63 protein-coding genes, 7 tRNA genes and 3 pseudogenes (2 of these 73 only partly in view) are annotated in these 56,537 nt (G+C 40.1%); 50 read left to right on the forward strand and 23 right to left on the reverse strand.

What is annotated here, in order from left to right; all coding sequences use genetic code 11:
• On the reverse strand, positions 1-447 hold the 5' portion of the coding sequence (locus MKX38_RS02605) for a rhomboid family intramembrane serine protease (RefSeq protein ID WP_032722928.1). The gene continues 153 nt to the left of window position 1, outside the view; the window shows 447 of its 600 coding nt (coding positions 1-447); it begins with the start codon at positions 445-447; its stop codon lies beyond the left edge, outside the window.
• Positions 448-541: 94 nt separating this feature from the next.
• On the opposite strand from MKX38_RS02605, the gene acpS reads away from it, so the two are divergent.
• The 19 genes and pseudogenes from acpS (at position 542) to MKX38_RS02700 (ending at position 12,734) form a co-directional block, all read left to right on the forward strand.
• On the forward strand, positions 542-907 hold the full coding sequence (gene acpS / locus MKX38_RS02610; RefSeq protein ID WP_015252768.1) for a holo-ACP synthase: 366 nt from the start codon (positions 542-544) through the stop codon (positions 905-907).
• A gap of 165 nt (positions 908-1,072) precedes the next feature.
• Positions 1,073-2,089, forward strand: coding sequence for an outer membrane lipoprotein carrier protein LolA (locus MKX38_RS02615; protein ID WP_003234282.1), 1,017 nt, complete (start codon positions 1,073-1,075; stop codon positions 2,087-2,089).
• Between the two features lie 114 nt (positions 2,090-2,203).
• Entirely contained in the window at positions 2,204-3,373 is a 1,170-nt protein-coding gene (gene alr, locus MKX38_RS02620; protein ID WP_032722929.1) for an alanine racemase, read from the forward strand.
• A 115-nt stretch (positions 3,374-3,488) separates the two neighbouring features.
• The gene (gene endB, locus MKX38_RS02625; RefSeq protein ID WP_003225183.1) at positions 3,489-3,770 is read left to right on the forward strand and encodes a type II toxin-antitoxin system antitoxin EndoAI; all 282 of its coding nucleotides are present in this window, start codon (positions 3,489-3,491) and stop codon (positions 3,768-3,770) included.
• Positions 3,771-3,774: 4 nt separating this feature from the next.
• Positions 3,775-4,125, forward strand: coding sequence for a type II toxin-antitoxin system endoribonuclease NdoA (gene ndoA, locus MKX38_RS02630; RefSeq protein WP_003156187.1), 351 nt, complete (start codon positions 3,775-3,777; stop codon positions 4,123-4,125).
• A gap of 114 nt (positions 4,126-4,239) precedes the next feature.
• Positions 4,240-5,064, forward strand: coding sequence for an RsbT co-antagonist protein RsbRA (gene rsbRA, locus MKX38_RS02635; RefSeq protein ID WP_015252765.1), 825 nt, complete (start codon positions 4,240-4,242; stop codon positions 5,062-5,064).
• Between the two features lie 4 nt (positions 5,065-5,068).
• Positions 5,069-5,434 carry an RsbT antagonist protein RsbS gene (rsbS, locus tag MKX38_RS02640; protein ID WP_003225190.1) on the forward strand — a complete coding sequence of 122 codons (366 nt, stop codon included), beginning with the start codon at positions 5,069-5,071 and terminating at the stop codon, positions 5,432-5,434.
• Between the two features lie 3 nt (positions 5,435-5,437).
• Positions 5,438-5,839: a serine/threonine-protein kinase RsbT gene (gene rsbT, locus MKX38_RS02645; protein ID WP_003246640.1), complete on the forward strand. Its 402-nt coding sequence runs from the start codon at positions 5,438-5,440 to the stop codon at positions 5,837-5,839.
• 11 nt (positions 5,840-5,850) lie between these two features.
• Positions 5,851-6,858: a phosphoserine phosphatase RsbU gene (rsbU, locus tag MKX38_RS02650; RefSeq protein ID WP_015252763.1), complete on the forward strand. Its 1,008-nt coding sequence runs from the start codon at positions 5,851-5,853 to the stop codon at positions 6,856-6,858.
• Between the two features lie 61 nt (positions 6,859-6,919).
• Positions 6,920-7,249, forward strand: coding sequence for an anti-sigma factor antagonist RsbV (gene rsbV / locus MKX38_RS02655; RefSeq protein WP_003234298.1), 330 nt, complete (start codon positions 6,920-6,922; stop codon positions 7,247-7,249).
• Positions 7,246-7,728: an anti-sigma B factor RsbW gene (gene rsbW / locus MKX38_RS02660; protein ID WP_003234299.1), complete on the forward strand. Its 483-nt coding sequence runs from the start codon at positions 7,246-7,248 to the stop codon at positions 7,726-7,728. Before rsbV ends, rsbW begins: the two co-directional genes overlap by 4 nt.
• Positions 7,694-8,482 (forward strand): RNA polymerase sigma factor SigB, encoded by a 789-nt coding sequence (gene sigB / locus MKX38_RS02665; protein ID WP_003246715.1) that lies wholly within the window; start codon positions 7,694-7,696, stop codon positions 8,480-8,482. Before rsbW ends, sigB begins: the two co-directional genes overlap by 35 nt.
• Entirely contained in the window at positions 8,482-9,081 is a 600-nt protein-coding gene (gene rsbX / locus MKX38_RS02670) for a phosphoserine phosphatase RsbX (RefSeq protein ID WP_003246608.1), read from the forward strand. The genes sigB and rsbX overlap by 1 nt, the downstream gene beginning before the upstream one ends.
• Before the next feature lie 110 nt (positions 9,082-9,191).
• Positions 9,192-9,308 (forward strand): hypothetical protein, encoded by a 117-nt coding sequence (locus tag MKX38_RS02675; protein ID WP_003246539.1) that lies wholly within the window; start codon positions 9,192-9,194, stop codon positions 9,306-9,308.
• Positions 9,269-9,430 (forward strand): hypothetical protein, encoded by a 162-nt coding sequence (locus tag MKX38_RS02680; RefSeq protein ID WP_003246653.1) that lies wholly within the window; start codon positions 9,269-9,271, stop codon positions 9,428-9,430. Before MKX38_RS02675 ends, MKX38_RS02680 begins: the two co-directional genes overlap by 40 nt.
• Positions 9,381-9,617, forward strand: a complete 237-nt coding sequence (locus tag MKX38_RS02685; protein WP_147797771.1) for a hypothetical protein — start codon at positions 9,381-9,383, stop codon at positions 9,615-9,617. The genes MKX38_RS02680 and MKX38_RS02685 overlap by 50 nt, the downstream gene beginning before the upstream one ends.
• Positions 9,614-10,054: pseudogene (locus tag MKX38_RS02690) on the forward strand (EVE domain-containing protein). Before MKX38_RS02685 ends, MKX38_RS02690 begins: the two are co-directional and overlap by 4 nt.
• Positions 10,038-10,481: a MarR family transcriptional regulator gene (locus MKX38_RS02695; protein WP_003246643.1), complete on the forward strand. Its 444-nt coding sequence runs from the start codon at positions 10,038-10,040 to the stop codon at positions 10,479-10,481. The pseudogene MKX38_RS02690 and the gene MKX38_RS02695 overlap by 17 nt, the downstream one beginning before the upstream one ends.
• A gap of 93 nt (positions 10,482-10,574) precedes the next feature.
• The gene (locus tag MKX38_RS02700; RefSeq protein ID WP_339188521.1) at positions 10,575-12,734 is read left to right on the forward strand and encodes a Tex family protein; all 2,160 of its coding nucleotides are present in this window, start codon (positions 10,575-10,577) and stop codon (positions 12,732-12,734) included.
• Between the two features lie 9 nt (positions 12,735-12,743).
• Here the strand turns inward: MKX38_RS02700 and cmpA are convergent, their stop codons facing one another.
• Positions 12,744-12,857 carry a cortex morphogenetic protein CmpA gene (gene cmpA, locus MKX38_RS02705; protein ID WP_003225207.1) on the reverse strand — a complete coding sequence of 38 codons (114 nt, stop codon included), beginning with the start codon at positions 12,855-12,857 and terminating at the stop codon, positions 12,744-12,746.
• 103 nt (positions 12,858-12,960) lie between these two features.
• Here cmpA and MKX38_RS02710 point away from each other — a divergent pair, with 103 nt between their 5' ends.
• The 8 genes from MKX38_RS02710 (at position 12,961) to MKX38_RS02745 (ending at position 14,251) form a co-directional block, all read left to right on the forward strand.
• On the forward strand, positions 12,961-13,413 hold the full coding sequence (locus tag MKX38_RS02710; RefSeq protein ID WP_003246525.1) for a SprT family protein: 453 nt from the start codon (positions 12,961-12,963) through the stop codon (positions 13,411-13,413).
• Between the two features lie 122 nt (positions 13,414-13,535).
• Positions 13,536-13,610 (forward strand) — tRNA-Asn (locus MKX38_RS02715).
• A 4-nt stretch (positions 13,611-13,614) separates the two neighbouring features.
• Positions 13,615-13,705 (forward strand) — tRNA-Ser (locus MKX38_RS02720).
• A 29-nt stretch (positions 13,706-13,734) separates the two neighbouring features.
• Positions 13,735-13,806: transfer RNA gene (locus MKX38_RS02725), tRNA-Glu, on the forward strand.
• Between the two features lie 11 nt (positions 13,807-13,817).
• Positions 13,818-13,892: transfer RNA gene (locus tag MKX38_RS02730), tRNA-Gln, on the forward strand.
• A 26-nt stretch (positions 13,893-13,918) separates the two neighbouring features.
• Positions 13,919-13,994: transfer RNA gene (locus tag MKX38_RS02735), tRNA-Lys, on the forward strand.
• An 11-nt stretch (positions 13,995-14,005) separates the two neighbouring features.
• A tRNA-Leu gene (locus MKX38_RS02740) sits at positions 14,006-14,087 on the forward strand.
• 80 nt (positions 14,088-14,167) lie between these two features.
• Positions 14,168-14,251: transfer RNA gene (locus MKX38_RS02745), tRNA-Leu, on the forward strand.
• A 220-nt stretch (positions 14,252-14,471) separates the two neighbouring features.
• Here MKX38_RS02745 and MKX38_RS02750 read toward each other — a convergent pair.
• From MKX38_RS02750 to MKX38_RS02760, 3 genes and pseudogenes are all read right to left on the reverse strand, one after another.
• Positions 14,472-15,035 (reverse strand): GNAT family protein, encoded by a 564-nt coding sequence (locus MKX38_RS02750; protein ID WP_015252759.1) that lies wholly within the window; start codon positions 15,033-15,035, stop codon positions 14,472-14,474.
• A 198-nt stretch (positions 15,036-15,233) separates the two neighbouring features.
• Positions 15,234-15,752 carry a hypothetical protein gene (locus MKX38_RS02755; RefSeq protein WP_042977081.1) on the reverse strand — a complete coding sequence of 173 codons (519 nt, stop codon included), beginning with the start codon at positions 15,750-15,752 and terminating at the stop codon, positions 15,234-15,236.
• Between the two features lie 10 nt (positions 15,753-15,762).
• Positions 15,763-17,482 (reverse strand): annotated as a pseudogene (locus MKX38_RS02760) (T7SS effector LXG polymorphic toxin).
• A gap of 480 nt (positions 17,483-17,962) precedes the next feature.
• On the opposite strand from MKX38_RS02760, the gene MKX38_RS02765 reads away from it, so the two are divergent.
• Entirely contained in the window at positions 17,963-18,196 is a 234-nt protein-coding gene (locus MKX38_RS02765; RefSeq protein WP_029316771.1) for a helix-turn-helix transcriptional regulator, read from the forward strand.
• Positions 18,193-18,546 carry a hypothetical protein gene (locus MKX38_RS02770; protein WP_033883540.1) on the forward strand — a complete coding sequence of 118 codons (354 nt, stop codon included), beginning with the start codon at positions 18,193-18,195 and terminating at the stop codon, positions 18,544-18,546. Before MKX38_RS02765 ends, MKX38_RS02770 begins: the two co-directional genes overlap by 4 nt.
• A gap of 431 nt (positions 18,547-18,977) precedes the next feature.
• Here the strand turns inward: MKX38_RS02770 and MKX38_RS02775 are convergent, their stop codons facing one another.
• On the reverse strand, positions 18,978-20,006 hold the full coding sequence (locus tag MKX38_RS02775; RefSeq protein WP_339188525.1) for a fatty acid desaturase: 1,029 nt from the start codon (positions 20,004-20,006) through the stop codon (positions 18,978-18,980).
• A 708-nt stretch (positions 20,007-20,714) separates the two neighbouring features.
• Here MKX38_RS02775 and cspC point away from each other — a divergent pair.
• Positions 20,715-20,915, forward strand: a complete 201-nt coding sequence (cspC, locus tag MKX38_RS02780) for a cold shock protein CspC (protein ID WP_003234247.1) — start codon at positions 20,715-20,717, stop codon at positions 20,913-20,915.
• A 674-nt stretch (positions 20,916-21,589) separates the two neighbouring features.
• On the opposite strand, the gene MKX38_RS02785 is transcribed toward cspC, so the two are convergent.
• The 3 genes from MKX38_RS02785 to MKX38_RS02795 form a co-directional block, all read right to left on the reverse strand.
• Complete coding sequence (locus MKX38_RS02785; protein ID WP_010886417.1) at positions 21,590-22,051, reverse strand: CarD family transcriptional regulator; 462 nt, start codon at positions 22,049-22,051, stop codon at positions 21,590-21,592.
• A gap of 569 nt (positions 22,052-22,620) precedes the next feature.
• On the reverse strand, positions 22,621-23,505 hold the full coding sequence (locus MKX38_RS02790; RefSeq protein ID WP_029317376.1) for a DMT family transporter: 885 nt from the start codon (positions 23,503-23,505) through the stop codon (positions 22,621-22,623).
• A 230-nt stretch (positions 23,506-23,735) separates the two neighbouring features.
• Complete coding sequence (locus tag MKX38_RS02795; protein ID WP_029317375.1) at positions 23,736-24,611, reverse strand: AraC family transcriptional regulator; 876 nt, start codon at positions 24,609-24,611, stop codon at positions 23,736-23,738.
• A 112-nt stretch (positions 24,612-24,723) separates the two neighbouring features.
• On the opposite strand from MKX38_RS02795, the gene MKX38_RS02800 reads away from it, so the two are divergent.
• A complete protein-coding gene (locus tag MKX38_RS02800; RefSeq protein WP_015252746.1) occupies positions 24,724-25,683 on the forward strand; it encodes a DMT family transporter in 960 nt (319 codons plus the stop codon).
• A 122-nt stretch (positions 25,684-25,805) separates the two neighbouring features.
• On the opposite strand, the gene MKX38_RS02805 is transcribed toward MKX38_RS02800, so the two are convergent.
• Positions 25,806-26,684, reverse strand: a complete 879-nt coding sequence (locus MKX38_RS02805) for an AraC family transcriptional regulator (RefSeq protein WP_339188528.1) — start codon at positions 26,682-26,684, stop codon at positions 25,806-25,808.
• Between the two features lie 226 nt (positions 26,685-26,910).
• On the opposite strand from MKX38_RS02805, the gene MKX38_RS02810 reads away from it, so the two are divergent.
• From MKX38_RS02810 to MKX38_RS02825, 4 genes are all read left to right on the forward strand, one after another.
• Positions 26,911-28,299, forward strand: a complete 1,389-nt coding sequence (locus MKX38_RS02810) for a PLP-dependent aminotransferase family protein (protein WP_044052628.1) — start codon at positions 26,911-26,913, stop codon at positions 28,297-28,299.
• Positions 28,300-28,408: 109 nt separating this feature from the next.
• The gene (locus tag MKX38_RS02815; protein WP_339189380.1) at positions 28,409-29,701 is read left to right on the forward strand and encodes an MFS transporter; all 1,293 of its coding nucleotides are present in this window, start codon (positions 28,409-28,411) and stop codon (positions 29,699-29,701) included.
• 246 nt (positions 29,702-29,947) lie between these two features.
• The gene (locus MKX38_RS02820; RefSeq protein WP_015715290.1) at positions 29,948-30,322 is read left to right on the forward strand and encodes a hypothetical protein; all 375 of its coding nucleotides are present in this window, start codon (positions 29,948-29,950) and stop codon (positions 30,320-30,322) included.
• A gap of 272 nt (positions 30,323-30,594) precedes the next feature.
• Entirely contained in the window at positions 30,595-31,188 is a 594-nt protein-coding gene (locus tag MKX38_RS02825; protein WP_019712427.1) for a YdeI family protein, read from the forward strand.
• Between the two features lie 353 nt (positions 31,189-31,541).
• Here MKX38_RS02825 and MKX38_RS02830 read toward each other — a convergent pair whose 3' ends face one another.
• Together MKX38_RS02830 and MKX38_RS02835 are read right to left on the reverse strand one after the other, a co-directional pair.
• A complete protein-coding gene (locus MKX38_RS02830; RefSeq protein WP_070548606.1) occupies positions 31,542-32,201 on the reverse strand; it encodes a hypothetical protein in 660 nt (219 codons plus the stop codon).
• A 791-nt stretch (positions 32,202-32,992) separates the two neighbouring features.
• Positions 32,993-33,268: an HPr family phosphocarrier protein gene (locus tag MKX38_RS02835; RefSeq protein WP_014478952.1), complete on the reverse strand. Its 276-nt coding sequence runs from the start codon at positions 33,266-33,268 to the stop codon at positions 32,993-32,995.
• A gap of 334 nt (positions 33,269-33,602) precedes the next feature.
• Between MKX38_RS02835 and MKX38_RS02840 the strand changes: the two genes are divergently transcribed.
• On the forward strand, positions 33,603-34,148 hold the full coding sequence (locus MKX38_RS02840; RefSeq protein WP_014478954.1) for a TetR/AcrR family transcriptional regulator: 546 nt from the start codon (positions 33,603-33,605) through the stop codon (positions 34,146-34,148).
• A 142-nt stretch (positions 34,149-34,290) separates the two neighbouring features.
• Here MKX38_RS02840 and MKX38_RS02845 read toward each other — a convergent pair whose 3' ends face one another.
• Entirely contained in the window at positions 34,291-35,154 is an 864-nt protein-coding gene (locus MKX38_RS02845) for a DMT family transporter (RefSeq protein WP_317680724.1), read from the reverse strand.
• 154 nt (positions 35,155-35,308) lie between these two features.
• On the opposite strand from MKX38_RS02845, the gene MKX38_RS02850 reads away from it, so the two are divergent.
• On the forward strand, positions 35,309-36,700 hold the full coding sequence (locus MKX38_RS02850; RefSeq protein WP_213380063.1) for a PLP-dependent aminotransferase family protein: 1,392 nt from the start codon (positions 35,309-35,311) through the stop codon (positions 36,698-36,700).
• A gap of 193 nt (positions 36,701-36,893) precedes the next feature.
• The gene (locus MKX38_RS02855) at positions 36,894-37,319 is read left to right on the forward strand and encodes a MaoC family dehydratase (RefSeq protein ID WP_024572354.1); all 426 of its coding nucleotides are present in this window, start codon (positions 36,894-36,896) and stop codon (positions 37,317-37,319) included.
• 52 nt (positions 37,320-37,371) lie between these two features.
• Here the strand turns inward: MKX38_RS02855 and MKX38_RS02860 are convergent, their stop codons facing one another.
• Entirely contained in the window at positions 37,372-37,944 is a 573-nt protein-coding gene (locus MKX38_RS02860) for an alpha/beta hydrolase (RefSeq protein ID WP_024572355.1), read from the reverse strand.
• 82 nt (positions 37,945-38,026) lie between these two features.
• Positions 38,027-38,356, reverse strand: coding sequence for a winged helix-turn-helix transcriptional regulator (locus MKX38_RS02865; protein WP_024572356.1), 330 nt, complete (start codon positions 38,354-38,356; stop codon positions 38,027-38,029).
• Positions 38,357-38,608: 252 nt separating this feature from the next.
• Here MKX38_RS02865 and MKX38_RS02870 point away from each other — a divergent pair, with 252 nt between their 5' ends.
• Positions 38,609-39,481 (forward strand): YitT family protein, encoded by an 873-nt coding sequence (locus tag MKX38_RS02870; RefSeq protein WP_021481667.1) that lies wholly within the window; start codon positions 38,609-38,611, stop codon positions 39,479-39,481.
• A gap of 148 nt (positions 39,482-39,629) precedes the next feature.
• On the opposite strand, the gene MKX38_RS02875 is transcribed toward MKX38_RS02870, so the two are convergent.
• Positions 39,630-40,016: a winged helix-turn-helix transcriptional regulator gene (locus MKX38_RS02875; RefSeq protein ID WP_003242640.1), complete on the reverse strand. Its 387-nt coding sequence runs from the start codon at positions 40,014-40,016 to the stop codon at positions 39,630-39,632.
• 110 nt (positions 40,017-40,126) lie between these two features.
• On the opposite strand from MKX38_RS02875, the gene MKX38_RS02880 reads away from it, so the two are divergent.
• Entirely contained in the window at positions 40,127-40,720 is a 594-nt protein-coding gene (locus MKX38_RS02880; protein ID WP_015252732.1) for an NAD(P)H-dependent oxidoreductase, read from the forward strand.
• Positions 40,721-40,863: 143 nt separating this feature from the next.
• Here the strand turns inward: MKX38_RS02880 and MKX38_RS02885 are convergent, their stop codons facing one another.
• Positions 40,864-42,051, reverse strand: a complete 1,188-nt coding sequence (locus MKX38_RS02885) for an MFS transporter (RefSeq protein ID WP_339188533.1) — start codon at positions 42,049-42,051, stop codon at positions 40,864-40,866.
• Between the two features lie 206 nt (positions 42,052-42,257).
• On the opposite strand from MKX38_RS02885, the gene MKX38_RS02890 reads away from it, so the two are divergent.
• The 5 genes and pseudogenes from MKX38_RS02890 (at position 42,258) to MKX38_RS02910 (ending at position 46,421) form a co-directional block, all read left to right on the forward strand.
• A complete protein-coding gene (locus MKX38_RS02890) occupies positions 42,258-42,854 on the forward strand; it encodes a TetR/AcrR family transcriptional regulator (protein ID WP_020425115.1) in 597 nt (198 codons plus the stop codon).
• 627 nt (positions 42,855-43,481) lie between these two features.
• Positions 43,482-43,817, forward strand: a complete 336-nt coding sequence (gene aseR, locus MKX38_RS02895) for a metal-responsive transcriptional regulator AseR (RefSeq protein ID WP_015482851.1) — start codon at positions 43,482-43,484, stop codon at positions 43,815-43,817.
• A gap of 12 nt (positions 43,818-43,829) precedes the next feature.
• Entirely contained in the window at positions 43,830-45,137 is a 1,308-nt protein-coding gene (locus MKX38_RS02900; protein ID WP_273796158.1) for an arsenic transporter, read from the forward strand.
• Positions 45,124-45,441 (forward strand): annotated as a pseudogene (locus MKX38_RS02905) (hypothetical protein). The gene MKX38_RS02900 and the pseudogene MKX38_RS02905 overlap by 14 nt, the downstream one beginning before the upstream one ends.
• 194 nt (positions 45,442-45,635) lie before the next feature.
• Positions 45,636-46,421, forward strand: a complete 786-nt coding sequence (locus tag MKX38_RS02910; RefSeq protein WP_015252727.1) for a GNAT family N-acetyltransferase — start codon at positions 45,636-45,638, stop codon at positions 46,419-46,421.
• Between the two features lie 56 nt (positions 46,422-46,477).
• Here the strand turns inward: MKX38_RS02910 and MKX38_RS02915 are convergent, their stop codons facing one another.
• Positions 46,478-47,398 carry an EamA family transporter gene (locus MKX38_RS02915; RefSeq protein ID WP_339188536.1) on the reverse strand — a complete coding sequence of 307 codons (921 nt, stop codon included), beginning with the start codon at positions 47,396-47,398 and terminating at the stop codon, positions 46,478-46,480.
• A gap of 132 nt (positions 47,399-47,530) precedes the next feature.
• Here MKX38_RS02915 and MKX38_RS02920 point away from each other — a divergent pair, with 132 nt between their 5' ends.
• Positions 47,531-48,979, forward strand: a complete 1,449-nt coding sequence (locus tag MKX38_RS02920; RefSeq protein WP_029317355.1) for a PLP-dependent aminotransferase family protein — start codon at positions 47,531-47,533, stop codon at positions 48,977-48,979.
• A 117-nt stretch (positions 48,980-49,096) separates the two neighbouring features.
• Here the strand turns inward: MKX38_RS02920 and MKX38_RS02925 are convergent, their stop codons facing one another.
• A complete protein-coding gene (locus MKX38_RS02925; RefSeq protein WP_029317354.1) occupies positions 49,097-49,720 on the reverse strand; it encodes a flavin reductase family protein in 624 nt (207 codons plus the stop codon).
• A gap of 89 nt (positions 49,721-49,809) precedes the next feature.
• Here MKX38_RS02925 and MKX38_RS02930 point away from each other — a divergent pair, with 89 nt between their 5' ends.
• Positions 49,810-50,490, forward strand: coding sequence for a winged helix-turn-helix domain-containing protein (locus MKX38_RS02930; RefSeq protein ID WP_003244115.1), 681 nt, complete (start codon positions 49,810-49,812; stop codon positions 50,488-50,490).
• 64 nt (positions 50,491-50,554) lie between these two features.
• On the opposite strand, the gene MKX38_RS02935 is transcribed toward MKX38_RS02930, so the two are convergent.
• The 3 genes from MKX38_RS02935 to MKX38_RS02945 form a co-directional block, all read right to left on the reverse strand.
• Positions 50,555-50,998 (reverse strand): carboxymuconolactone decarboxylase family protein, encoded by a 444-nt coding sequence (locus tag MKX38_RS02935; RefSeq protein ID WP_014478970.1) that lies wholly within the window; start codon positions 50,996-50,998, stop codon positions 50,555-50,557.
• 85 nt (positions 50,999-51,083) lie between these two features.
• Positions 51,084-51,263, reverse strand: coding sequence for a hypothetical protein (locus MKX38_RS02940; protein WP_010886421.1), 180 nt, complete (start codon positions 51,261-51,263; stop codon positions 51,084-51,086).
• Positions 51,260-51,409 carry a hypothetical protein gene (locus MKX38_RS02945; RefSeq protein ID WP_003234189.1) on the reverse strand — a complete coding sequence of 50 codons (150 nt, stop codon included), beginning with the start codon at positions 51,407-51,409 and terminating at the stop codon, positions 51,260-51,262. Before MKX38_RS02945 ends, MKX38_RS02940 begins: the two co-directional genes overlap by 4 nt.
• 267 nt (positions 51,410-51,676) lie before the next feature.
• Between MKX38_RS02945 and ydfH the strand changes: the two genes are divergently transcribed.
• The 3 genes from ydfH to MKX38_RS02960 all read left to right on the forward strand — a co-directional run bounded on the left by ydfH (position 51,677) and on the right by MKX38_RS02960 (position 55,824).
• Positions 51,677-52,900 carry a two-component system sensor histidine kinase YdfH gene (ydfH, locus tag MKX38_RS02950; RefSeq protein ID WP_015252722.1) on the forward strand — a complete coding sequence of 408 codons (1,224 nt, stop codon included), beginning with the start codon at positions 51,677-51,679 and terminating at the stop codon, positions 52,898-52,900.
• On the forward strand, positions 52,893-53,534 hold the full coding sequence (gene ydfI, locus MKX38_RS02955; RefSeq protein ID WP_003244318.1) for a two-component system response regulator YdfI: 642 nt from the start codon (positions 52,893-52,895) through the stop codon (positions 53,532-53,534). Before ydfH ends, ydfI begins: the two co-directional genes overlap by 8 nt.
• 115 nt (positions 53,535-53,649) lie before the next feature.
• Positions 53,650-55,824 (forward strand): MMPL family transporter, encoded by a 2,175-nt coding sequence (locus tag MKX38_RS02960; RefSeq protein ID WP_339188541.1) that lies wholly within the window; start codon positions 53,650-53,652, stop codon positions 55,822-55,824.
• 412 nt (positions 55,825-56,236) lie between these two features.
• Here MKX38_RS02960 and MKX38_RS02965 read toward each other — a convergent pair whose 3' ends face one another.
• Positions 56,237-56,537: the final stretch of a carboxylesterase gene (locus MKX38_RS02965; RefSeq protein WP_003234180.1), read on the reverse strand. 602 nt of this gene lie beyond the right edge of the window; 301 of the gene's 903 nt are visible here — the last part of the coding sequence; its start codon lies off the right edge, out of view; the stop codon is at positions 56,237-56,239.

Genomic DNA, 56,537 nt, shown 5'->3' on the forward strand with positions numbered 1-56,537 from the left:
CTGCCCTATTAGCTCATTGCGAAAAAGAACCATAAATAGGTACACGCCGAATAGCCCGAAAATGGCGCCTGAAGCACCGACATGCACGTAATCAAGCGGCTCTGTAACATAAGTGCCAATATTGCCGATGATGCCGGAGCCGGCGTATACAAGAAGGAAACGCGCTTTTCCCAGCATGCGTTCCAAAGCCGGGGCAAATAAAAAGATGGACATGGAATTAAACAGCAGATGTGTGAAACCGGCGTGCAGCAAAATCGGTGTGATCAGCCGCCACCATTCCCCGTTTGCGACACCTAGGTTATAGCCTGTGACGGTATCCCTCCATAACACGACTGAATGGGCAGGAAGTGAAAAAAACAGCCAGAGAACAGCTTGCAAAGCCAATATAAAGGTGACAACGGGGTAAAGCCTGATAAACGTTTGAAAATTTTCAGTCCGTATAAACATTCCGAGCCCCTTTTCTTCATTTTGGTATATCTATAGTAACACGTTTATGAGACAAACCATTTAAATAGTACGTACGCAAAGGAGGTTATCATACATGATTTACGGCATTGGGCTGGACATTACCGAGCTTAAACGGATCGCCTCTATGGCTGGACGCCAGAAAAGGTTTGCCGAGCGGATTTTGACGCGAAGCGAGCTTGACCAATACTATGAGCTTTCAGAGAAAAGAAAAATCGAATTTCTCGCGGGCAGATTCGCGGCAAAAGAAGCTTTCTCGAAAGCATTTGGCACCGGCATTGGGAGGCAGCTCAGCTTTCAGGACATTGAAATTAGGAAAGACCAAAATGGCAAGCCCTATATCATTTGCACGAAACTGAGCCAGGCTGCCGTTCACGTATCGATCACTCATACAAAAGAATACGCTGCCGCGCAGGTTGTGATTGAAAGGTTGTCAAGCTAGTCTGCATATTAGGGAAACCCCACTCATATATTTGATAGTGCATTAAGGGAGACAAGTTGTTTGAGGCTTTTATGGTACGCATCTGTTCTGCCTAAACGTGTACCGAGCGTACCGTTAAAGTCAAACAAGCGATTTCTTCCTTTTACATCAATTGAGAAAAAGGGGTTGAAAAAGGTGAGAAAAAGCTTTGTTTTGCTTTTAACGGGACTGCTTGCTGTTCTTATTCTTTCTGCCTGCGGGCAAAAAACACAGCAAGATATTGTGGCCGGGTTAGATGAAAAGGCGAAAGAATACACCTCGTACAAAGCAAAAGCGAAAATGACCATCGAGACAGGGAGTGAGCCTCAAGTATACAATGTGGAAATCTGGCACAAAAAGCCGTCTCTGTACAGGGTTTATTTAGAAAATCCGAAAAAGGACCAAAACCAAGTCATTTTACGAAATGAAAACGGAGTATTCGTTCTCACGCCGTCTTTAAATAAGAGCTTCAGATTTCAAAGCGATTGGCCGAACAACAGCAGCCAGGTTTATCTGTTTGAATCGCTCGTAAAGGATGTTCAAAACGATTCGGATGCAGTTTTCACAGCGAAAGAAAAGAAATACGTATTCGAAACAAAAACAAATTATCAGCATAACAAAATGCTGCCCACGCAAGAAATCACATTTAACAAAAAAGATATGAGCCCGTCATCTGTCAAAGTGATGGATACTGACCGGAAAGTGATGGTCAAAGTAGAATTCAGCAGCTTTGAATTTAATAAACAATTTGATAAAGAATCATTTGACGAAAAGAAAAATATGACCCTTTCTCAAATGGATGTTGCCACAAGCGCAAAGCCTTCCGATACATTCGCGGTCAAAACGCCGCTGGAACTGCCGCTTGGCGTCAAGCTGCTTGAAGAAAAAGATATATCTACTGAAGACGGGAAGCGCATCATCATGACGTACGGAGGAGAAAAATCATTTACGTTAATTCAGGAAAAAGCCCAGATTGCGAAGGCTTCCTCCTCCGTTACGCTGAACGGCGAACCGGTAAATCTCGGCTACACCATCGGCGCCCTGTCGGATGCATCATTATCATGGACATATGACGGCGTAGATTACCTTCTCTCTTCTAAAGATCTTTCTAAAGAGGAAATGGTGACAGTAGCGAAAAGCATGCAGGGACAATCATCGAAATAACCGCCAAAGGCCAAACATGATTTGGCCTTTTTTTCGTTAGACATCGTTTCCCTTTAGCCTTTAATTTTAGTATGATATGTAAATGATATTGAATAAAAGCTAGGAAGTGTCGTAATGAGCACAAAACCTTTTTACAGAGATACGTGGGCGGAAATTGACTTGTCCGCGATAAAGGAAAATGTCAGCAATATGAAAAAACATATCGGTGAACATGTCCACCTGATGGCAGTTGTGAAAGCAAACGCCTACGGGCATGGTGATGCAGAAACAGCAAAGGCTGCTCTTGACGCAGGTGCTTCATGCTTGGCTGTGGCTATTTTGGATGAAGCGATTTCACTGCGCAAAAAGGGCTTGAAGGCGCCTATATTGGTGCTTGGCGCGGTTCCCCCAGAGTATGTGGCAATCGCTGCTGAGTATGACGTGACCTTAACAGGTTATTCTGTTGAATGGCTTCAGGAGGCAGCCCGCCACACGAAAAAAGGTTCTCTTCATTTTCATCTGAAGGTCGATACGGGGATGAACAGGCTTGGTGTAAAAACAGAGGAAGAAGTTCAGAACGTGATGGCCATTCTTGACCGCAACCCTCGTTTAAAGTGCAAAGGGGTATTTACCCATTTTGCGACAGCGGATGAAAAAGAAAGAGGCTATTTCTTAATGCAGTTTGAGCGCTTTAAAGAGCTGATTGCTCCGCTGCCGTTAAAGAATCTGATGGTCCACTGCGCGAACAGCGCCGCCGGTCTCCGGCTGAAAAAAGGCTTTTTTAATGCAGTCAGATTCGGCATCGGCATGTATGGCCTTCGCCCGTCTGCTGACATTTCGGACGAGATACCGTTTCAGCTGCGTCCGGCATTTACCCTGCATTCGACGCTGTCACATGTCAAACTGATCAGAAAAGGCGAGAGCGTCAGCTACGGAGCCGAGTACACAGCAGAAAAAGATACATGGATCGGGACGGTGCCTGTAGGCTATGCGGACGGCTGGCTCCGAAAATTGAAAGGGACCGACATCCTTGTGAAGGGAAAACGCCTGAAAATTGCCGGCCGAATTTGCATGGACCAATTTATGGTGGAGCTGGATCAGGAATATCCGCCGGGCACAAAAGTCACATTAATAGGCCGGCAGGGGGATGAATGTATTTCCATGGATGAGATTGCAGGAAGGCTTGAAACCATTAACTATGAGGTGGCCTGTACAATAAGTTCCCGTGTTCCCCGTATGTTTTTGGAAAATGGGAGTATAATGGAAGTAAGAAATCCTTTATTGCAGGTAAATACAAGCAATTAACTTACCTAAATGGAGAATTCATAAAACAGCTTTGCTTGAAGAGTGAATAATGGTATCATTATCACTGGATGGATAAAAGAGTCGTATCCGTAAGTTTGGTGGAGGTGTATGTTTTTTGTCTGAATCCAGCGCAAGAACCGAAATGAAAATCAGCTTGCCCGAAAACCTAGTAGCTGAATTGGATGGTGTAGCGATGCGGGAGAAACGAAGCAGAAACGAACTGATATCACAAGCAGTGAGAGCGTATGTCAGCGAACGAACAACTCGTCACAACCGTGATTTGATGAGACGCGGCTATATGGAAATGGCGAAAATCAACCTGAATATTTCTTCTGAGGCTCACTTTGCGGAGTGCGAGGCTGAAACGACAGTTGAGCGCTTAGTCAGCGGAGGATAATCATTTGATTGTGAAACGCGGCGATGTTTATTTTGCTGATTTATCTCCTGTTGTTGGCTCAGAGCAAGGCGGGGTGCGCCCGGTTTTAGTGATCCAAAATGACATCGGAAATCGCTTCAGCCCAACTGCTATTGTTGCAGCCATAACAGCACAAATACAGAAAGCGAAATTACCAACCCACGTCGAAATCGATGCAAAACGCTACGGTTTTGAAAGAGATTCCGTTATTTTGCTGGAGCAAATTCGGACGATTGACAAGCAAAGGTTAACGGATAAGATTACTCATCTGGATGATGAAATGATGGATAAGGTTGATGAAGCCTTACAAATCAGTTTGGCACTCATTGATTTTTAGACATATTTGCAGGTTGCTCAAATAGAGCAACTTTTTTTGTTTTCAAAAAACATAAACGATATAATAGTGAAATAACGAAAAAATATGTTGTTTTTTATTGGGAGGTAAGCGAATTTGATGTCGAACCAGACTGTATACCAGTTCATTGCCGAAAATCAAAATGAACTGCTCCAACTGTGGACTGACACACTAAAAGAATTAAGCGAGCAAGAATCCTATCAGCTGACTGACCAAGTGTATGAAAATATATCTAAAGAATATATCGACATTCTGTTGCTGTCTGTTAAGGACGAAAATGCTGCTGAAAGCCAAATCAGCGAACTGGCGCTTCGAGCGGTCCAAATCGGACTATCTATGAAGTTTTTGGCTACTGCGTTTGCTGAATTCTGGAAGCGTCTCTACACGAAAATGAATGATAAGAGATTGCCAGATCAAGAGAGCACGGAATTAATCTGGCAGATTGACCGCTTTTTCAGCCCGATTAACACAGAAATTTTTAATCAATACTCAATCTCATGGGAAAAAACAGTATCTCTGCAAAAAATCGCGTTGCAAGAGCTGTCTGCGCCGCTTATCCCGGTGTTTGAAAATATCACTGTGATGCCTCTTGTCGGAACAATTGATACCGAACGCGCGAAACGAATTATGGAAAACCTTCTTAATGGCGTCGTCAAACACCGTTCCCAAGTCGTGCTGATTGACATTACAGGTGTCCCTGTCGTCGATACGATGGTTGCCCATCATATTATTCAGGCATCAGAAGCTGTAAGGCTTGTCGGAGCAAAATGCCTGCTGGCCGGAATCCGCCCGGAAATTGCTCAAACCATCGTCAATTTGGGGATTGATTTATCCCAAGTTATAACTAAGAATACCCTGCAAAAAGGAATTCAAACAGCATTGGAAATGACGGATCGAAAAATCGTTTCATTGGGGGAATAACATTTTGAGACATCCGAAAATCCCGATCTTGAAACTGTATAATTGCTTATTAGTGTCCATTCAGTGGGAACTTGATGACCAAACAGCATTAACCTTTCAAGAAGACTTATTAAATAAAATATACGAAACAGGTGCTAACGGAGTCGTCATTGACCTGACATCTGTGGATATGATTGATTCATTTATCGCGAAAGTGCTGGGCGACGTCATTACAATGTCTAAGTTAATGGGGGCTAAAGTCGTCTTGACCGGCATTCAGCCTGCTGTGGCAGTGACGCTGATTGAACTTGGAATCGCACTTGAGGAAATCGAAACTGCGCTCGACTTAGAGCAGGGGCTTGAGACATTGAAGCGGGAATTGGGGGAATAGCGAATGAACGACCAATCCTGTGTAAGAATCATGACAGAATGGGATATTGTGGCCGCCAGACAGCTGGGACGAAACGTTGCGAAAGAACTGGGTTTCGGCACGGTAGACCAGGCTAGAATTACAACGGCTATTTCAGAATTAGCCAGGAATATTTATTTATATGCCGGCAAAGGGCAGATTGGAATTGAACAGGTCGCAGACAGAGGAAAAAAAGGCCTGAAAATTATAGCGGAAGACCAAGGGCCGGGAATTCCTGATATCCGAAAAGTCATGGAAGACGGGTTTTCAACGTCTGGAGGACTTGGTGCGGGACTTCCCGGGGTCAAAAGGCTGATGGATGAATTCAGCTTAAATTCCGTAGCGGGGGAAGGAACAGAGATACAAGCCATCAAATGGCTTCGGTAGGAGGTAAGAACGTGGATTTTAGGGAGGTTATTGAGCAGCGGTATCATCAGCTGCTTAGTCGATATATAGCCGAATTAACAGAAACATCTTTATATCAAGCCCAAAAATTCAGCCGAAAAACAATCGAGCACCAAATTCCTCCGGAAGAAATCATCAGCGTTCACAGAAAAGTGCTGAAGGAGCTGTATCCAAGTCTCCCGGAAGATGTGTTTCATTCGCTGGATTTTTTAATAGAAGTCATGATTGGCTATGGAATGGCTTATCAGGAGCATCAAACCCTTAGAGGGATACAGCAGGAAATCAAATCAGAAATTGAAATCGCGGCAAATGTCCAGCAGACGCTTCTCGGAACTAAAGTTCCTCAGGAGGAAGCGCTGGATATCGGCGCCATCAGTGTTCCCGCTAAACAGATGAGCGGTGATTACTACCACTTTGTCAAAGACAAGGAATCCATCAATATCGCAATCGCGGACGTGATCGGAAAAGGCATTCCAGCGGCTTTATGCATGTCCATGATTAAATACGCAATGGACTCTTTGCCGGAAACGGGCATACACCCTTCTCAAGTGCTGAAAAATTTGAATCGTGTTGTTGAACAAAACGTTGATGCCAGTATGTTTATTACGATGTTTTATGCGAATTACAATATGGACAAGCATCAATTTACATATGCTTCAGCGGGACATGAACCGGGATTCTATTATTCTCAAAAAGACAACACGTTTTACGATTTAGAGGCCAAAGGACTCGTTCTCGGCATCTCGCAGGACTATGACTACAAACAATTCGATCAGCATCTGGAAAAGGGCGATATGATTGTTTTATTTTCTGACGGCGTCACAGAATGCAGAACGGAAAACGGTTTCTTGGAGCGTCCTGATCTGCAGAAGCTCATTGAGGAACATATGTGTTCCTCCGCGCAGGAAATGGTCAAAAACATTTATGACAGCCTCCTCAAATTGCAGGATTTTCAGCTTCACGATGATTTTACGTTAATTGTTTTGCGGAGAAAGGTTTAACGTCTGTCAGACGAGGGTATAAAGCAACTAGTGATTTGAAGGAAAATTTGAGGTGATACGAATGAATATAAATGTTGATGTGAAGCAAAACGAGAATGATATACAAGTAAACATTGCAGGAGAAATTGATGTATACTCAGCCCCGGTGCTTAGAGAGAAGCTCGTTCCTCTGGCAGAACAAGGAGCTGACTTAAGAATTTGCCTGAAAGATGTCAGCTACATGGACAGTACCGGATTGGGCGTTTTTGTAGGGACCTTTAAAATGGTGAAAAAACAAGGCGGTTCGCTGAAACTTGAAAATCTATCTGAACGGCTGATCCGACTGTTTGACATTACAGGCTTGAAGGACATCATTGATATTTCTGCAAAGTCAGAAGGTGGAGTGCAATGAAGAATAATGCTGATTACATCGAAATGAAAGTGCCGGCCCAACCTGAATATGTGGGAATTATAAGACTGACGCTGTCAGGGGTCGCAAGCAGAATGGGCTATACGTACGATGAAATTGAAGACTTGAAAATCGCAGTCAGTGAGGCGTGCACAAATGCGGTTCAGCACGCTTACAAAGAAGATAAAAATGGGGAAGTGTCAATACGATTCGGTGTGTTTGAAGACCGTTTAGAGGTTATTGTGGCGGATGAAGGAGACAGCTTTGACTTTGATCAAAAGCAGCAGGATCTAGGGCCGTACACACCTTCGCACACAGTTGATCAATTATCAGAAGGAGGGCTCGGTCTATATTTAATGGAAACGCTCATGGATGAAGTCAGAGTGCAAAACCACTCCGGCGTCACCGTAGCGATGACAAAGTATTTAAATGGGGAGCGAGTTGATCATGACACAACCATCAAAAACTACGAAACTAACTAAAGATGAAGTCGATCGGCTCATAAGCGATTACCAAACAAAGCAAGATGAACAGGCGCAGGAAACGCTTGTGCGGGTGTATACAAATCTGGTTGACATGCTTGCGAAAAAATATTCAAAAGGCAAAAGCTTCCACGAGGATCTCCGCCAGGTCGGCATGATCGGGCTGCTAGGCGCGATTAAGCGATACGATCCTGTTGTCGGCAAATCGTTTGAAGCTTTTGCAATTCCGACAATCATCGGTGAAATTAAACGTTTCCTCAGAGATAAAACATGGAGCGTTCATGTGCCGAGACGAATTAAAGAACTGGGTCCAAGAATCAAAATGGCGGTTGATCAGCTGACCACTGAAACACAAAGATCGCCGAAAGTCGAAGAGATTGCCGAATTCCTCGATGTTTCTGAAGAAGAGGTTCTTGAAACGATGGAAATGGGCAAAAGCTATCAAGCTTTATCCGTTGACCACAGCATTGAAGCGGATTCGGACGGAAGCACCGTCACGATTCTTGATATCGTCGGATCACAGGAGGACGGATATGAGCGGGTCAACCAGCAATTGATGCTGCAAAGCGTGCTTCATGTCCTTTCAGATCGTGAAAAACAAATCATAGACCTTACGTATATTCAAAACAAAAGCCAAAAAGAAACTGGGGACATTCTCGGTATATCTCAAATGCACGTCTCGCGCTTGCAACGCAAAGCTGTGAAGAAGCTCAGAGAGGCCTTGATTGAAGATCCCTCGATGGAGTTAATGTAATGATCCAGGTTGAAGAAAACGAGCATATTCAAACTCTAGTATATCAACTGAATAAAGAAGGGAAATCGATTTGCGGTGACAGCTTTTTTATGAAAGCTGATGATAAGGAGTTAATTTGCGCGGTTGCTGACGGACTGGGAAGTGGATCACTTGCTAACGAATCCTCTGCAGCCATCAAAGACTTAGTGGAAAACTATGCGAGTGAAGACGTAGAAAGCATTATCGAACGCTGTAATCAGGCGATGAAAAACAAAAGAGGCGCTACAGCATCTATCCTGAAAATCAATTTTGAGCAAAGGCAGTTTACGTACTGCTCTGTCGGAAATGTACGGTTTATTCTGCATTCCCCGTCTGGTGAAAGCTTTTATCCTCTGCCGATTTCGGGCTATTTATCAGGCAAGCCGCAAAAATACAAAACGCACACCGCCACCTATGAAAAGGGTTCAAAGTTCATTATACATACAGATGGACTCAACGTACCTGATATCCGCTCCCATTTGAAAAAAGGCCAATCGGTAGAAGAAATATCGAATTCGCTGAAAATGTATACGACATCGAGAAAAGATGACCTGACCTATATTCTCGGACAGCTGTCCTAAAAAACCAGAAAAAGAAGCTGGACATCCGGCTTCTTTTTTTTGCGGTTGACTATTAATAAGTGCGCTTATTGTAATTAATAAGTGAACTTATCATTCTGGGAGCTTATGGGATGTGGAATTATGAATACACAGCGATAGCTGATGTGGATGTGGGAAAACCTGGAACTGTTATCAGGAAACAGAAACAATGGATCAATGGGAGACGGGTATTGCATCAGATTCTTTGAAAGGACAATTTCAAAATGGAACGGAAGGAACATTGCTTCTGCAAGGAAAAACAATTCTCTTATGGCTTGAGCATGTGGAGAAACATCGGGCGTTTTCTGTCATGGTCAACATGCCCGCATAGCAATGTAATAATGGAGTTTTTTCACGTGCTTCAAAAGCAAAAAGAAGATTTGTGTATCACATATGGAATTGTATTAGAAGGCGCTGAAGCAAAAAAGTGGGGAGAAATCATTGGGACTGAACTGTCTAAAGACATGCCGACGGCTGTCAGCAGGCTTGTCCATCTTTACGGAGGAGTGATAAAATGAACACAAATTACTGGATCGGCGTTGTGTCAGAGCAGCATGTATTAAAAGGCGCTGCCGGCGGTTTTGCACAGCTGTGCCATGGAAAAAAAGCCCCGCTCGCCAAAATGAAAGAGGGAGATTGGCTGATTTATTATTCTCCGAGAGACGCATAACCAGACGGCAAACTGCTGCGAAGCTTTACTGCGATCGGCAAAGTAAAAAGCGGAAACATCTATCCGTATCAAATGGCTCCGAATTTTATTCCATACCGATTAGATATAGACTATTATCCATGCCATAAAATCGGTTTTTACGACATTAAATCAAAGCTTGAATTTGTTCAGGAAACCAAGCATCTTGGCTTTTTATTTCGCAGAGGACACTTTGAAATAAGCAAAAAAGATTTTTTGACAATAGCACAAGCGATGGGAGTTAACATAAGTGGAATGGCACTCTAAATTTAGCGGTCCGAACACAAGCCCGGGCTTTTTATTATGGCAGGCCACGCAAAGCTGGCAGCGGAAAGTAGGAAAAGCATTGGCTGAGTTTGACCTGACCCACGTTCAATTTGTTCTGCTGACCTCGTGCAAGTATATGATTGCTCACGGAGAAACCGTCACGCAAAAAAAACTTGCAAGCTTCAGCCAGACCAATATCATGATGGTTTCGGAGGTTGTGCGGACGCTTGAGAAAAAAGGATTTATCGAAAGAAGCAAAAATCCCCAGGATAAAAGAGAGGTCCTCCTGTCTCTTACAGAAATAGGAGGAGAAAAAGTAACAGCGGCTTTGCCAATTGTTGAGAAGATTGATCAAGCCTTCTTTGCAGCTGCGATGAAAAAAGAGAATTTTCTGAGCGGCTTACAGGAACTATTGAAACATGAGTAAAGATACGGGCAGCGCCAGCTGTCTTTTTTTATGTGTTTTTTTCGGTTTTTGATACACTAGAGAAAGAACGACAAAATTGGAGGCTTTGGTTACATGGAAACGTCAGCCCTTTTAAAACAGCAAATTGCGAAAGAAATAGGTTTATCACAAAAACACGTTGAAAGTGTCATCCGCCTGCTTGAGGACGGCAATACAGTCCCGTTTATTGCCCGGTATCGAAAAGAGCAGACGGGTTCAATGGATGAGGTTCAGATTCAGACGATTTCTGAACGCTGGCAATACATACAAAACCTGAATCAGCGAAAAGAAGAAGTCATCAGGCTGATTGCAGAGCAGGATAAACTGACAGATAATCTAAAACGTAAAATCGAGCAATCGGTGAAGCTTCAGGAAGTGGAAGACCTTTACCGCCCTTATAAACAAAAACGTAAAACAAAGGCGACAGTCGCCAAAAGCAAAGGCCTTGAGCCGCTTGCCGACTATATCCTGACACTTCCCCAAGATGATCATCTGGCAGCAACTGCAGACCAATACATCAGCGAAGAAAAAGAAGTGTTCACACGAGAAGAAGCGATTGAAGGCGCCAAGCACATTATTGCGGAACAAATTTCAGACGAGCCGACTTTCAGAAAGTGGATTCGCCAGGAAACCTTCAAAAGAGGAACCATTAAGTCCGCAGCCGGAAAGTCGGCAGACACCGATGAGAAAAATGTGTATGAAATGTATTACGAGTATGAAGAGCCAATTGCAAAAGTCGTTCCGCATAGGGTACTGGCAATGAACCGCGGCGAAAAAGAAGATATTTTAAAGGTGTCAATCGAACCGCCTGCGGATCACATTAAGGCGTATTTAGAAAAACAAATCATTAAAAATCGCTCAACATCCGTAAAAGAGATTTTGCAGGAGACAATTGAAGACAGCTATAAAAGGCTGATCCAGCCGGCAATCGAGCGTGAAATCAGGAAAGAGCTCTCAGAAAAAGCTGATGAACAGGCGATTCATATTTTCTCAGAGAACTTGAGAAAACTTCTTTTGCAGCCGCCGATGAAAGGCAAAACCGTTCTCGGTGTTGACCCAGCCTTTCGAACCGGCTGTAAGCTCGCTGTGTCAGATGAGACTGGAAAAGTCTTTAAAATTGATGTGATCTATCCGCATGCGCCAGTCAACAAAACAAAAGAAGCCCATGAAAAAGTGAAAAAGATTCTTGAGCAGTATCAAGTCGAGATGGTGGCGATCGGAAACGGCACAGCATCCAGAGAAACAGAACAATTCATCGTCAATGTACTGAAAGACATGCCGCGCAAAATTTATTATGTGATCGTCAATGAAGCGGGTGCAAGCGTCTATTCGGCTTCAGAGCTGGCCCGAGAAGAATTCCCTGACCTTAAGGTTGAAGAGCGCAGTGCCGTGTCTATTGCGCGAAGACTTCAAGACCCGCTTGCGGAGCTCGTTAAAATCGATCCGAAGTCTGTTGGTGTCGGACAGTATCAGCATGACGTCAGCCAAAAACGCTTAAATGAATCTCTGCGGTTTGTCGTCGAAACGGTCGTAAACCAGGTGGGAGTAAACGTCAACACAGCCTCCGCCGCGCTGCTTCAGTATGTAGCGGGATTATCGAAGTCTGTAGCAGGCAACGTTGTCAAAAAACGTGAGGAAATCGGAAAGTTTTCAAATCGAAAAGAACTGAAGGACATCCCAAGGTTAGGTGCGAAAACCTATGAGCAATGTATCGGTTTCTTAAGAGTGCAGGAAGGGACAGAGCCTTTGGATAGAACAGGCATCCACCCGGAAAGCTATAAAGAAACAAAAGCACTTTTGAAAAAACTCGGACTTTCAACAGAACATATCGGCACGGCGGAATTGAAGGACAAAATCAATCAGCTGGCGCTCTCTGAAACGGCTAAAGAGCTGGGAATCGGCGAAATCACTCTGAAAGACATTTGTGAACAGCTGACAAGGCCGGAACGCGATCCACGCGATAAGGTGCCTAAGCCTTTGCTGAAAACAGACGTCCTTCAGCTGGAAGATTTGAAAGAGGGAATGGAACTGCAGGGCACCGTGCGCAATGTAGTGGACTTCGGAGCGTTTGTTGATATCGGAGTCAAACAAGACGGGCTTGTGCATATCTCAAAATTGAGCAATCAATTCGTCAAGCATCCTCTTGATGTCGTATCTGTCGGCGATATTGTGACAGTTTGGGTTGACGGCGTAGATGTACAAAAAGGCAGAGTATCGCTGTCTATGGTAAAATAAAAGCACTGCTTACGAGCAGTGTTTTTTCCTATAGAAATACCAGCATTGATTCAGCAGTTTAATTTGGTAATTATCTTTTTCAAGGAACGCTTTTTGCATCTGCTTTTTAAGCCAATTTGGCATAGGCTCATTCCTCCTCAGCTTTTATCATAAGAGGGACAGTGATTACCATATTGTATGCGAACGGTGAATTGTCCCGTTCAATGTTTTTTAAGTGAGGTGCACCATGGATAACAAAGAGCTTCAAAAGCTGACAGAGGATATTTCTGAAACATATTTTAAAAAGCCGTTCCGCCATCAGGCGCTTTTTAATGACCGGCTTAAAACCACTGGCGGCAGGTACCTGTTAACCTCCCATAACATTGAATTGAACAGAAAATATTTGATTGAACACGGCAGGGAGGAACTGATTGGCATCATCAAGCACGAGCTCTGCCATTATCATCTTCATCTTGAAGGAAAAGGGTACAAGCACAGAGACAGAGATTTTAGAATGCTATTGCAGCAGGTCAACGCGCCGAGGTTCTGTACACCCCTTAAGAAAAAAGCGGAAAACAAAAAAACTTATATGTATATCTGTACGACCTGCGGCCAACAGTATATAAAGAAGCGCGCCATGAACCCTGACAGATACAGATGCGGAAAATGCCGCGGAAAAATAAAAAGAATTTTTTCGTGAAAAAGGTTGACGAATATGGCAAGCCTATGTTACATTATAAAAGTCGTCACGAGAGATAAATAAAAACATTTACCTCTTGACACTGCAAATCAAGGCTGATATAATAAGTCTTGTCTCATTATTCCACAGTAGCTCAGTGGTAGAGCTATCGGCTGTTAACCGATCGGTCGCAGGTTCGAATCCTGCCTGTGGAGCCATATTGGAGAAGTACTCAAGTGGCTGAAGAGGCGCCCCTGCTAAGGGTGTAGGTCGCGTAAGCGGCGCGAGGGTTCAAATCCCTCCTTCTCCGCCATAAGATTTCGATATAAGTTCTCAACCATCGGCCCGTTGGTCAAGCGGTTAAGACACCGCCCTTTCACGGCGGTAACACGGGTTCGAATCCCGTACGGGTCATTCCATTTCGTTGGGCTATAGCCAAGCGGTAAGGCAACGGACTTTGACTCCGTCATGCGTTGGTTCGAATCCAGCTAGCCCAGCCATTTTTATTTTTGAAATCTAATAGTAAGAGCCATTAGCTCAGTTGGTAGAGCATCTGACTTTTAATCAGAGGGTCGAAGGTTCGAGTCCTTCATGGCTCACCATTTGTCTTTTTGCGGGTGTGGCGGAATTGGCAGACGCGCTAGACTTAGGATCTAGTGTCTTACGACGTGGGGGTTCGAGTCCCTTCACCCGCACTTTATTTACAAAGTGCACGCAAATCTGTTTTACTAGGTTAAGAGCCTACTAAACCAGCACAACACAATTTAATGATCACGCGGTCGTGGCGGAATGGCAGACGCGCTAGGTTGAGGGCCTAGTGGGTGAATAACCCGTGGAGGTTCAAGTCCTCTCGGCCGCATCAATGATACCAAGGGTTAGAGTACCTTGGTATTTTTTGTGTCTTTTGAACAGAACGTATTTTGTGACTAAAACTGACCACTTACTTTAAGTAGGTGGTCTGATTTGTCCGCAAAAGTATATAGTTTAATAAGATAAAAAGGGCATTGTATATTAGCATACAAAATATGTTATGCCCTTTTTTGTTTTAATAACGCCTCCGTTATTTTAAGGGTACAATGTTACTTTATTATGGAATAAAAACAAGTGTCGGTCAGCTTGCTTCCATCTGCGGATAAATCATCATTTCTTAAAGTGCCTTCGAATACAAAACCAAGTTTTTCTGGAATAGCACGACTTTTAAGGTTTGTCGATTCACACCTTATTTCAATTCTTCTAAATTTGATATTGTTTAACCCAAAGTCAGCTAATTTCTTTACTGCTTCTACCATATACCCATTCCCGCTAAATGTGGTATTTCCCCAGTATCCAATTTCACATTTAGGTATGTCCCAGTCAATCCCCTGAAGGCTAGTTATTCCAATAAAGCCCTTGGTATCTTTATTAAAAATAAGAAAACGAAAACTTTTTCTTTTTAGAAAATTTATATGGGCAAGTCTTAAATTTATCTCTGTTTCTTCAACAGTGGGAAGTTTTTGAGCAAATGGCAACCACGCTTTTAATTCATTAAAGGAATCCCTAATTGCTTGGTTTACAATTTTCCCGTCTCCTGTTTGGTGTGGTGCTCGAAGGATTAGTCTTTCTGTTTCCAATTGTAAAGGCACATCTAACAATAAAGGATTCATTTGATAACTCCTCTCGGAAGTTCAATGTTAAAAATTGAAAATAAGTAATGAAAACACTTATCTCTAAGAAATAATTCTTGAGGACGAGTTACAACTTCTTGGTATCTATTTGTTTATCTATGACGCCTCCAGTAAGAATTGAATATTCTTTATTCTCATCAAAGAATTTTTTCACTCTAGAGTAATTCACATTTAACCTCACATACATTTGATTTTGGTTTGCAATTCATCAATCTTATTAAGTTCATACTCATAATCACAGTTATCTTCTAAAATAAAATTCATAGTTTCAAAGAAACTTTTCGCATTCTTTAAGAGTGATTCAAAAAAATCAAGTTTCGGTAGTAATACTTTTTGTTTTTGGTCAATTTCAAATAACAACATATCATTCGATATTGATTTCATTTTCAATAGAAGGGGTTGATCTGGAAAATAAGTTTCGCTTTTTCCTGTTTCAATAGCTTCTTCAATTAGATTTAAAAAATAAGCCCACAATTGGTCAACCAAGTCCCACATAGTGACATCAAGCAAATCTTGTTCACCATATTTTAAAATAATCGCCCCAGATAAATAGTAAGAGTCTAACTGTGGTTTTATGTTCTTTAGTCCCTCTATATTGCTAAGTGGAACAAAGTAATCGTCAATATTATTTTTTAAGATTGAAAGATCGTTTATCTTCTTATTTGGCCTAAGGATTAATGATTGAATATAAAACATTTTACCTCTCCTATTTTTCCGGATAGAATTGTCCTACTCTTCCTTTTTGAAAGCTACAACATATTGTTGACCCTCATATGATCCTCTAATTTGATAACTAAATTTAGTTCCTTTTTTCGTTAACTCTTCACGGTTTTGTTTCATAATTGATTCTATCGCATCTGCAACATCGTTAACAGTCATCTCTTTATTGAGAAAAGATTGTTGAGACTTAATTGAACCATCCCATAAATTAGGATGATGGCGCTCTAAAATATGCTTCATTCCTCGCTTATCAATGAGGAATGATTGTCCTCCAAAAGTGTATTTTCTGCTTTGGAAAGTTTTTAATTCGTTTACAATTTCATGCGGCTTAGCTTTCTTTAATCCTTGTACAGTAGACGAGGCCTTGAATATTTCAAGTGCAGAGTTTTTATAATTCTCTCCATCAATCACGTTAAAAGGAAAAGTCCCTGAACCACCAGCCATTGCATACTGTTGTTCAAAAACATTTGGTATTTTAACGTATTCAATGCCTTTTTTTATTCCTGCTTTTGAAGCTTCAAGTGCCTTAATTGCAGCAACTTTTGAACCGGCTTTTGCAACTTTGGATACTTTATCAATACCTTTCGGACCAACTATTGCAAGAACAACAGTACTGCCTACATAGGAAACCCATTTTGCTCTGCTGTAGCTATCTCCATTAATCATATCACGTTGAAATGTGTCTTCTATGTCTTTTGCTATGATCTTACAAGTATCGATTGGATGTAAGGCTGCGTTCATGTTCCAGAAAGCGTTTCAATCGGGTGTCTTGCAAGTTGATAGAGACCCATCACTGTATCTTTACCTGCTTCATACATTCCCATTGTAATACCTTTTCCAATTTCAGCTTTTTGTTGGAGTTCTTCGAGTTGGCGGAAATAAACTTGCTGCTCAGGTTCCAAATTCTCGTATCCTATTTTCTTCGCAATTTTTAAATACTCGTCTGGATCTGTTACCTTTACAAGCTGTCTTTTCAAATCTTTTATTTCGTGTTTTTTAGCTTCTTCTTTTTTGATCTTCAAATAAGCTTCAGATTGCTTCTCGATATCGCCTTTTTTCTTATGTATATCGCTCTCACGATATGCCTTGGCATTATAGTGAAGGGGGGGAGCGTTCTTGCCCTTACCTGTTGATTCCTGTAACTTTTGAAAGTCTGCTTTAATGAATTGTTCGTTAGGTTCAGTTATTGCATATTCAGTTTTTAAGTTTTCGTCCACATCGCATATTTTATCAACAGTCTTTTTCCGTTTGTTTTCGGCAGAAGAGAGCTCATCCTTAAAAGTCTCTGTTGAAAATAAATCAAGTGGAAGAATGTCATCGATATCATTCAGAATATCTTTCATTGCTTTCTTCTGCTCAGACATAATTTATTTTGATTTTTTATATGCGTTTGTTAGTTCATGTTCTAAGAAGGATTCCTCGATATATGCGTCAGATAAGCTGGCATCTTCTAAAACACCGGAGATACTAGTAAGGAAAGCGATCTTCATTTCAATTAAATCAATCCATTGATCAGTGACACCCACATGATCGTGATAAAAAGCTTTAATATTGTTTGCTCCCTTGCCAGAGAACTCACTGTCATCAAGATCGGCAACATCCTTAAATGCTTTTCTTAGCTTAATCATTTGATTTTTCAATTCTTTATAATCTTTTGCTCGGTTTTCAGCTTCAGATAACAAAGACTTAGCTTCAAATACCTTCATTGTCCAATCCTTTCAGTAAGTTTATATCTAAATATTACCATGGAATAGATATGAAGTTTAAGGGGTAGGGAACGAATCTTAGATCATTTGAACATAATGAGAGTTGGAGAAATATGAAGTAAGGGTGTTTTTTTGCTCACCAATTATTAACGTAAAGAGAAGTTAGAAAGTGTAATGAAAATATTCTTACATAATCAGTGATTCTGTATTCTTTTGTTTGCTCTACAACTTCAGCGCCTCAGAGTCATAACCAAGAATCATTGTTCTGTATGCGCCATCAAAACCGTGTTCTTTTAAAAATATAAATTACACTAGATCGAACCTGACGGAATCATGAATTTCGTCAGGTTCTTTCTGCATTCTGGTTCATGATTAAATCAAAGTAATCTAAGTAAACATAAAAGTATTTTATATTTTTGTATAAGTTTACTTTACTTTTATATAAGGTGGATTTATAATTTGGTTCAAGAGGTGATGGTCATGAAGAAAGATTTTGGTGATTCGATCTCAAATAAGGTTTATGAATATCGTGTACTTGCCAGATTGTCTCAGCAAGAATTAGCAAAGAAAGTCGGGGTTTCCAAACAAACCATCTTTGTAATGGAGAAAGGAAATTATGTTCCGACTCTGCTGTTAGCTTTTCGAATTGCCGAATTTTTCAAAGTGGATGTAAACGAGATTTTTACTTATGAGAAAGGAAATGATCAAAAATGAAAATGAATTCGATCACAGATACGATCACCAACGCAATTTTTTCTCCTTTAAAGTCCTGGGCTGAACATTCTCCGGGAAATTGGAATATTCTTATTGGCAGTGGGTTTGTATTGCTTGTAGTCGGATTGATTCTGACATTCGTATTTCTTAAAAAAATGGGTAAGGCTGACGAAAGAACAAATCAAATATCATTAAAAAGTGCCCTCTTTATGTTATATGGAGTAATTTTGTGCGACTTGATTTTCCCGAAAGAATATATGTGGCAAGTTTTCTTCTTATTTAAATATTCTCTTGCCTTATTAGCTTCAGGAATCTATCTAGCCGTTCGATATAAAAAAGATTTTTTGTGAATTCAATAACCGAGAAAGATAGTGTCTCTGAAGTTTTAATTGTTTTAGGAGAGGGAACGAATATGAAATCATTTTATAATGAGATTTGGAGAAGTGAGGAAGTGGGTTTTTGCTCACCAATTATTAACCATAATTCATACAACCTTATAGAAATGATGTAAAGTGGAGTTAGAAAGTGTAATGAAAACAAGCTTTCATAATCAATGATATGGATTTACAATGTTGAGGGCCCAGTGGGGGGAATAACCCGTAAAGTTCAAGTTCGCTCGGCCGCACCCCAATAATACCAAGGGTTTTACCATCTTTGGTGTTATTTTTTTGCGGAAAATACGGCTGTACCGCATTGTGGAGTCCACTAAAAAAGTGCTGACCTCTGCACAACATCGTTGCGCGAGTCTGCACTTTTATTCTGCGATTATGGTGAGTTTATTTTAATCCGTTGTTAGCCGCGCCGATACTTGGCTTTTAGAAGCTTTTTTTAAGTGGCTAAAACCAACAAATTTTTTGCCTTCTTCATCCCATAGGCGGAACTTTAACGATTTAAAGCTTGTTGCCAGTGTAATGGTCGGAACGTTTTGCAATGGTTTAGTGTTGTTATGCACTTTTTCAAGCTTATAGTTTGGGACTCTCGGGCTTAAATGATGAACATGATGAAAACCGATATTGCCTGTTAGCCACTGCATGACTTTTGGAAGCTTATAAAAAGAGCTTCCTTCAACTGCTGCTTTTACATATTCCCAATGCTCATCTTCTTCAAAATAAGAATCCTCAAACGTATGCTGAATATAAAACATCCAAATTCCGAGAGAGCCTGATATCATAAAAATCGGCACCTGAACCAGCAGGAAGTTTTGCCAGCCAATAGCCCAACATAAAAGTGCTGCCAAAGCGACGATCCCCAGGTTCGTTACATACGTATTCATCCGTTCTTTGCGTTTTGCCCCTTTTCGATTAAAACGATTGGCAATCCCGAAAACGTAAATCGGCCCAATAATAAACATAACAAACGGATTTCTGTACAATCGGTACATTATTTTTGTCTTAGTTGAGGCTTTCTTATATTCCTCAACCGTCAGTACCCAAATATCGCCTGTACCGCGTTTATCCAGGTTGCTGCTTGTCGCATGATGGACAGAATGGTCGTGTGCCCAATGATCAAACGGATGCAGAGTCAGAATTCCTGTTAATGTTCCAAGGATTCGATTCGCCTTTCTGTTCTTAAAAAAGGAATAGTGGCAGCAATCATGAAAGATGATGAAGGTTCTCACTAAAAAACCTGCCGCAACAACAGAAATCACTAATGTAAGGAAATAAGAAATCGACAAGCTCTTATATGCCAAACACCATAATAGGAAAAATGGTACCAATGTGTTAATGATTTGACAAATGCTTTTGTGTAAATCGGACTTTTCATAAGGTGTAACCAGTTTTCTCAAAGTCCTTAGGTTTTGTTCTTTCATATTAAAAAGTTTCCCCTTCCCTGGTGATCTTCTAAGTGTAGAAAACGTTTTATAGCCTTAGAAGGCCCAACGTTATACACCTCATATATGATAAGTATTCTTCCTATCCATCTGTAAAATTATTGGAAATAATAAACTGATTTCCAGTTTATTATTAGCAGAGTCAGCCGGGATACAAAAGGCGTATGAAGATTATACCCAGCACATTATCGGGTCAAACTCTCTCAATGCTCCCCCTTGGGGATCGATTTATTTGACCGTGAACATTGATTGTTTGAGGAAAAAAGGAATGAAGTAATGGGTATATCCATGAGTGACTGTTTGGAAACATCTGCAGAAACAAAGTTTTACAAGTGAACAGCCTTGTTTTTAAAAGATTATCTTGCACTTGAACAAGAAACAGCTGAGCTATTCATTAATGAAGTACTATTAAGCAAAGAAAGACACTCGTGATTCATTTTTCACGGTGTTTTCAAACCATAGTTTTTAATAGGCCTCTTATTCAGCGCTGGTATACACATGTTTAACAAATAATGCCATGAATAAATCGGAAATATTAATTTGCAGTTATTTCCGATTCCTGATATAATAAAGAAGAATTATTTTTGTTCGGTGTAAAGGATAGTATGAAGATTGACTTTTCGTCTTGATGATACTTTGGGCAAGGATAGTATATACTGTGTGGTTACACACTAGGAGGCAACAAAAATGGAACAAGGTACAGTTAAATGGTTTAATGCAGAAAAAGGTTTTGGTTTTATCGAACGCGAAAATGGAGACGATGTATTCGTACACTTTTCTGCAATCCAAAGTGACGGATTCAAATCTTTAGACGAAGGTCAAAAAGTATCGTTTGACGTTGAGCAAGGTGCTCGTGGAGCTCAAGCTGCTAACGTTCAAAAAGCTTAATCTTCAATCGTTTATACAAACAGGCTCTTTATATAGGGCCTGTTTTTTTATGTCTATATCATACTCAATAAAAAACCCTACTCAACGTTCGAGTAGGGAGATGCTACAAGGTATAGAAAAAGATTTAAAACTTCAAAGGTTTGTTTACAGTATAACATACTGGATTGACAATATGCGGAATGTATATAAATTATTTAATGTTTTGTTCAAATATAACTCTTTCTTTTTTCACGTTCGTTACTTTAAGTAAGATTAGATGAATTATAAAAATGGTTTCATCTAAATGTTATCAACTCGCATATCTCTTTTATGAGAAGAAGATAAACAATTATTATTCAATGTGGCAGTGGATTTAAGAAATTCTTAAAAATAATGAGGAGATCGATTGTTTTTTTCTCCTGGAAATAATCACTTAGAGATACCTAAAACAATGAAAGCCCTACCTCTCTTCCATCCTTACGGCTCCTTGTCCGTGCCAGTGTGAATCAGGATACTAAAAAAAGTGACTATTTTATTGAGTTTTTTGGTAAAACTTCAATCTTCGCAGAAGAAATGTAAATAATAAAAATGGATTAGAATGTAGGAATAACAAAAGAGGTCGTTAATGTTCTAAACATAAGTTGGAGAAGATTTGCTTTTCATCATAATATTCCGAAATATCTTTTGGGATGTATCTAACCAAAACTTTTTATTTGTTTTTCAGTGATTCCTTTAATTACTTCCAGTTCACTAATCAAAAATTCATATGCATTATCCAGCATTTTTTTTTCGCTTGCATTAAGTGCTTTTTCTTTCTTCATACGCATTAAATCACGTACAACTTCAGCGCCTTCTTGTATTTCACCTGTTTTTATTTTGTCCGTGTTTATTTTGTACCTTTGCTTCCATGGCAGTAACCTATCTGATTCTCCATGCTGAAAAATGTGCATAATGTGTTTTAATGCAAGTATATCGGTAACTGGTCGTATATTCGAACTCAATATTTTACTCGTTGGAATCATAACTGTCATATTACTGATTGACATTCTTATGACATAATACTGTTGTTTTTCCTCTAAGAATTCTTTTTCTTCTATGGCTTCAATTATACCTGCTCCGTGCATTGGATAAACAATGTTATCGCCAATTTGAAACATATCATCCACCTCCATATATGGTATCCTTCTTAAGATTACCATATATGGAGGTGTAATATCAAAATTTTAATAATAACATGATCGAATTTTTGATGTCAATAACTTTTTTGAAAAAACAGATCAAGCAAAAACAATAGGGAACGTGTCGGATTTCCAATCAGGAAAAGGTCAATTGATCCGTGTGAGCAGTTTTTCATTGGCTCAATGACATCACAGAAATGATTTGAGTAGAAATAAGAAGGAACGATATTTGTGAAATGTCAGCTAAAAATATTAAAAATACATGATTAAGTTCTAATTTCTTTATCGATTTGATATGGATAACGGCCCACTTACTTAATGATGCATTTTCACTTATCTTGCGAACAGAAAAAGGTTTGTTGATAAACATTTAGCCACCAAATTGGCATTATTATCAGGGAAATTGACAACCTTCAAATGGGTATTGAGGTGAGAAGAAAAATAAAGAAAGGAGAGATTATAAATGAAGACCAGAACATAAAGAAGTGAAGGGGAAAGAACAAGGTTAATTGAAAAGCAAACTATATAAAATAGTTTGCTTTTTTTTGTTATGACTTCACTTCTTTTTCTTTCTCTTTAATGACTAATAAAACACCGCTCAGAATTAAAAACGAACCTATCCAAAATGTCCCGCCTATTTGTTCTCCAAGCAGAATCCATCCGAGTAAGGTTCCAACCAGAGGCTGAAAAAAGAAAAAGAGGCCTCCACTTGAGGCATTTAATAATTGTAAGCCGTGGTTCCACAATAAAAATGCACAAGCTGTTGAAACAATTCCCAAATACAAAAGGCCACCTAGAATTTTAGGGTCAAGCAGTAGTGGCGTAAAAATCGTGCTAGGTTTTACAAAAGGAGTTAGTGCCACAATGGCCACAAAAGTTGAATACGTGGTAACAAGTATAGGCGAATAGCTGTTTGGCACGCGTTTGATAAGCACTGACATCAGTGCCCATGTAAGGGCTGCAACAAGCAGAGAAATACCGCCAAGCTGATTAGAGGTATCAATATGTCCGTTTCCAACAATAAATAATACGCCTGTGGTCGCTAAAATTATTGAAGTTCCTTTTTTTATATTCAATGGTTCTTTAAGTAATAGACGAGCAAAAATAACCATGAACGCTGGTGTGGAGGACGTAATAATTGCTCCCATTTGTGCTGAAGACAACATCGTTCCATATTCTTGTGTAACAATTGAAATGGTGTTGCCAACAATTCCAATGGCAACAATTAATAAAAGGTCGCGCTTATGAATTTTCCAAGATTGTTTCCTTATCAAACCAACAATAAGAAGCGCAAGGATGGCGATGACGTACCTGATCCAAACCAATTCAAAAGGCGGAATTACTGCGACAACAACCTTAACCACAACATACATGCCACCCCAGATACTAGCGGCTAAAGCTAAATATATAGAACCTAACAGGGTATTTTTCATTTTTTTGTTCCCTCCGTATTTAAAATTAGGTCAATAAATGCCCTAACGGAGAGAAGTAGTCACTTTACTCCATTAAGGGCGGAGAAGTGCTACTGGAACATCATTTTCAAATAGTGGAGCTAAAAACATGTTATGATCACCTCGATTTTCAAGAATGACTATCATTATACAATGTTGGTTTTAAAGCCGTAAACATCTTAAGAGGACTCCGTTTATTAATAGAATAAACTTTATGAATTCATTTTTTTGTATGATAATGGCGTCATATTCATCGCTTGTTGAAATTTACTTATGAAATAACTGGTACTGTTAAATCCAACTTGATAAGACACTTCTGTCACATTGGATTCAGGGTGTTGCAGTAATAATAAGCTTTTTTGAATTCTATAATCCATTACATAACGTAATGGCGTCTTATTCAGCATTCGTTTAAAATAACGGCAGCATTCAGAACGGCTCAGTTGGCCAGCTTTTGCAATGTCCTCTAATGTGATTTTTTCAGCATAATGGAGATGGATCCAGTTTAACATTTGTTTCATTCGATGACTTTTTATCATTTCAGATTGATCGTACTCTAATTGAAAACCATTAACGACCAGGTTTTTCCACATTAACGTTAATTGCATCGTAATGTCAATCTCATAGAGCGATGTCTTTTGTTGAATCAATTGATTTATTTTTTTAACAGCATCTAGAATATTTTTTGCCCACTGTTGATTTCCAGCCAAAAATAAATAGGGCAAATTGGTTGAAAACATATAGGGCTGAACATAGCTTGAATACAGTTCCTGAGATAAAACGAAATGGGGTGACACATTCAAGCAAATATACGTACAATCCGAGCCTTCCTTTTCTTCGGCCATGTGCAGGTAGCCGCTATTGATAAATAATCCATCCCCTTCGTGAACCTCTATTTTTTCTTCATTTATTTGAAAGAGAGCTATCCCTTTTAGTATCAAAACAAATTGGATTTCATCATGCCAATGAAGCGGAATATAGCCATTTATATTTTGATTGATCGTTGTCTTGTAGCAGGCAACTGGCAATTCTACCGTTCGGTGCTCTGTTAATTCTTTTAAATTTTGATCGATCACAAAATTCTTCATTCTGACTTCACACCTCAATATATTTATATTTTTTCATTCAATTTGAGTATTTTTTATCATGTTTTGCATTTATTATAACACTATTATTATATTTATTAGTGAGGAGTCATGTATGAATACTTCCAATAGAAGAATGGGATTGTTCTATGTTATCACAGGGGCGACATGTTGGGGGATTGGAGGCACAGTAGCCAAAAAACTTTTTCAAGAATATCAAATTGATGTCAATTGGCTTGTAACGACACGCTTGCTTACTGCTGGAATGTTACTTTTAATGCTGCAACTGTTCAGAAAGGATCGGTCTCAGGTTATTGAGGTTTGGAGAAACAAAGCGTCGGCTGGCCAGCTTCTTATTTTTGGCCTATTGGGAATGCTAGCTGTGCAGTACACATATATGGCATCCATTCAACATGGGAATGCTGCCGTTGCTACATTATTGCAATATTTATCCCCAGTAATCGTCATTATCTACACGCTTTTGCGAAAACAAACGGTTCTTACCAAACAAGATATCATTACTGTTGTACTTGCTTTAGTGGGTTGCTTTTTTTTGTTAACAAATGGTTCAATGTCTCAACTTTCAGTGCCGGCAGCTGCAGTAGTATGGGGAGTTTTATCAGGATTCGCGGCAGCTTTTTATACTTTGTATGCCGTTGGTTTATTAAATAAATTTGATTCTCTTGTCGTTGTAGGTTGGGCTATGATTATTGGCGGTTTTGCATTGGGTTTTATCCATCCGCCATGGCAACTGGATTTTCAACGATTAACTGCTGAGGCGTATGCATATATTTTATTTGTGATATTATTTGGAACAATGATTGCGTTCTGGTTCTTCATAAAAAGCTTGGAAAGCCTCTCTCCAAAAGAAACAAGCCTACTAGGCAGTCTAGAGCCTCTATCAGCTGTTGTAACAACTGTCGTTTGGTTAAAAGCGCCATTTGGTTCTTTTCAATGGATTGGTGCTATTTGTATTATAGGGATAACTTTAATATTGGCTTTACATAAAGAGCCTTCTATGGAGAGTGAAAAATCGATATTAAAGATTAGGAATCATGCAAATCGGGATATATAGGGGCTTTTTTTGCTTACATGACCGGTCCGACAATGAAAAACACTGGTGGAGTTTGAGCCCTCTCGGCAATATCAAAAAGACCAAGGGTTTTGACGCCCTTGGTATTTTTTCTTCAAGAACCTTCAATTTTTCTTTTTTGTAATTGGTATCCAAATTTCACTTTTAAAAGATGGTGATGTTACATCCTTATGCTCGTTCCACAATATTTCTGGACCTTCTATTTGTTCGTAATTTGACGATGGAAACCATTCGGAATAAATGCGTCCCCATACTTCTTGCAGTGTATCCAGAAATGCCCCGATTGATTCGAATACAGCCCATGTTGAGGCAGGAACTTCAAGCCGTAAGAAATTATCTGGACACTGTTTCGTTGTGGCTGCGCCAATATAGTGATCGAGCTCTCCGTTTTCCTCTGTCCGACCTTCAGAAAAATTGGTGGATGCACTAATGAGGCCTGATGGTGCTACATTAGAAAGCTCTTTTAGTTTATTTATTGCTTTTTCATCTAAACTTTCCCACATAGATGCAATCTCCGGATTAATCCCTTTAAAAATAATAGGAACTCTTTTTTTAATGCCAACGATGCGAAATGCCTCTTTTTCTTCAATACGGTAGTTCATTTCATTTCCTCCTTTAATTGTTAGCTGGAAGGTCATTCGTGGATAAGCTTTAAGGGAATGGCCATTAAGTCTGGCTTTTGATGGGTTTATGCCATGTAAATTTTGGAATGCCCGTGCAAAAGAATCAGGTGAGTTATAACCGTACTTTATTGCAATATCAATCACTTTTACATTGCTGTCTTTCAGTTCAAAAGCTGCAAGAGTAAGACGTCTGCGACGAATATATTCCGATAATGAAATACCTGCAAGGAAGGAAAACATCCTTTTAAAATGATATTCAGAGCAGAAAGCAAGCTTTGCTGCCTCTTGAAAATCAATATCATTAGTGAGGTTTTCTTCAATATACTTTAACGCCCTATTCATACTTTTAAGCAAATCCATTTATTTGGCCTCCTTTAACCAAAGAATAACAGGAGTGAAATGTATTTATCCGACATTCTGTGCACAGTTTTGCAGGATGACTTATATGAAATAAAGTAAGTGATTCACTTGTATTTGTACAGGTTTTATTGAAGCATGCTGTTCATAAAAAGGCATCAATAAAAGAAAGTTATAATTGTCTTATAAACGGCACATTCATATAATTGAGTGAAAAAGGATGCGTATCATGCCTATCAATTCTTTTGAAAATTATCCGATGAGCTGGAAGCCATCGATTGATAAAGCTGAAAAGCCTATTTATAAAGCACTTGCAGGGCAATTGGAACAGGATATTTTAAACGGAGTTTTATTACCTGGAACAAAACTTCCTCCGCAACGAGAATTGGCTGATTATTTAGATTTAAATGTGAGTACGATTTCCAAAGCATTTAAAGTGTGTGAGTTAAAGGGGCTGCTGAGTGCGACTGTAGGGAGCGGCACATTTGTATCGTATGATGCGTTGTCGAATGCGTATTTACTTGAGGATACAAAGCCGACACATTTAATTGAAATGGGAGCAATACTTCCAGATCACGCTTCATATGAGCCCTTGTTACACCAACTGAAAAACATGATTCAGGAGGAGGATTATGAAAAATGGTTTAGCTACGGCCGGGCAGGCGAAAGCCTTTGGCAAAAAGATGCAGCTGTAAAGCTCATCCAAAGAGGCGGATTTGAAACATCCGTTGATCACATTTTATTTGCAAATGGAGGGCAAAATGCGATTGCAGCGACATTGGCGAGTCTTTGTAAGCCTGGAGACCGCATCGGAGTTGACCATCATACGTACCCTGGTTTAAAAACTGTTGCATCATTGCTTAGTGTGCAAATCGTACCGATAAAATCAGAGAACGATGAAATGAGTCCGGAGTCACTTGAATATGCGTGTAAAAATGAAAATATTAAAGGTTTGTATTTAATCCCGGATTATCATAATCCGACGACTTCCTTTATGTCTGTTGAGAATCGAAGAATGGTTGCAGACATTGCAAAGAAATATAATCTATTTGTTATTGAGGATGCATCGTACCATCTTCTCAACAAAAATCCGCTTCCGGCACTCGCCTCATTCGCACCGCAACAGGTTATCCATGTTGCAAGTTTATCAAAATCGTTAGCGCCAGGCCTGCGTTTGGCTTATGTAGCAGTGCCGAGACAATATAAGGAGCCAATATCAAAGGCGCTTTATAATTTAAATATAACCGTGTCCCCGCTATTAGCTGAACTTACTGCTCGCACGATTGTATCAAATCAATTTGAAGTCTTAATTGAAAGTCATCGTGAACAAACCATTCGCAGAAATCAACTCGTAAACCGATATGTTGCGGGATATACATGTTTAGGTGTTGAAACAGGCATTTTTCGTTGGTTGATGTTACCGGGTAAAATAACAGGCGCTCAATTTGAAGAGTTGGCTGCTCGACATGGCGTTCAAGTGTATGCGGCTGAACGCTTTGTAGTAGGCAATAGTTGTCCTGAAAGGGCTGTAAGGGTTTCTGTCTGTGCACCAAAAACACTTGAAGAGCTTGAACAAGGATTAATGATCCTGAGACGTTTGCTAGACGATCTTACCTAATATTGTTTGCCATACAATTAAGACATTGTATGGCTTTTTTGTGCGTGTTATGATGATCCACATCTAGAGGGAGGTTTATACAAAATTGGCTTTTAGAAAGGAAGGTCAGATGATGTTAGACAAGGACAGCGTAAAAGCAATAGATGTTCAAACTGCTTCATTACAAAGCTACATCAGTTCACCAGAAAAACAAAAATCGTTATACAAGCGTACACTATTCGTTGTGAGTATCTCACAAATTTTTGGCGGTGCGGGGCTGGCGGCAGGAGTGACTGTCGGTGCGCTTATTGCACAGCAAATGCTTGGCACTGATGCGTTTGCTGGTCTGCCTTCTGCGTTATTTACTTTAGGGTCAGCAGGATCTGCATTAATTGTTGGAAGACTTTCTCAACGTTATGGCCGTCGAACAGGTCTTTCGGCTGGCTTTATGATTGGCGGACTTGGAGCAATAGGCGTTATTATGGCAGCAATCATAAATAGTATTTTCTTGTTATTTATTTCGTTGCTTATTTACGGTGCAGGTACAGCCACTAATTTACAGGCCCGTTATGCTGGTACAGACTTAGCAAATCATAAGCAGCGAGCGACTGCTGTTAGTATTACGATGGTTTTTACTACATTTGGCGCAGTGGCAGGTCCAAGCTTAGTGAATGTGATGGGGGATTTCGCTCTTTCTATTGGTGTTCCATCACTTGCTGGCCCTTTCATTTTAGCCGCAGCAGCATATATTTTAGCAGGTGTGGTCCTTTTCATTATGCTTCGTCCAGATCCATTAGTTATAGCAAAAACAATAGAAGCGGCAAATGAAGAGCCTGGTGATAAAGGACATTTGGCGGCAACTGAGCATACAGAAAACAAAAAAGGGATAATCGTTGGGGCAACAGTTATGGTTCTTACCCAAATAGTAATGGTAGCTATTATGACAATGACACCGGTTCATATGAGACATCATGGGCATGACTTGGGGGCAGTAGGGCTTGTTATTGGTTTTCATATAGGTGCTATGTATCTCCCTTCACTGGTTACAGGTGTTCTTGTAGATAGGTTGGGACGTACCGCAATGGCTATTTCCTCTGGAACAACGTTGCTTTTGGCAGGTGTAATAGCAGCATTTGCTCCGGGAGATTCTATGGTTCTTCTCGTCATTGCTCTTTCTTTACTCGGATTAGGGTGGAATTTTGGTTTGATAAGCGGGACTGCCCTTATTGTAGATTCAACTGATAGTGCCACACGAGCTAAAACGCAGGGGACAGTGGATGTTCTGATTGCGTTGTCAGGAGCTGCTGGCGGAGCATTATCTGGAATGATTGTGGCAGGGTCAAGTTACCTAGCATTATCATTTACTGGAGGGATGTTGTCCTTATTACTCATTCCAGTGGTGGTATGGTTTAGGGGACGATAAAGGATAGGATTGTTTAATTTACATTAATTTGTTATATTGTTAGATAAAGTCTATTGCGTCGTCTAATAATCTAACTAACTATAGTTGCTCCATTAAATCTAAATCAGCAATTTTGGTATAAAGATTTGTGACCAGGATTCCTTATAGCTGTGTCACTCACTGCATATTCTTTAATTGAATCACATAAAATGGTTATCGGATTTGAAAAAGGCAGGATTACTCGCTTTAGGTAAAGGAGTCATCACGTTGTTAAAAAGGTTTTCTCTTGTTTTTGTTACACTAATGATGTCTATCGTTGTTGTTTTAGCGGCCGCTAAAGAGTCGCCTGGAGATTATGTCATCTCATTTGATGAACCTATTATCTTGATGATCTCAATTGGAATCGTTGTATTTTTATTTATCCCTCCATTAGTCATGTCCTTTTTTGGCAATTTGGTTGTAAGAATAATATCTGGTGTATACCAATGTTTTATCGTTTTCACTTTTCTGGGGCTCATTCCAATTGGATTTCTTATTCCCAATGGCTTTTTGACAATTCTAGTTTCTATTGCAGGAACTTTAGTCAGTATAGCTAGTGTTGCCGTAACCTTATGCATTGGCAAGAATAAAAAAGATATATAATCATCGAACTGTTATTTTTTCAGATTGTCAGTGAAATAATTATACAAAAAGAGAAGGCTTGTGGGCCTTCTCTTTTTATGTTGTGGACATGGATATAGCCTATGATATTTTTTGTTGTTGCATCATCCCCACTTTAAGCTTAATCTATTGAATAATAAGAGAAGGAACCTATAGAAGAATAAAATAAATAACGAGATGTCAAAAATAAAACTGGACTTCATTATTATCAATTCACGTAAATGTAAAAAGCTTGGAAAGAGGGGAATTCTTTCATGACAAATAGCAGAACGAATCCGAAGGTTGATGAATTTTTAAGTAAAGCGAAAAAGTGGAAGGAAGAATTTGAGAAGTTGAGAACCATCATTCTTGACTGTGAGCTGACTGAAGATTTTAAGTGGATGCATCCTTGTTACACATACAATAATAAAAATGTCGTCTTAATACATGGGTTTAAAGAATATTGTGCGCTTCTGTTTCACAAAGGCGCCTTATTACAGGATACCGATGGAATTCTCATTCAACAAACGGAGAATGTACAGGCGGCGCGCCAGATTCGGTTTACAAATGTTCAGGAAATAAATGAGCTAGAAAACATTTTGAAAGCCTATATTCACGAAGCCATTGAAGTTGAAAAAGCCGGTTTGAAAGTGGATGTTAACAAAAATATTGAATTGAACATTCCTGAAGAACTTCAAAATAAATTCGATGAAATCCCTGCCTTGAAAACTGCTTTTGAAGCATTGACCCCGGGACGGCAAAGAGCATACACTCTTTATTTTTCTCAAGCCAAACAATCCAAAACCCGAGAATCGAGAGTCGAAAAATATGTGCAAAAAATTCTCGATGGAAAGGGATTAAAGGATTAGGCACGCCAAGGTTCAGGCTAAAGGAATAGCATCATAGCGTAATAAGATCATTTCTATAGAAGAAAAACAAGCATAGTAAGATGCTTGTTTTTTCTTAGGACAACATTCACTTACTGCTGAAATGCTTCTTTTGATTAACATTGTATGCCACTAGACAGCGTTATAAAATATTAATGCAACACCTAGAAATAGCTCAATGGTACGGCTCATCACATTTAGAATGCCTAGGAGAACTAATAGAACCGGAAGATTTTTCAGCAAGTTACTGCACTTCAAACTTTGTTTTTATATTAATATATCTTATTTCCTTATTAACCATTGTATTTAGTCAGGTACAGACAAACGAATACTGATTAATGAATCATCATGATATCAATGAGCCGCTTGATTTTTTCATTGTCACCTGTATCAACATACACTGTTTTTCTGTTTTTTATGATATTCTCAGTCACTTCCCTCATGACGCCTTTTTCTACATCATCAGCAGAATCCCATCGTAAAGGCACATTATATACATGAATCGTGCCATCCCCATTGCCATGATAAGTGACTGATCCATCCACTAAACGAGAACCTGCTAACTGGGTTACATCTTCTGGATAGCTGGCACTTGTATCATCATTAGGATTAATTGGCTCGCCAGCCGAAATATGTCGAACATTTAATTCATCTATCTCTTGATTAGGTCCGAGTTGAAGCCAAACTCTGGCATATTCGATTTTTTCCGAAGAGTATGCTGCCAATACATTGTCTTCTTTGCTTTTCTCTTCTGCTGAAGAGGTATCATTTGCAGCTTTTGTTGCGGATTCTTCTGATTCTGTTATTGGCTCCGCTTCATCCTTGCGTATTTTGGTGCTCTCTTCAGGCTCAGTGTGTTTTTCGTCAGATTGTACAGCAGAAGCTTGATTTGAAGGTTGTTGTGCTTCTCCATTCTTACTGTCCGTACATCCAGCAAGCAAAATCATAAGCAGCAGGGCAGTATTGCAATAACATATCTTTCTGCGTTTCTTCATTTTTTCATTCCTCTCTATTAATTCAGGTCAGCTTCATATATAAGTTTATGTATCTAAATATTACCATGGAATAGATAGGATGATATTGAAAACTGTTTAAGAAGAGGAAACGATCTTGAATAGCATCGCGAAAACTTAAGAATTCTTAAGAAGTTTTGCCCCTTTTTCTGTGTTTTCAAGCGGGAACATGATGAAGCATTTAGAACGTAAATATCCAGAGTTGAAAAAATTATTGGAGACTTACAATTATAAGTTTTTGGCGCTGGGGATGATTTGTCCAATAGCTCCAACAGATGTCGTTTGTTTTTTATCGGCAGCTGTAGGAATCAAGTATACCACTTACATTTTAACGGTTATCGTTACGAATATCCCTTTATTGATATTTTCGAGTTTCATTGTGATCAATTTTAGTGAGTCATTAATGGGAACTGTATTGGTTGTCGCATCATTTGTTTTGGTTTCTATTGTATCCATTAAAATGTGGAACACCCTTAAACATAAACGGAGCACATAGAAATGCCACGAGACTAACCATTTATAGCTTATAAGCACCTGTAGAGATTTAAGTTCTTTCGGTATCCAATAATACCAAGGGTATAACTGCCCTTGGTATTATGTTCTGCTGCACATATATAAACCCTCCATTTTCGTTTGTAGATCCTTTTTAATTTTTGTATTTTAGGTTGAATGATCACCTGAAGAAAAATGAACGCATGATCTGAAAAGCTGTTTTGTCGCAAAATAAATAAATCAACCAACGATAACAATCTCGCTACTACGATAGATTTTGATTACTGTATATAATCGTTTTTTAGTAAATGCTCTTTCATTTTTTGAATTGCCTTCGCTTCGTCGGCTCCATGAGCGTATATATGTATTTCGGTTCCTGGTTTAATTCCTAAATCCATAATGTCCATGATGGCTTTTGGCGCTTGTTTGAGGTTAACAGTTTTCCCTTGGTATTCAAGAAAAATATCTGATGTAAACCGATGAGCTATACTGACTAACAGGGTAGCTGGTCGCGCAAACCCTGTTTCCTTAATGATCGTAAATTGTCTTTTAATCATTCTTCACCTCATTAAAGTCTGCCTCTTGACGGATTTATAGTTGGGTTGCAGATCAAATTTGAATTTAGAGTACCTTTAGGATAAGTGATCTAATTTCATCATTTTCTCTGCATTTTGAAATAACACCCTTTCTTTGTGTTTACAAAATAATTCTCAACTAACTAAAATGGACAATGACTTCATTCGAGAAAAAAGCATGATTCACTAATCAACATTTGTTTATTATTGTAAATAAAAACTTGGTGTGTACAATGGTTACATTCAGGCGATTTGTTGATTATTCAACATTCCACTCTAAATTGTTGATTATCTTAAGAAAGTTTGGTGAAAAGCTATGTCCAAAGTGGATAGAAGAATAACCAAAAGCCAAGAGGCTATTAAAATAGCTCTGATTGAGCTGATGACTGAAAAAAGTTTTGATCATATTACGATTAAGGAAATTTCTGAAAGGGCAAATGTAAACCGGGGAACAATCTATCTTCATTACTTAGATAAATTTGATCTATTAGAAAAAATTATGGAAGAGCATATAAACAATATGGGGGATTTTTGTGAGTCGGCAGCTGAAATGGACTGGATTGAATCGACTGTACACTGCATGGAATACCTTGAGAGTAATTATTTATTCTTTTCGACGATGTTAGCCAGTGAAGGCGCTCGATATTTTCGCAGTCAGTTCCTTAAGTTTAATATCGAAGAGTTCAGGAAAGATGTAGATGTAACGAAAGGCAAGAATTACGGCCAAAGTGAAGATGTCATTGTTGAATTTATAGCAAATGCTTACGTAGGGGTAGTGGAATGGTGGTTAAAAAACGAAATGCCTTATCCGCCTCGTGTCATGGCAGAAAAAGTGGGGGAGTTATTAGAGCGGATTTTATAATGGAGGTAGGAAATGGGTGTTGACTTATTTGTCTAGGCGGGAGATTCAAGTCTCCTCGATCGCATACAAAATACCAAGGGTTGCTGGCCCTTGGTATTTTTATACCTTCATGCATTTTTGAAGTTTACGATAAAGGTCTGCCTTACTTTGCAAATCGCCGAGCTGCTGCAACGCACATGATAACGGCGATATTTACTGCTACGAGTGCCCAGCCCACTTTCTCGTGCAGAATCACTGAGGCAAGCAGCAGTCCAAAAAAAGGCTGGAGAAGCTGGAGCTGCCCAACCGCCGCAATTCCCCCTTGGGCAAGACCTCGATACCAGAACACGAAGCCAATCAGCATGCTGAATAAGGATACATATGCAAGACTGAGCAGCGCGGGAACGTCGATCGCCGACCATGAGTCCGGCGTAAAAAAGAACGACAATGGCAGCATAAGAGGAAGCGACAGAACGAGTGCCCATGAGATCACCTGCCAATTCCCCAGACGCCGTGAAAGTTTGGCCCCTTCTGCATAACCGAGACCGCATACGACAATAGAAGCCAGCATGTACGCGTCGCCAAGCGGGGATGAACCTCCCCCCTGAATGAGGGCGAAACCTGCTACTAACAAGCTGCCGGCAGCTGAGAAAATCCAGAAGACGGGCCGAGGGCGTTCACCCCCGCGCAGTACGCCGAAGACTGCCGTTGCGAGTGGAAGAAGTCCAATGAAGACAATGGCGTGTGCGGATGTGACATGCTGAAGCGCTAAAGCTGTCAGCAACGGGAAACCAATCACTACGCCAAACGCTACCACTAATAATGAAATGAGGTCTCTTTTGGCAGGATGCTGCTGCCGGAAGATGAGAAGGAGACCTCCCGCCAGTACACCAGCTATCGCAGCACGGCAAACGGTGAGAAATAACGGATCGAAGTCTGACACAGCCAAACGGGTCGCAGGCAGCGAGCCGCTGAAAATGAGTACGCCTATAAAACCATTTATCCAGCCATTTGTTGTTTTGTTCATTATAATCACTCCACATATCTTTCTTGTTCATTGTCTGTATTTTCTTAACAAAACCAGCAGCTAAGGATTACAATGACTATAAACTGGAATTGGCCTTTTTTAAACGGCCAGTTTTCATAAAAAAATGCATACCAGTTAGGAGAACAACGTGCAAATGGATATCACGCCTTTTTTGAATAGAACTCTGGATATTCCGCTTTATCAGCAGCTTTATCGGTATTTTAAAGAAAATATGCATCGGGGCCGTATTCAAAAAGGAATGAAGCTTCCTTCAAAAAGACTTTTGGCGAATCAGCTTTCCATCAGCCAAACGACTGTAGAACGTGCCTATGAACAGCTCGCTGCTGAAGGTTATATTGTGAGCAAGCCAAGAAGCGGGTGGTTTGCTGATTATCATGATTCTGATTTTGCTTATGATAGAATGCCAAGCACAACACCCATTCAACAAGAAGCAGAAGAAAATAAACAATGGATTGATTTTCATTATGGAAATGTAGATTCTTCTTACTTCCCTTTTTCCGCATGGCGAAAAAGCATGGTCAATAGCTTAGACCAATATGGACACGAGCTTTATCGGCCGGGACATGTTTTAGGAGAGTTTGAGCTGAGAACACTCATTGCAGAGTACCTGTATCAATCTCGGGGTGTTCATTGCGGCCCTGAACAAGTGATTATAGGTGCCGGGAACCCTATTCTGCTGCAAATCTTGTGCCAAGTTTTTGAGCCGAATATTTCTATAGGGTATGAGGATCCTGGTTATCCAAGAGCACGCAAGATTTTTGAAGCCAACCGCATGAATATTGTTCCTATACCAGTCGATGCTGAAGGAATCTGTATACAGAAGATCAAAGAACAGCAGCCAAACCTTGTATATGTCACACCTTCCCATCAATTTACGCTGGGAACAATCATGACGATCAACAGAAGAATTCAGCTGCTCAAATGGGCGGCCGAAAATCAATCCTTTATCATAGAGGATGATTATGACGGGGAATTTAGGTACACAGGACAGCCGGTTCCTTCTCTGCAAGGGCTTGATCAGCATAACCGTGTCATTTATATGGGCACTTTTTCTAAGTCTCTTTTGCCCTCGCTGCGTATCAGCTATATGATTCTTCCTTCGCCTCTTTTAAAAAAGGGGCATGAAATCACGTCCTTATATAAGCAGACAGTGTCCTGCCACAGTCAGCTAACCCTAGCTGAATTTATAAAAAATGGAGAGTGGCAAAAACACATCAACAGAATGAGAAAACTTTACCGCAAAAAAAGAGCCATTGTATTAGAGGCAGTGCAAAGGGAATTAGGAGAGCATGTCAGAATCCGCGGAGAAAACTCTGGGCTTCGTATCTTACTTGACGTTTATTTGCCATTTGGTGAAAAAGAGTTAATTGAGAAGGCGAAAAAACATGGAGTAAAAATTTATCCTGTTTCTCTTTCTTATCAACATCATCCTCCTACAAAAACGGTTTCGCTCGGGTTTGCAGGGGTTTCTGAATCCAACATAAGAGAAGGCATAAAAAAACTGAAGGCTGCCTGGAAGATATGAGGGAGCTTTCAGTTTAGCAAAAAGGCCAAGTGACGACTAAGTGTTGAGAGCTGTTCAATATTTTTTAAGTATATGATGAGTGCCAGCAGTCCAGTCCACGATATGTCTGTTTAGCGAAAAACAGAATTTTTTATTTGCTCCTCACAGTGCTAAAATAAACAAAATAGACAATTGAAAAAATAGAGGTGTAAGAATGAAGTTAGATGAGTTTACAATTGGCCAGGTCTTCAAAACGAAATCATTAAAAGTATCAAAAGATGATATTATGCGGTTTGCGGGTGAATTTGACCCTCAGTATATGCATGTAGATGAAGAAAAAGCGAGTAAAGGCAGATTTAATGGAATTATCGCTTCCGGCATACAAACACTGGCCATATCTTTTAAACTTTGGATTGAAGAAGGTCTCTATGGAGACGATATTATAGCCGGAACAGAGATGAATCATATGACATTCATAAAACCCGTATATCCGGATGATGAATTGTTTACAATTGTTGAGGTTCTTGATAAGCAGCCAAAGAGAAATGAATTGGGAATACTCACAGTATTGCTATCTACTTATAATCAAAAAGAAGTAAAAGTGTTTGAAGGTGAGTTATCCGTATTGATGAAACGATAACTCAGAAAGCCCGCTTTTCGCGGGCTCGATTGAAGCAGATGGGTGAAAGATGTTAGCGGGTTTCTTTTGAAAAATAAGAGGTTAAAATATCATAAACAATAGGCAAAGAAGTAAACCCCTCATTTTCTAGAAAATGACCCCCGTGCTGGACTTCGTATAACGCAGCGTCAATTTGTTGTGCCAGCTCCTTGCTCCATGAAAATGGAACAATTTGGTCGTTCTTAGAAGCAATGACAGCACGGTGCTTCGCGGACTCGATGATTTTTTGATGATCAAACGATCCCTGTGTAAATTCATCTAACATCTGTAAAGTGGGCAATGATTTGGCAAAGCCGGAAACAAGAATGATTCCGCCAAGCTGTTTTCGCAATTGAATATGTTCCAAAAATCTCAAAATGGCGGGGCACCCTAAGCTGTGAGCAACCAAATACGTATTTTCATGTAAAGTATGTTGATAAAAAGAGAGTGTCTCCAGCCAATCCTCAAGTCTTGGCTGGAGCGGATTAGGCATGTTTAAAATGTCTGCTTGGACCCCATCTGCGAGCAGACGTTTTTTCAGCCAAGGGAACCAATGATTTGTTGAGGAAGCTCTGTAGCCATGAATGATATAGACCTGTTTTTTCATTTTTTTCTCCAAACGAAGTATTTTCATTCAGTATAAAATTCCTCTCATTGGGAAACAAGTACGCACTTTTTTGTAAGTAGCTTTACATATGAGGCATTCCTTGTGCCATTCCCCACTTACACATTTCATCTATGAGGGGGTACAAAGATCGCCCTCTGTCAGATAACGAATACTCTACTTTCAGTGGGGTTTGAGAAACCTCAGACCGATGAATAAGGCCGTCAGTTTGCAATTCCTTAAGCTGTGCGCTTAACATTTTATGGGTGATGAAGGGCATAGCCCTTTTCAGCTCGCCGTATCTCATCGTTTTTTCACACCCTAACTCATAGAGTATTCTCATTTTCCATTTGCCCCCTATAAGAGACAAGGTGTATTCAAATGGGGCTTGTTTACTGCGGCACAGGCTATCCATGTAATCGAACCTCCTTTTTAAGGTATCATATCAGAATAATTCAGGATTTTCGGTGTTGAAGTTTGAGGGCGATTCGCGATCTGAACTGAAAGGAACGCTTGCTCAACAGGCGGCACGGTACATGAATGTTCTAAGTCAAAGAGGGTTACCTTACTGTTAATTACTTTATTTAAAAAAACGCATGTTTTTAGCTGAAAATATCTATTATGGTATATTTAAATATAACGAAATATTTGAGAAATGAGGAATGGTATGAATACAACCAAAAAACATAAGAAATTTAAAGCGAAAATGATTTTCCAAATCATCATGGTTATCATTGGAGGAATCATAGCGGCGTATGGACTAGAAACAGTGCTCATTCCAAACAGTGTATCTGATGGAGGGGTGACGGGTCTTAGCATCGTTGGTTCACAGCTATTCAACTTGCCGCTGGGGATTTTGATTGCAGTGATCAACATTCCATTTGTCTGGTTAGGATATAAGCAAATAGGGAAAAGCTTTGCATTATTATCAATTATCGGAATCGTATCGCTTGCCGCGGGGACAAGCTTTTTCCACCACACACCCGCCATCATAGAAGGAGATACCCTGTTAATTACCGTTGTCGGCGGGATTATCCTTGGATTCGGAATGGGGCTGGCGCTGCGTAATGGCGGCGCATTAGATGGAATTGACATGCTTGCTGTGCTGCTATCCCGAAAACTGCCATTCGGAACGAGCGATCTCATTCTATTCTTAAACCTTTTCGTGTTTATTTTTGTTTCCACAGTATTCGGCTTACAAGGGGCATTGCTTTCAGTCATTGCTTACTACATTGCATCCAAAGTGATTCATGTTGTGGAGGAAGGCTTAAGCGGCTCTAAAACCTTTCAAATTATTACAACCCAACCTGAATTAATGGTAGAGACAATACGTGATCAATTAGGCCGAAGCGCCACATATAAAGAAGCTTACGGGGGTTTTTCCCACGAGAAATTTAAAGAAATCACATGTGTCATCAACCGTTTAGAAGAAACCAAACTAAAGGAAATTATTAATGATATTGATAAATCCGCCTTTGTCACCGTATATGACGTAGCTGAAGTGAAGGGCAGCAATTTTAGAAATCTTAATCATCACTAAAAAATAGAATGACCTTTTTAACCGTAACTGACATGCCGCGGGTAAATGTAATTAAAAACACTTTTTGAGGGCTTGTGGGTGTCACCAGTGAAGGTCTGAATCACAGAAATACCAAGGGCGTCAAAACCCTTGGTATTTTTTCTGGTTATTAGATTTTATCTTCAGCTTTACGTGCTGCTTCGAGCTTATCAATCCTGTCTTTATATTTTTCTCCCCAGTCCTTCATGTGCAGGATAACAGGTTCTAATGTTCTTCCAAACTCAGTTAAAGAGTATTCGACTTTTGGAGGGACCTGTTTATAAACCTCGCGGTGAATCACGCCATCCCGTTCCAATTCTCTTAATTGTAGCGTGAGCATACGCTGGGTAATTTTTGGGTATAGTTTTCGAAACTCATTAAACCTCTTTTTACCGTCAATGAGATGATAAAGAAGAATGCCTTTCCACTTACCTCCGATGATATCTAATGTTGTCTCCACCGGACATCCTTCAAAGTCATCAGAAGAATAATCAATGCCGAGTTTACGATTTCTCAAGCTGTTCACTCCTAATAGTATACTTTTTGATACTATATACATTCAATGTGCGTACTTTTTATATTTTAATATACATCATATAATGATGTCACATCAAAGGAATGAAAGGAATGGATCATATGAAAACACTCGTACTCGTTGTACATCCGAATATAGAATCCTCTCGTATCAATAAGAAGTGGAAAGAAGCCGTTTTAAGTGAACCGGATGTAACTGTCCATGATCTTTATGAAAAATATCGTGATCAACCAATTGATGTGGAATTTGAACAACAGCAGCTCCTGGCCCATGACCGTATCGTTTTTCAGTTTCCATTATACTGGTACAGCAGCCCCCCGCTTTTAAAACAGTGGTTTGATGAAGTGTTTACGTTTGGCTGGGCTCATGGTCCCGGCGGAAATAAATTGAAGGGGAAAGAGTGGGTAACTGCCATGTCCATCGGTTCACCTGAACACTCTTATCAAGCCGGCGGATATAACTTGTTTTCGATAAGCGAGCTGACAAAACCGTTCCAAGCATCTGCCCATTTAGTAGGCATGACCTATCTGCCTTCCTTTGCCGAATATCGCGCCAATACAATCAGTGACCAAGAAATTGCCGAAAGTGCGAATCGGTATGTAAAGCATATTACAAATATAGAATTAAACCCGAAGGTTCGCCTGCAAAGGTATTTGAAACAGCTGGAGGGTGTCGATTTAACATAAAGATTGATTTTGGAAAATCCTGTACTCACCAAGCAGGATTTTTTCTTGTTCAACAGAGGGATTTTAACATATAGCAAAAAAAGAAGAAGCCACCAAAAATAAGCTATTTGCTTGGTCCTGACTGCTTATTTTTGGTGAATGACTTATTTCTCTGTGATGAAATAAAGCAAAGCGATGACCGGAAAAGCGATTCCAATCCATAATGCTGTACTCCATCCGCCTGAGGCATATGCCCATCCTCCAATTGATGACCCTATCGCACCGCCTAGAAAGAAGATCGCCATGAATAATCCGTTTAATCGACTGCGAATTTCAGGCGCCAACGAAAAAATAGCACGTTGACTGAGCACAAGGTTTGCAGATACACCCATATCTAACAGAATAGCTGCGGCCACTAGAACTGTTATACCGACGGGGGAGCTGCTCTGAATCATGAGGGGCAGTAATAAAGAGACAACGACAACACCGAGAGCGATTCCAGTGGCAAGCCTGGTTAAGCCTCGATCAGCCAGGCGGCCGCCTATTGGTGCAGCGACTGCACCCGCAATGCCCACCAATGCGTAGAGTGCTATTGCCTTCTGAGAAAAATGAAAATCAGGACCGGACAATAATAAAGGAACAGTAGTCCAGAACAAGCTGAAAGCTCCAAATACAAACGCATGATAGATGGCACGGCGGCGTAAGACTGGAGTCGTGCGCAGCAGCTTCCACATTGAACCGAGTAAGGCAGTATAGTTTGTATTTACTGTTGGTAATCTGGCAGGAAGCACTTTTGATAATACGATGGCCAGGATAACACTTACCACGGCGGACAAAGCGAATATTGCATTCCACCCCCAGATATCAGCAACTAGACTAGATATCGGACGGGAAAGCATAATACCGAGTAATAAGCCGCTCATGACATTGCCAACAACCCGGCCGCGTGCAGCGTCTGATGCAAGGTATGATGCAAATGGAACAAGCACTTGGGCTGCGATTGATCCCAATCCGACGAAAAACGCAGCTGCTAAAAACAGTGTTCCATGCTTCACAAATGCTGTTAGTGTCAAAGCCGCTGCGCTTAGAAGGAGCGATACAACAATAAGTTTTTTGTTTTCGATAATATCTCCTAAAGGGACAAGGAATAGTAAGCCGGCAACGTATCCGATTTGGGTGAGTGTGACGATCAATCCAGCACTGCCTGGAGAAAGTCCAATTGCCTTACTAATTAATCCGACCAAGGGTTGTGCATAGTAAAGATTAGCAACAATGATACCGCATGCTGTTGCGAGAAGAAGGGTTAAACTGGGTGAGATCCTCTGACCTGCTTGTTTGTTTCCATTAGCCATAAGAATGAACTCCTTTTTAAGTGGTTTTTTGAGTGTAATCATGACTTCTCAACACAAGTGATTTTATAAACTGAACGTTCAGTTTCATTGATTAAGGAAAATAATATACTAAACGTTCAGTTTTGTAAATAGGTTTCTGTTTTCTTTTTTTATTCAGATTAAGTATACTGAACGTATAGTTTATATTGCGGGAAGGAATGATTCATGTGCAGAGTAAACGAGGGCGGCCGCGTGATGAAGGAACGCATAAGGCGATTCTCTCTGCAGCCTATGGCCTATTGCTGGAAAAAGGCTTCGATGCGGTGACAGTCGATAAAATTGCCGAGCGTGCGAAAGTGAGTAAAGCAACGATTTATAAATGGTGGTCTAACAAAGCTGCCGTTATCATGGACAGCTTTCTTTCGACAGCGACGGACAGGCTGCCTGTGCCTGATACAGGGTCGTCAGTACAAGATATAGTAACCCACGCCACGAATTTAGCTAGGTTTTTGACAAGCCGGGAAGGAACCGTTATTAAGGAATTAATAGGTGCAGGGCAGTTGGATGAAAAATTGGCAGAAGAATATCGCACGCGATTTTTCCAGCCTCGCCGCCTCCAAGCGAAAGGCCTTCTAGAAAAGGGGATTCAGAAAGGTGAATTGAGAGAGAATCTTGATATTGAAGTAAGCATAGATCTCATTTACGGACCAATTTTCTATCGTCTGCTTATAACAGGGGATGAGGTGAATGATTCCTATGTGCATGATTTGGTGATGAACGCGTTTAAGGGAGTTCAAGCTACCTCTGCTACAGAGAGTATGTAGCTGATAAGAACTGCAAAAGCTGCGGATTATATGACAAATTGGTTCTCTCTAATCGCACAGTGAAAGATAAGATTTTTGTTGCTGAGCGGAATCGAGGGAAAAGTTCTCTTATCGGATGTCGAAAAAGAAGTCATTCAATCGTGAATACATTATATTATTACATTTCCTTTTCATCGATTGGAACAAGGGTTCTATACTTCAATGGAATATCGCAAAGTTGGAGTATTTAAAGAACAGGGGAAAATCGATGGCCATTATGTAGATGTCATGGCAATCGAAAAAATACTTGCAATGTAAACAGGCCTCTAAAGAGACCTGTTTTTTAATATCCAGAGGATCTGTCTATTTTCATCTTGGGCTCTATGACTACTCCCATAACTGAAATAGTCTAATATTTATACCGGAATATCTGATGTTCCGAATATAAGGGATTGTTTATATAAATAAAAGTTTATATAATGACGGGGGCGCTAAGGAAACGCGGGGAGCGACTCAGGTTTTCGTTTCAAAGTTTTGATCCTTAAGATATACGGAGCGCTACATATGGAAACGTAAAGGGGAATGTATAATCATTTGGCGTGTATATAACGATTTGCTTATATATTGATTTGGGAAGGAGGAGCTCATATGACGATTGATGTTGCGGCGATGACTCGTTGTTTGAAAACACTTAGTGATCAAACTAGGCTTATAATGATGAGATTATTTCTTGAAAAAGAATATTGTGTCTGTCAATTGGTTGATATGTTCGAAATGAGCCAGCCCGCCATAAGCCAGCATTTGCGGAAATTAAAAAACGCAGGTTTTGTGAATGAGGACAGAAGAGGCCAATGGCGTTATTATTCAATAAATGGTTCCTGTCCTGAGTTTGATACATTGCAATTGATCTTACATCAAATCGATCAGGAGGATGAATTGTTAAACCATATCAAACAAAAGAAAACTCAAGCGTGTTGCCAGTAAGGAGGCATTAGATTGACATCAATGATTTTGGCAGTATTCATCTTTTTATTAACTCTAGTATTGGTCATATGGCAGCCGAAAAATTTATCTATAGGGTGGTCAGCCTGTGGAGGCGCAGTTTTAGCTCTAATAGCAGGTGTTGTCAATTTTCATGATGTGTTAACTGTGACAGGGATTGTTTGGAATGCGACCTTGGCTTTTGTGGCCATCATACTGATATCATTAATTCTTGATAATATCGGTTTCTTTGAATGGGCAGCGCTTCATATGGCTAAGGCTGCAAAAGGAAACGGTGTGCGGATGTTCGTTTATGTATCTCTATTAGGAGCTATCGTCGCCGCGTTATTTGCAAATGACGGTGCAGCTCTTATATTGACACCAATCGTATTAGCGATGGTCAGAGCATTACATTTTAATGAAAAATTAGTTTTTCCTTTTATCATTGCCAGCGGATTTATTGCGGATACCACTTCGCTTCCTTTAGTAGTGAGCAATTTGGTCAACATTGTTTCAGCGGACTATTTTCATATTACGTTTATTGATTATGCATCCAGAATGGTTGTCCCGTACTTGTTTTCGCTGCTGGCGAGCATCATTGTACTTTACCTTTTCTTTAGAAAAAGCATACCAAAACGCTATGATCTGACTGAGGTTAAAAAACCTGTTGAAGCAATTAAAGATCAAAACATGTTCAGACTGTCATGGTATATCTTAGGGCTGCTGTTAATTGGATATTTTGCAAGTGAATTTTTTTCTATCCCTGTATCAGTGGTAGCGGGCAGCATTGCGATCATTTTCTTAATCGCTGCGCAAAAGAGTCCGGCCGTCCATACAAAGAAAGTGGTGAAAGAGGCACCGTGGGCTATCGTATTCTTTTCAATTGGCATGTACGTTGTTGTGTATGGTGTCCGAAATGCCGGATTAACGGATGTCCTTTCAGATGTGATTCAAGCCGCAGCTGACCAAGGATTGTTTGCTGGGACAATTGGAATGGGCTTTATTGCGGCGATTCTTTCTTCCGTTATGAATAACTTGCCGACTGTTATGATTGACGCATTGGCTATTGCCGGTACAGATACACATGGGATGATGAGAGAAGCGCTTATTTATGCAAATGTGATCGGTTCAGATTTAGGGCCTAAAATAACACCGATTGGTTCCTTGGCGACATTATTATGGCTTCATGTTCTTTCGCACAAAGGTATGAAAATTTCCTGGGGCACGTATTTTAAAACAGGAATTATCCTCACGATACCCACTTTATTGATCACACTTGTCGGCCTGTATATTTGGCTGCTGATAATCCATTCTTGTTTCTAAAAGGACAAGGTCACTATATCAAGGAAAACAATGCACAGGTAACTCTTGCCGCAGTCAAATAGCTGAAGGGTGGGGGAGAAAATACCTTGGGGACAAGTGGAATGTGTACAGCGCAGGAATCGAAGCTCATGGATGACATCGAGTGCTGTCAAAGCAATGAAAGAAGCAGGGATTGATATTTCAAATCAAACATCGGATAAATTTGATGATCCGGCAAAAGCACACGGAACAGAAGAAGTGTTTCCAAAGGGTCCGTGCTGAAATTGGTGACCGTTTAAAACAGTTTGCTGTAACTGGGGAATAAAGAATCGATTTACTCAGCGTTTTCTTGGGTTTATATAATGCTATGTGTTGTTCAACAGGTGTCTGCGGGCTGAGTGCAGACACCTGTTTTTGTTTTTATTTGTCTGAGATTCGTAACAGGGAAGTTATTTAGCTGGTGACAGAGGAAAATTGATTTGTGAACAGAATCATGAAGGAGACGGTGTTTTAAAGGAGTTGTCTGTTTTGCAGGAATTAACAAAAGAAAAATACAGTAGCTTAAAAACAATGTTTGATGACAAATATTGTCCCACATTTGTCTATTCAATATTAGACCAAACCATTCCGGGAGCTGTTTATGCAGATGATCAAACCTTTCCTAAATCGTTTTTTATAGGAACTGAATCAGGCATTTATTTTATTGCGGGAGACCAAGGGAATCGGGATTTTCATGATTTCATTGCAGGATATTATGAAGAACAAGTGAAATCATCAAAACGATTTACCTTGTTTTCTTCCAGTGATACATGGGATAGCGTAATGAAACCCATACTGAAAGATGACTTGAACCAAATGAGAAGAGCTGCATTTTCTTATCAACCAAAATCTTTCAAAAAGACTTTGCAACTGCCAAAGGGTCTTGTATTGAAAAGAATAGACGAAGACATCATTTCACACAGCACAGCGTTTAACAGCGCGTATTATGAGGAGTATTGGGATTCTGTCTCACAGTTTGCTTCAAAAGGTTTTGGATTTGCCGTATTACATGGCAATCATGTAGTAAGTGAGTGTACTTCTATATTTTTAGGGCATAATCGAGCGGAAGTGGATATCTATACACTTGAGGAATATAGAGGACTGGGGTTAGCTTATTGCGTAGCAAATAGGTTTATAGCGTTTTGTATTGAAAATGGGATTGTTCCTAGCTGGGATTGTGATATCTGCAACAATTCGTCCATTGCATTAGCAGCTAAACTAGGGTTTAAGACGGTAACGGAATACACTATTTACTACACTGGCTAACCTTAATGAAAGAACCTTAAAAGGAGATACCAACCGATGTTGGTATCTTTTTTGTTTTAGAGTTTTTTTACCCTTTTAGCAGAAAAATGGGTGATGAAAATCTTATTCATTTTATTTACTTTTAGGTAGGTAAAACATACCCCGCCAACTGTAACCACTCCGCCTAGCAGAGAGAGCAGTGTGGGTATTTCGCCGATCCAGATCCAAGATATGATCAAGGCTAAAGCCGGTGTAACATAAAGTGAAAGGGTTGCTTCTGAAGCACCGACGAGTGAAGTGACATATGCAAGGGCAAAGTATGGTACAACTGTTGGCAATAAACCTAAATAAACAATCGACAATGTAGCGTTCAAAGGTGCGTCTATCACCTCCGAGCCTAAGCCAGGCAAAAAAATAAGCATAGGTACTGTTCCGCCCCAAATTGTAAATGTAACAAATGGAATAAAACCATATTTTTTTATATAGCGGGCTTGAAAAACGAAATAAATACTCTCCGAAAATGCTGCCAGCAGGATGACCAAGATACCGCTCATTGAATATGTAAAGTCTCCCGCCCCAAATGCAATCAATAATACACCCAATAAACTGATCATAGAGCCAAGCCATTTCGTAAATCCAAAATGCTCTTTATAAAACAGGCGGGATAGCATGGCTGAGAAGATCGGTGCCGTAGTAACGAGTAAGCTTGCAACTCCGGCACTAACTGTTTTTTCACCGATGTTCAGCAAAATGTGATAGAGCGCAAATCCTAAAAACCCTATAAGAAAAATGGCAGGAATGTCTTTCAAGTCGGGTAGGCGCATCTGAGTCAAAACAGCAAAAAGCAATAATGCCATAGAGCCGATTAACAAACGACATAAAGCAAGGTGTTCTGGTGTGTACCCTTCTAGTCCTGCGCGAATTCCCGGAAAAGCAGATGCCCATAAACAGATCATCAGACTGTTTGAGGTTATCAATTGAACTGTTTTCTTTTGCATATTTCCCACTCCTCTTTACAAAAACCAACCAGTTATTTAATGTGTTTTTATATTAATAAAGATTTGGTGATATGGCTTCAACCAGTTAAACGGATTTTGACCCAACCAATTTATTTTAAGGAGACCGATTCTATGAGCTTTCCAGAAGAAAAAAAGATGAAAAAGCTCCCTAAGTACAGACAAATCGTTCATTTTATTAAAGAGAAAATAGGAAATGGCGAGTGGCCGATTGGAAGCAAGATTCCAAGCCAGCGCACGCTTGCAAAAGATTTTCAGGTAAATCGGAGCACAGTGATTACAGCCTTAGAGGAATTGATGGCCGATGGGCTAATAGAAGGCACAATGGGGAAAGGCACAGTTGTTATCAACAACACATGGACACTGATGGCTAAGAATTCTGCTCCCGATTGGGATCAATATGTCACCTCTGGCATTCAGATGCCAAGCCGAAAAATCGTTCAAGAGATAAATCAATCAGAATCAAATACAGACCTTATACAGCTCAGTAAAGGTGAACTTTCAGCTGAGATTTTTCCTTTGGCTGTTATGAAAGAGATGATGGAGAAGGTATCTCATCACATGGAGGCATTCGGTTATGAAGAACCAAAAGGTTACTTACCTTTGAGGGAGGCATTAAGCAACTATTTAAAAACCATTGGAATCAACGTCTCATCTTCTTCCATTCTGATTGTCTCAGGAGCGTTGCAAGCCTTGCAGCTGATATCAATGGGGCTGTTACAAAGAGGATCAACCGTTTATCTTGATCAGCCCTCTTACCTTTATTCATTACACGTATTTCAATCAGCTGGTATGAAGCTGACTGGACTTCCTATGGATAATGAAGGACTTTTGCCTGAAAATGTTCATTTAACAAGAGGAGAGCGGGGAAGGGCTATCTTATATACAAATCCATGTTTTCACAATCCGACTGGTATTCTTATGTCTAAAAAGCGGCGTGAAGAAATCCTGGCAGTAAGTGAGAATACACAGCTTCCTATTATTGAAGATGACATTTATCGTGAGTTATGGATCGATGAAATTCCGCCATATCCTATTAAAACAATTGATAAAAATGGACACGTACTGTACATAGGAAGTTTATCGAAAACATTAAGCCCAGGCTTGAGGATTGGATGGATCGTCGGACCGGAACCGGTGATTGAACGTTTATCTGACATTAAAATGCAAACAGATTATGGATCCAGTTCGCTATCCCAAAGAGTAGCGGCAGAGTGGTTTACTTCCGGCCACTACCAGCAGCATGTAGAAAAGGTTAGGCAGCAATTAAAGGTGAGAAGAGAATTGGCCTTGAGTGCTTTAGAAACTCATTTGAAAGATGTGGCGACATGGAATATCCCAAAAGGAGGATTTTTTGTCTGGATAAAAATATTGCCTTCCATATCAATGAAATTACTTTATACTAAAGCCTTATCAAAAGGGATTCTGATCAATCTCGGCAGTATCTATGCTCAGGAAAAAGGGAATTATATTCGCTTATCATATGCTTATGCATCTCTTGAAGACCTTCAAAAGGGGATTTATGAGTTGGGTTTGATGATAAAAGAATTGGCAAGTAAGTAACTTTTATATCCTTAAATGGATGTTTCACTAAAAAAGAGATCAAGCCTAATGATCGCTTGATCTGATAATAACAAGGGTTACTAGAATAGACCAAATCATGGTTCGGTCTTAAAATGATCATGTCTCTGAACGAAAAGTCTTTCCGACTTCTCTTCCTAAACCAAAGTAATGTCTGAAATTATAGATAAGAGGGCTCCATTTGGAAGGGTTGATATGGTTTTCGTCCAGAATGATACTTTCCTCGGCATGAAAAAGTAGTGCCTGCGTCTCTACAATTGCGAATGATGATTCATATTCTGGAAGCCGAATGTGTTTCACTTCGGCTTCTATTTGGATAGGGCATTCTTTGATTCGTGTTGGTGATACTGTTTTTGATTGTAAAGGCGTTAACCCTGCTGCCTCGTATTTTTCTTTTTTATATGTAAATCCGAGCTGCTTCTTTAAAGGCGGTATGCTTTTTTTTCCGCTATAAGATGAAATTCTTTCAACGTTTTCCCATAATTCCGGGCCAGGCAAGTTTATGACACACTCTTTGTGTCTTTCCAAATTGTCGATGGCTTTTCCTCCCAGTCCTACTCCAAGGATTATATAATGTCCAAGAGCCCAAGAAGAAGACATAGGACTAATATTAGTGGTTCCATCCTCATTCAATGTGGTTAGAAGAAATGTCGAGGTACCATAATACATGATCTTGGGTTTGATTTCTTTAAATCGACGAGTGTCTCGTTTTTTGATGTCCAATGTTTTTTCCTCCTTGTCACGCTTACATTTATATTGTAAAGGATTAACATTTCAACTATCATCGAAATATGAATGTAAGGAGGAAAATCATGAATCCTAATATTGCAAAAATCTCTTCGCTGCTATCAGATCCCTCGCGTTCTTCCATTCTTCTCAGTCTGATGGATGGAAGGATACACCCTGCGGGAGAGCTTGCATATCTCGCTAACATTAAACCTCAAACCGCCAGTTTTCACCTGAATAAATTGCTTGAAGCAAAGCTGATTAGCGTAGAGAAGCATGGGAGACATCGGTATTACAGATTGGCTGACTCAGATGCTGCAAATGTGATCGAACAATTGCTTCATATTGCGCCTAAAGCAAAAGTCAAATCTTTAAAAGAGTCAAAAGAGAAAAAGGACTTGCATTTCGCCCGTACCTGTTATGATCATTTGGCAGGTTATGTGGGCGTGCAAATGGCACATTCATTAGTTGAGCAGGGGATGTTAAAAAAAGTTGATTTAAACTTTGAGGTGACTTCAGAGGGTGCTTTATTCTTTTCAAAGTTAGGCATCAATGAAGAGCAACAACGGAATAAGAGGAGAGCTTTTGCCCGCTGCTGTTTGGATTGGAGTGAACGGCAGCATCATATTGCAGGAGCATTAGGAAACGCCCTATTGGTGCGCATGTTAGAAGAAGAGTGGATCGTTCGTATGCCGAAAACGAGAGCGATTAGGATTACACAAAGCGGGAAAATCGCTTTTGAAAAGCACCTAAACGTGAAAATTTAGGATTTTGAAGCGAAGGCACGATATCCAGGAGGAGTAAGATTTGTTCTAATCTTACTCCTTCTTCTTATTTTGAAGCAGCTCGATTCCCCATTGCAATAGAGATGCGGTTCCAACTGTTTATTTGATTAATGATGAGAACAAGGTCAACATATTGTTTTTCATCATAATGTTCCCGCACCCGATGATATAGCTCATCAGGAACCCTTTTAGATGGAATGAGCGTGATGTGTTCAGATAGTTCGAGAGCCGCTTTCTCTTCAGGTGAGTAAAAATCACATTCATTCCAAGCATGTAAACAGTAAATTCGCTGTTCAGTTTCCCCCATTTTGCGGGCATCGGACGTATGCATATCTATGCAGTAGGCACAGCCGTTCATTTGAGAGACTCTGATTTTGATTAGTTCTCTCGTCGTTCGGTTAATTGAGGATTGTTTCGTGTATTTCTCCATATCCATCATGATTTTCATACCTTCAGGTGCAATCTCATAGTAGGACACTCTTTGACTCATAAAGCAAGACTCCTTTCCATAGAATACCTAGATTGTATCCCGGTATTGATCATTTTACCAATGTGCGGTTTGAATGACAGCTGTTTCAGCGTCTTTTGGAAAGAAGCTTCTTTGAATAAAAATAAGGGTAGCCAGCAATGATGAGTGGAGCTGCTAATGCAAGCAGTATCCATGAGCCTGATTGGCTGTCTCTAGTGACTCTAATGAATATATAAGTACCGATCAGAAAATATAATAAAGCACCTAGAAACCAATACATGTTCATTCCTCTTTTTTCTTGCCCGTGTTTTTTGGTTGCGCATTTTTGTCTGTCATATGGCTTAATCGATCAGGATTCTGATTTTTTAATACCTTTTCGGTCCGGATTCCTTTTCTCTTTAATGATAAAATTGTGAGATCAATCGATTTCAATGATGATCATTCCTTCAATGAATAGTAAGTTCCTTATGATTTTAAAGGTAAATTTGAAAAGATAAAACGTACATAGAGGCAGAACGTTCATGTACGTTTGGGCAATGATCACTTATTGGAAACTCTAATGTTTCCCTGCACCTGATATTGTTGTGTTCCTTCTCTTCCTATAAAATGATTGGATACATGTATGTTTGCACGTTGAAGTATAGGTTCGATTTTCATGAATCTCTATTCGGTGAAACAGGTAAAGGAAGTGGATAAGGTTTGCTTATAAGGAATCCTTTTAAAGATAAATATTACTCACATGATAGGCGGGCATTAAACATGCTTGCACTCAGAGTGCCGGGCCTGGCTTTTATTCTCATGATCTATATAGCCTCTATCGTGCTGCAATTTGTTTCTGGGGGCTGGTCCATTTTATTGCTTTATGCGTTTACCATATTAATCGCCATTTTTGCTTTGCTTCATTGGCACTCATATCGCTGGGTTAAGAAAAGGGTGGTTCTGTATTTTGTGATACAAGGTTTGATCACCTTTACACTTGCTAATCTCATGACTGGCTACCTTATGCTGGTCATCATTGGCCTTTATGCATTTTTGATTGGACAGATTTTAGGAATGGCAGACAGAAGAAGGACGATTCCCATTCTTTATCTATTGCTGCTGCTGGTCATAAATTCGGCGTATCACCTTCATAAAGGTGAAGTTTTGCATTTTATTGTTATTGCTGCGCCGATCATGATTGTCATCATCACTTATGCCGCAACATTTTTTGCCCAAGTCGATGAAAAAATAAAAGCTCAATTGACTCTTGAAAGGCTGGAGCTGGCTCATCAGCAGGTAGAACAGCTGACGCTGCAGAACGAAAGACAGCGGATGGCCCGAGACTTACACGATACGCTTGCTCAAGGTCTTGTCAGTTTAAATATGCAGCTGGATGCGATTCATGTTCATCTCGCCAAAGGCAACACAGAGAGAGCGAAGGAAATCATACAACAATCGATGAAAAGAGTGAAAAGCACATTAGCTGATGCACGTTCAGCTATTGACGATCTCCGCAGCAAATCAGAAGAAATCGGTGTTTTAAAAGAAAGAATTACCTCGCTAATGGATCATTTTATAGAGTCGACAGGCATGGCTTGTTTATTAGATTACAGATTGCATCAGGTGCTGGATGTGCGTACAGCTGAAAACTGTTATTACATCATTGGAGAATGCATGACGAATGCGGCAAAGCATGCTGAGGCGAAAACAATCTGGATATCCATTTGGGATGATGAAAAGGGAAGGCTCCATTTAACAGTTAAGGATAACGGCAAGGGATTTGATGTTGAAAAAGGAAAGAAAAAGAGAGGACATTATGGGCTTCTTGGCATACAAGAACGCGTCAGGGCAATAAATGGCCAATTCAATATCAAGAGTACAAAATTGAAAGGAACACAAATTGAGATCACTGTACCAATTCAGGGAGAGATGCAAGATGAATAAGGTTTTAATCGTTGATGACCATCTTGTCGTGAGGGAAGGTCTGAAGCTTTTAATTGAAACGAATGATCAATACACCATTATAGGAGAGGCGGAAAATGGAAAAGTCGCAGTCCGTCTTGCAGATGAATTAGAACCGGATATCATTCTGATGGATTTGTATATGCCGGAGATGAGCGGGTTAGAGGCCATTAAACAAATAAAAGAAAAACACGATACCCCCATCATTATTTTGACTACATATAATGAAGATCACTTAATGATCGAAGGGATTGAATTAGGAGCGAAAGGATATCTGTTAAAAGATACGAGTTCAGAAACCCTTTTTCACACAATGGATGCAGCCATCAGAGGAAATGTGCTATTGCAGCCTGATATCCTTAAACGTCTGCAAGAAATCCAATTTGAGCGGATGAAAAAGCAGCGCAATGAGACGCAGCTGACAGAAAAGGAAGTCATTGTTCTAAAAGCAATTGCTAAAGGTCTTAAAAGCAAAGCGATTGCCTTTGATTTGGGCGTCTCTGAGCGAACAGTAAAGTCCAGATTAACGTCCATTTACAATAAATTAGGCGCGAATTCAAGAACTGAGGCAGTAACGATTGCCATGCAAAAAGGTATTCTGACAATAGACAACTAAACTGCATATTTGAAAATTGCCCAAACGTACATGCCCGAATGTACGTTTTTTTCATTTCATTGTCAACTACAATGAGAAAGAATGTGATCAAGCAATGTGTTGAAAGGAGATTATCATGTCAAAAATGTTATATACATTAGGAGGATGGGTTGCTCGCAATCGCATAAAAGCAATATGTGCGTGGATCGTTGTGTTAGTTGCTGCGATAGGCCTTGCAGTGACCTTGAAACCAAGTTTTTCTGAGGATATGTCCATACCTGACACACCTTCGGAAAAAGCGATGGATGTGATTCAAAAAGAATTTCCTCACGGTCCTGATAAAGGGAGCATACGGGTTATTTTCGGTGCTGGTGATGGGGAGAAACTTACTGGGAAGCCAGCAAAAAAAGCAATAGAAGATACGTTCAAAGAAATCAGTAAAGATGATTCTGTTGACTCGATTGCAAGTCCTTTTGTGACAGGGACAATCGCGAAAGATGGCACAGTTGCCTATGCTGATATCAAGTATAAATCATCAGCAGATGATATAAAGGATTACTCTATCAAACACTTAAAAGACAGTTTGAAAATGGCTGATGATGAAGGATTGCAAACTGAGCTAAGCGGAGATGTACCGGGAGCCGAGATGGAGATAGGCGGTGTCTCTGAAATTGTCGGCATTATCTTGGCTTTTGTCGTTTTAGCCATTACATTCGGTTCTTTATTAATAGCTGGTTTGCCGATTTTAACTGCAATGATTGGTTTAGGTGTAAGTATTGGACTGGTTTTGATTGGGACACAAGTATTTGATATTGCTTCCGTCAGTCTTTCATTAGCCGGAATGATTGGCCTTGCTGTTGGTATTGATTATGCTTTATTTATTTTTACGAAACACCGCCAGTTTTTAGGCGAAGGCATACAAAAGAATGAATCAATTGCGAGAGCCGTGGGAACAGCGGGAAGCGCAGTCGTTTTTGCCGGACTTACTGTTATCGTTGCACTTTGCGGATTGACTGTCGTTAACATTCCTTTTATGTCTGCGATGGGGCTGACAGCAGGGCTTAGTGTACTGATGGCTGTTTTGGCTTCCATCACACTTGTGCCTGCGGTCTTATCGATTGCAGGGAAGCGGATGATTCCGAAATCAAACAAGAAAATAGAAAAACAAAGCACTGAAACAAATGTCTGGGGACGCTTTGTCACCAAAAATCCTATCATGCTAAGTGTATGCAGCATTCTGATTTTGATCGTCATTAGTATCCCATCTATGCATTTGGAACTGGGCTTGCCTGATGCTGGGATGAAAGCTAAGGATAATCCGGATCGCCGGGCATATGACTTGCTTGCCGAAGGCTTTGGAGAAGGATTTAATGGCCAATTAACAATCGTAGCGGATGCCACAAATGCTACAGAAAATAAGGCGGAGGCTTTCGCAGATGCAGTGAAAGAAATAAAGGGTTTAGACCATGTAGCAAGTGTCACCCCTGCAATGCCTAATAAAGAAGGGAACTTTGCCATCATTACGGTCGTTCCGGAAACAGGTCCAAATGATGTCACAACGAAAGATTTGGTACACGATGTACGCAGTTTGTCAGATAAAAACGGAGTAGATTTGCTTGTTACTGGATCGACTGCAGTGAATATTGACATTTCAGATCGCCTGAATGATGCGATACCGGTGTTTGCTGTACTTATTGTTGGCTTTGCGTTTGTATTGCTGACCATCGTTTTCCGTTCGCTGCTTGTGCCGCTTGTTGCTGTTGCAGGTTTCATGTTGACGATGACAGCCACTCTTGGAATCTGTGTATTTGTCTTGCAAGACGGGAATCTCATCGACTTTTTCAAAATACCTGAAAGAGGGCCGATACTCGCGTTCCTGCCGATTTTATCTATTGGGATTCTGTTCGGGTTAGCCATGGATTATCAAGTATTCCTTGTCAGCAGAATGCGTGAAGAATATGTAAAAACAAACAATCCAGTACAAGCCATTCAGGCTGGATTAAAACACAGTGGTCCTGTTGTTACAGCAGCCGGCTTGATCATGATCTTCGTTTTTGCAGGATTTATCTTTGCAGGCGAAGCTTCTATTAAAGCCAACGGATTAGCTCTTTCCTTTGGTGTGCTCTTTGATGCCTTTATTGTAAGAATGACACTGATTCCAAGTGTCATGAAGCTGATGGGGAATGCAGCCTGGTATTTGCCGAAATGGTTAGACAAGATGATTCCGAATGTGGATATAGAAGGGCATCAACTGACAAAGGAAATACAGCCGGAAATAGATCATGAACAAAAGAAACAAATCAGTGTGTAATAGAAAAAGCAGATCTTTAATGATCTGCTTTTTTTGCATATGGTAGTATTTAGAAGATGGAGTCGGCAGTTAAAAGGAGACACTTATGGCGCCATCACTCATTTTCGATATGGATGGAACTTTGTTTCATATTGGCAGAAGCTGCATCATACTAGCAGGCATCCCAGGAGAAGTGACATGATTTTTTGACTTTGCATTCACTACTTGATGCCAAGGATCTTGAGAATCCTTCTTGAAAATAAAGGATTTTACAACTGATCATATAAGAAACCTAAAGAAACAAGCACACAAAACCAGCTGCGGGTTTTGTCCAAGAAAAATAGAGTCCATGAGAGAGACTCTATTTTTTGAAATGCCCGGCTAGAAGTATATTGCAGGTCTTTATGAATGCAAAACACTATCTTATAAGCCCTTACCGTGAAATGCCTGTTTCTGCATTGAAAAAACGCATTACACGTTCATTTACGTAAGCGGGTTGTTCCATCGATAAAACATGTCCGGCATTTTTAATGACTTCCGCCTCAATATCAGGAACGAATGAAGAGGCTCGGTGCAGGGCTGAGTGGGGATCATAGATGACTTCATGTTCACCAAGTAATAATAGGATAGGAACTCTTGCTGAACGTAATTCCTCATCGGTAAAAACATACGGAAATCCGTCTGCTTTAGGATTTGGATTTCTTGATCCATCCTGCCACATTACCCCTGCCTGA

The sequence above is a fragment of the Bacillus sp. FSL M8-0025 genome (genome assembly GCF_037975475.1).
GTDB lineage: Bacteria > Bacillota > Bacilli > Bacillales > Bacillaceae > Bacillus > Bacillus subtilis.

Bases quoted from the DNA above. Each gene is read 5' to 3' on its own strand.
- MKX38_RS02815 (WP_339189380.1), top strand. From the start codon at position 28,409: ATGATGTTAGACAAGGACAGCGTAAAAGCAATAGATGTTCAAACTGCT.
- MKX38_RS02790 (WP_029317376.1), bottom strand. From the start codon at position 23,505: ATGAAAAATACCCTGTTAGGTTCTATATATTTAGCTTTAGCCGCTAGT.
- MKX38_RS02810 (WP_044052628.1), top strand. From the start codon at position 26,911: ATGCCTATCAATTCTTTTGAAAATTATCCGATGAGCTGGAAGCCATCG.
- MKX38_RS02960 (WP_339188541.1), top strand. From the start codon at position 53,650: ATGTCAAAAATGTTATATACATTAGGAGGATGGGTTGCTCGCAATCGC.
- sigB (WP_003246715.1), top strand. From the start codon at position 7,694: ATGACACAACCATCAAAAACTACGAAACTAACTAAAGATGAAGTCGAT.
- ydfI (WP_003244318.1), top strand. From the start codon at position 52,893: ATGAATAAGGTTTTAATCGTTGATGACCATCTTGTCGTGAGGGAAGGT.
- MKX38_RS02775 (WP_339188525.1), bottom strand. From the start codon at position 20,006: ATGAAAGAACAAAACCTAAGGACTTTGAGAAAACTGGTTACACCTTAT.
- MKX38_RS02845 (WP_317680724.1), bottom strand. From the start codon at position 35,154: ATGAACAAAACAACAAATGGCTGGATAAATGGTTTTATAGGCGTACTC.
- MKX38_RS02825 (WP_019712427.1), top strand. From the start codon at position 30,595: ATGACAAATAGCAGAACGAATCCGAAGGTTGATGAATTTTTAAGTAAA.
- alr (WP_032722929.1), top strand. From the start codon at position 2,204: ATGAGCACAAAACCTTTTTACAGAGATACGTGGGCGGAAATTGACTTG.
- aseR (WP_015482851.1), top strand. From the start codon at position 43,482: ATGACGATTGATGTTGCGGCGATGACTCGTTGTTTGAAAACACTTAGT.
- MKX38_RS02770 (WP_033883540.1), top strand. From the start codon at position 18,193: ATGAAAATGAATTCGATCACAGATACGATCACCAACGCAATTTTTTCT.
- MKX38_RS02860 (WP_024572355.1), bottom strand. From the start codon at position 37,944: ATGAAAAAACAGGTCTATATCATTCATGGCTACAGAGCTTCCTCAACA.
- cspC (WP_003234247.1), top strand. From the start codon at position 20,715: ATGGAACAAGGTACAGTTAAATGGTTTAATGCAGAAAAAGGTTTTGGT.
- MKX38_RS02795 (WP_029317375.1), bottom strand. From the start codon at position 24,611: ATGAAGAATTTTGTGATCGATCAAAATTTAAAAGAATTAACAGAGCAC.
- rsbW (WP_003234299.1), top strand. From the start codon at position 7,246: ATGAAGAATAATGCTGATTACATCGAAATGAAAGTGCCGGCCCAACCT.
- MKX38_RS02710 (WP_003246525.1), top strand. From the start codon at position 12,961: ATGGATAACAAAGAGCTTCAAAAGCTGACAGAGGATATTTCTGAAACA.
- MKX38_RS02805 (WP_339188528.1), bottom strand. From the start codon at position 26,684: ATGGATTTGCTTAAAAGTATGAATAGGGCGTTAAAGTATATTGAAGAA.
- acpS (WP_015252768.1), top strand. From the start codon at position 542: ATGATTTACGGCATTGGGCTGGACATTACCGAGCTTAAACGGATCGCC.
- MKX38_RS02915 (WP_339188536.1), bottom strand. From the start codon at position 47,398: ATGCAAAAGAAAACAGTTCAATTGATAACCTCAAACAGTCTGATGATC.
- MKX38_RS02685 (WP_147797771.1), top strand. From the start codon at position 9,381: ATGTGGAGAAACATCGGGCGTTTTCTGTCATGGTCAACATGCCCGCAT.
- MKX38_RS02885 (WP_339188533.1), bottom strand. From the start codon at position 42,051: ATGGCTAATGGAAACAAACAAGCAGGTCAGAGGATCTCACCCAGTTTA.
- MKX38_RS02830 (WP_070548606.1), bottom strand. From the start codon at position 32,201: ATGAAGAAACGCAGAAAGATATGTTATTGCAATACTGCCCTGCTGCTT.
- MKX38_RS02755 (WP_042977081.1), bottom strand. From the start codon at position 15,752: ATGTTTTATATTCAATCATTAATCCTTAGGCCAAATAAGAAGATAAAC.
- MKX38_RS02880 (WP_015252732.1), top strand. From the start codon at position 40,127: ATGGATCATATGAAAACACTCGTACTCGTTGTACATCCGAATATAGAA.
- rsbX (WP_003246608.1), top strand. From the start codon at position 8,482: ATGATCCAGGTTGAAGAAAACGAGCATATTCAAACTCTAGTATATCAA.
- MKX38_RS02765 (WP_029316771.1), top strand. From the start codon at position 17,963: ATGAAGAAAGATTTTGGTGATTCGATCTCAAATAAGGTTTATGAATAT.
- MKX38_RS02835 (WP_014478952.1), bottom strand. From the start codon at position 33,268: ATGATTAAAAGACAATTTACGATCATTAAGGAAACAGGGTTTGCGCGA.
- MKX38_RS02800 (WP_015252746.1), top strand. From the start codon at position 24,724: ATGAATACTTCCAATAGAAGAATGGGATTGTTCTATGTTATCACAGGG.
- MKX38_RS02855 (WP_024572354.1), top strand. From the start codon at position 36,894: ATGAAGTTAGATGAGTTTACAATTGGCCAGGTCTTCAAAACGAAATCA.
- MKX38_RS02675 (WP_003246539.1), top strand. From the start codon at position 9,192: ATGTGGAATTATGAATACACAGCGATAGCTGATGTGGATGTGGGAAAA.
- rsbT (WP_003246640.1), top strand. From the start codon at position 5,438: ATGAACGACCAATCCTGTGTAAGAATCATGACAGAATGGGATATTGTG.
- MKX38_RS02870 (WP_021481667.1), top strand. From the start codon at position 38,609: ATGAATACAACCAAAAAACATAAGAAATTTAAAGCGAAAATGATTTTC.
- MKX38_RS02920 (WP_029317355.1), top strand. From the start codon at position 47,531: ATGAGCTTTCCAGAAGAAAAAAAGATGAAAAAGCTCCCTAAGTACAGA.
- cmpA (WP_003225207.1), bottom strand. From the start codon at position 12,857: ATGCCAAATTGGCTTAAAAAGCAGATGCAAAAAGCGTTCCTTGAAAAA.
- MKX38_RS02850 (WP_213380063.1), top strand. From the start codon at position 35,309: ATGGATATCACGCCTTTTTTGAATAGAACTCTGGATATTCCGCTTTAT.
- MKX38_RS02940 (WP_010886421.1), bottom strand. From the start codon at position 51,263: ATGAACATGTATTGGTTTCTAGGTGCTTTATTATATTTTCTGATCGGT.
- rsbV (WP_003234298.1), top strand. From the start codon at position 6,920: ATGAATATAAATGTTGATGTGAAGCAAAACGAGAATGATATACAAGTA.
- MKX38_RS02750 (WP_015252759.1), bottom strand. From the start codon at position 15,035: ATGAATCCTTTATTGTTAGATGTGCCTTTACAATTGGAAACAGAAAGA.
- MKX38_RS02840 (WP_014478954.1), top strand. From the start codon at position 33,603: ATGTCCAAAGTGGATAGAAGAATAACCAAAAGCCAAGAGGCTATTAAA.
- MKX38_RS02935 (WP_014478970.1), bottom strand. From the start codon at position 50,998: ATGAGTCAAAGAGTGTCCTACTATGAGATTGCACCTGAAGGTATGAAA.
- MKX38_RS02785 (WP_010886417.1), bottom strand. From the start codon at position 22,051: ATGTTTCAAATTGGCGATAACATTGTTTATCCAATGCACGGAGCAGGT.
- MKX38_RS02700 (WP_339188521.1), top strand. From the start codon at position 10,575: ATGGAAACGTCAGCCCTTTTAAAACAGCAAATTGCGAAAGAAATAGGT.
- MKX38_RS02680 (WP_003246653.1), top strand. From the start codon at position 9,269: ATGGATCAATGGGAGACGGGTATTGCATCAGATTCTTTGAAAGGACAA.
- MKX38_RS02930 (WP_003244115.1), top strand. From the start codon at position 49,810: ATGAATCCTAATATTGCAAAAATCTCTTCGCTGCTATCAGATCCCTCG.
- MKX38_RS02865 (WP_024572356.1), bottom strand. From the start codon at position 38,356: ATGGATAGCCTGTGCCGCAGTAAACAAGCCCCATTTGAATACACCTTG.